We start from the raw sequence: 55561 nt of genomic DNA, 5'->3' as shown, positions 1-55561 counted from the left end.
CGTTGACCCCGAGTTTCTCCAGGGTTTTATGCACAGGGCCGCCGATCCGTTCCGGCAATGCTGGCAGTACCCGTGGACCGGCCTCGATCAGGGTGATGTGCATGTTTTCCGGTTTGATCCGGTCCAGGCCGTACGCCGCCAGTTCATGTGCGGCGTTGTGCAGTTCGGCCGCCAGTTCGACGCCCGTGGCGCCGGCGCCGACGATTGCCACGCTGATCTGCTGCACCACATCCGTCTGCCCGGCGTGGGCGCGCAAATAATGGTTCAACAGTTGCTGGTGGAAGCGCTCGGCCTGTTTGCGGGTGTCGAGGAACAGGCAATGCTGCGCCGCGCCCTGGGTGCCGAAATCGTTGGTGGTGCTGCCTACGGCGATCACCAGCGAGTCGTAAGGCACTTCACGCGCCGGCACCAATTCCAGGCCGGCCTCATCGTAAGTGGCCGCCAGCTGGATTTTCTTCTGTGCGCGATCAAGCCCGCTCATGCGCCCCAGCTGGAACTCGAAGTGGTTCCATTTTGCCTGGGCGACATAGTTGAGTTCGTCTTCGGAAGAGTTAAGGGAACCGGCCGCGACTTCGTGCAACAGCGGTTTCCAGATGTGGGTCAGGTTCGCGTCGACCAGCATCACACTGGCCGTGCCGCGCTTGCCCAGAGTCTTACCCAGACGGGTAGCCAACTCCAGACCGCCGGCGCCGCCGCCAACGATGACAATACGATGAGTCATGGGGATATCTCGCAAGGCTAAAAGAAATCGGTGCAATTACCCGAGCGAGCGCGATGCAGCTCATAGCGTCAGGTAACTGATAAATCGGCTCAACAAGCCCAGGCCAATGGTCACTGCCAACACCACCACCAGGAGCATCCACGGCCGGAAAGGCCGGCGCTCGACTCGGTGCTGGGACAGGTGCAGGTACTCTTCGACATGTTTCTGGTCGTCGGGGTTCAGGCGGCTGGTCATATCGGGCCTCGTCATCGGGTAGACGTTGCTGAATTGATAGAAGCTACAGGGGTTTTTACCCCACATTGAACGGAGCATAGCCGCTGGCGGGAATCGGCTCGACACTGACTGTATCGTCCAGCCGAATGATTCCACTTTGTAACACTCGTGCGGTGATTCCGCCATGTCCGCGAACGGCCTGGAAAGTGCCGGGGCCGAGGTTGTTTTGCAGGCGTGCGCAAGGCTGGCACCAACCGGTGGTTTCGAAAATCGCCTGGCCGATTTTGAAGCGGCGACCCTTGAGGCTGAACAGGTTTATCCCGCTGACAACGAGGTTGCGCCGCAAATCACCAGGCAGGACCGGATTGTCGTCCGGTCGGCCCATCAGCGAACTGATCACTGGCAGATGCTCCCATTGAATCAGTGTCACCTGTCGCGCATTGCGTACGCCGGGACGGGCCCGATCGCCGGTCAGGCCGGCCTCGAGACGCGCTTCCACGGCCTCCAGCTCGATCATCGGCACATGCGGTTGGGGGCGCACGCCGATCCAGCGTACACGGCCGGTTTGCGGGACTTCCGCGATCAGCTCCTGCAGCGGACTCACAGGCTGATCCCGACATCGAAGACGATGCTGCGACCGAGGTTGCTGCGCAGGAAATCCGGTGCGTCGGGATGCGCAAACAAAACCCGGGCGAATGTCGGACCGACCAGTGACAACGAGCGCCAGCCCTGACGCAAGTATTCGGTGGGTGGCGGGAAATGGCTGTTGAGGTCGAGCACTTCGCGCTTGAGGCTGGCAAAGGCGATGATGTCCAGTTCGCCCAGGTCCATGCCGCGTTCCTTGTAGTTGTGCGCTTTTTTGCGCAAGGTCGGCGCCAGTCTCAGCAGGAATTCATTGGCCGGAATGCGCCTGGGCTTGGCTTCTCGGCGCACCAGCGAACTCAAGGAAAACGCACTGCGTCGCCGCTGCAGCTCATCGCGCCACTCATCATTGAGACGCCGGCCCTCGTCGAGCACGAAAAACACTTCGAAATTCGCATCGCGAAACAGCACGTCCGGCGGTTCGCCGGCGGGAGCGAATTCGTCGACGCGGTAAGGAATGTTCAGGCCTTGCAGCAGGCGCTGGCACACCCAACGCTCACGCTCCCATTTGCGGGCATTGGAAAGGAACGCGTTGGCTTGCTCGGCCGCAATGGTCAGCAGGCGTAGATAATCTGAGTCATCCATAGGCCCAAGCTTAGCGTTCAAATGCGACAAGCTGAAAGCTTTGCGTTGAAACGAGGACGTAATGCCCCGGCAGGCGTCATCGCTGATCGGATGGTAGCTGCGGTGCTTCTTTGATCGTTGTCGCGGCGATGGGGTGTGCAATACAGGCGGTGTAGACTGGATTCATTGCGCTCAAGCGCCTCAACGAAGGGGAATGTCGTGAAATTATGGCCCGTGTTATTGCTCAGTCTTGTGCCTCTTTGGGCTCAGGCGCTGGAAGTGGGGGAGCGGCTGGCGCCGTGGACCTTGCTTGATCAGTTCGATCAGGCCTTCACGCTCGACAATCAGACTCAGACGCTGCTGGTGGCGCGCAGCATGGACGCCGCGAAGCTGGTCGACGCGGCACTGCAGGGCCAGCCCAAGGGCTATCTGGAGGCCCGGCACGCGGTATTTGTCGCGGATATCCAGCGCATGCCCCGGCTGATCGCGAAGATGTTCGCCGTGCCGGCCATGCGCGATTATTCCTATCGCGTGATGCTCGACCGTGACGGACGCGTGGCGCCGCGCTACCCCGGGGCCGTGGATAAAGTGTTGTGGTTGGAGCTCAAGGACGGTCAAGTGGTCGGTGAGCACGAATACGCCACGGCGGCGCAACTGCGTGAGGCACTGGAGAAGGCCCGGCCGTGATCGGGCTTCAGTGCGTTGACTTGTTCGGCCGCAAGGGTCAGCAGGTGTAAGTCGTCGGGGTCATCCATAGACCCCGGCTCTCCAAAGTAATCGCCAGGAAAACTGTTTGTCGCGCAGGAGCAAAGCCTGCCGCGACATCCCTCCTTCTCGCGCCCGATTCAGGGCCCTGCACAAAACGGATAGCGATCTGCGCAAAGCGGATATTGCCCCGCGCCCGGCAACTTTACCCTCGGCTTTACGGGACGTTAGCCGCTTTACCGACGCTCTGAAAAAAACAACAACAAGAGATAAATGCCATGCGCAAGATTGACGTACATGAGGTTATCGACAACGCACGATTCAACCGCTTCCACTGGATGGTGCTGTTCTGGTGTGCGCTGATCATCATCTTCGACGGTTACGACCTGGTGATTTACGGGGTCGTGCTGCCGATGCTGATGAAAGAATGGGGGCTCAGTCCTTTGCAGGCTGGCGCTCTGGGCAGTTACGCGCTGTTCGGCATGATGTTTGGCGCGCTGTTTTTCGGCCCGCTCTCGGACCGGATCGGCCGCAAGAAAGCCATCACGATCTGCGTGATGCTCTTCAGCGGTTTCACCGTGCTCAACGGTTTTGCGCGTAACCCCACCGAGTTCGGGATTTGCCGGTTCATCGCCGGACTGGGCATCGGCGGAGTGATGCCCAACGTCGTGGCATTGATGAACGAGTACGCGCCGAAGAAAATCCGCAGCACGCTGGTGGCGATCATGTTCAGCGGTTACTCCGTGGGCGGCATGCTCTCGGCGGGGCTGGGCATCGTGCTGATCCCGAGCTTCGGCTGGCAGTCGGTGTTTTACGTCGCGGTGCTGCCGTTGGTGTTGTTGCCGCTGATCATGTACTTCCTGCCCGAGTCGGTGGGTTTCATGCTGCGACAGGGACGCAATGAAGAGGCGCGCGCCATTCTTCAGCGGGTGGATCCGGCGTACATCGCGCAGAGCAGCGATCAGCTGCACATGAACGAAGTGAAGGGCACCGGCACCCCCGTTCTGCAACTGTTTCGCGAGGGCCGGGCGCTGCGCACGCTGATGCTGTGGCTGGCATTTTTCTGCTGCCTGCTGATGGTCTACGCCTTGAGTTCGTGGCTGCCGAAACTGATGGCCAACGCCGGATACAGCCTGGGCTCGAGCCTGTCGTTCCTGCTGGTGCTCAACTTCGGCGCGATTTTCGGCGCGGTGGGCGGCGGCGTTCTGGGTGACAAGCTGAACCTGCCGCGGGTGTTGGCGGTGTTCTTCGCCATGGCAGCCGTGTCGATCACTTTGCTGGGCTTCAACAGCCCGATGCCAGTGTTGTACTTGCTGATCGCTATTGCCGGCGCCACCACCATCGGTTCGCAGATTCTGCTGTACGCCTGCGCCGCGCAGTTCTACTCCATGACCATTCGCTCCACCGGTTTGGGCTGGGCCTCGGGCATCGGGCGCAACGGCGCGATTGTCGGACCGCTGCTGGGCGGGGCCTTGCTCGGGATCAGCCTGCCGCTGCAACTCAACTTCATGGCGTTCGCCTTGCCCGGTGCGGTGGCCGCGATCGCCATGACCGTGTTCGCCATCAGCAGTCAGCGCAGCACCCGACAGTCGTTGGCGGATTTACGTCATGGTGCGGCGGGCGGGTCTGTCGGCGAAGCTTCATGAGGGCGTTCGTCCGGGATTTTTCCCTGTCGGCGGCGGTCGCTGGATTTATCGCCACGGTTATTTCCTACGCCGGCCCGTTGGTGATTATTTTCCAGGCGGCCGAGACCGCGCAGTTGTCGCGGGAAGTGCTGTCGTCGTGGGTCTGGGCGATCTCCATCGGCAGCGCGGTGCTCGGTATCGGGTTGAGCCTGCGTTACCGCGTGCCGGTGATCATCGCGTGGTCGGCGCCGGGCTCGGCGCTGTTGGTGGCGCTGTTGCCGGGGATCTCCATGCCGGAAGCGGTGGGGGCTTATCTGGTCAGCAGCCTGATCATTTTCCTGGTCGGCGTGTCGGGAGCGTTTGACCGGATCATCGGCAAACTGCCGGCGGCGATTGCGGCGGCGATGCTGGCGGGGATTCTGTTCAGTTTCGGTACAGGGTTGTTCGTTTCGTTGCAGGGCAAGCCATTGCTGGTGCTGGCGATGTTTGCCACGTACCTGGTCTGCAAACGGTTGATGCCGCGTTATGCGGTGTTGATGGTGCTGCTGGTGGGCTGCTCGATGGCCTTTCTCGCCGGCGATTTGCACAGCGAAGCGTTGGTGATCGGCTTGGCCACGCCGGTGTGGATCACGCCCGAGTTCAGCCTGAGCGCCACCCTGAACATTGCGTTACCGCTGGTCATGGTGGCGCTGACCGGACAGTTCGTGCCCGGCATGGCGGTGCTGCGCGCCAGCGGTTACGCCACGCCGGCCGGTCCGATCATCGCCAGCAGTGCCTTGGGCACGGCGTTGTTGGCCCCGTTCGGCTGTCACGGACTGAATCTGGCAGCGATCACCGCGGCCATTTGTACCGGCCGCGAGGCCCATGAAAACCCTGGCAAGCGCTACGTCGCCGGGGTGGTCGGCGGGCTCTGTTACCTGGTGCTGGGGATCTTCGGCGCCACTCTGGTTTCACTGTTTTCGGCGTTCCCCAAAGAACTGATTGCGGCACTCGCCGGGCTGGCGCTGTTCGCCGCGATTGCCGGGGCGTTGGCCGGCGCCATGGCGGTGCCGAGTGATCGGGAAGCCGCGCTGGTGACCTTCCTGACCACCGCGTCGGGCATGTCGCTGTTGGGTTTGTCCGCAGCTTTCTGGGGCCTGATTTTCGGCATGGTCACCCATGTGTTGTTAAACGCCCGTCGCGAAAGCGCGGCGGCTGAAGCACTTCCAACTGTCGATCAATAAAAATAAGAGAACAAACGATGAAACAGATTTTTCCAGCAACCGGTCCAGTGTTGTCCATGGCGCTCGTCTCGGGTTTCTCCGCGGGGGCGATGGCGGCCGAGAGCGGCTTTATCGAAGACACCACGGCCACCTTGCAAGCTCGCAATTACTACTTCAGTCGGGACTTCTCCGACATCGTCGGGGCGAACAAGCAGTCGAAGGCTGAAGAGTGGGCGCAGGGTTTCATCCTCAACGTCAAATCCGGTTACACCCAAGGCCCCGTGGGATTCGGTGTGGATGTGATCGGCTTGCTCGGGCTCAAGCTCGACAGCAGTCCGGATCGGGTCAATACCGGTTTACTGCCCGTTAAAGATGACGGGCGCGCGGCGAATGATTACAGCCGTCTCGAAGCGGCGCTGAAGGTGCGTTTCTCCAAAACCGAGCTGAAAGTGGGCGAGTTGCAGCCCAATCTGCCGGTGCTGGCGTTCAGCGATATCCGTCTGCTGCCGCCCAGCTATCAGGGCGCAAGCATCAGTTCCAACGAGATCAATGGCCTGACCTTGCAGGGTGGCCACTTGAACACGACCAGCCTGCGCAACGAGGCCGGCGACGAAAAGATGCAGGCCATGCTCGGCCACGTGCCGCAACGTCAGGTCAGCAGTGACGGCTTTAATTTCGCCGGTGCCGATTACGCCTTCAACGATAAACGCAGTTCGGTCAGTGCCTGGTTCGGGCAACTGGAAGATATCTACAACCAGCGCTTTCTCGGTCTCAAGCACAGCGAACCGATGGGGGACTGGATTCTGGGCGCGAACCTGGGTTACTACGATTCGCGCGAAGACGGCAAGAAGCTGCTGGGCAACATCGATAACCAGGCGTTCTTCTCGCTGTTGTCCGCCAAGCGCGGTGGCCACACGTTTTATGTCGGTTATCAGGGAATGTTCGGTGACAGTGCTTTCCCACGGGTCTTTGCCAACATCTCGCCGCTGGGCAATGAGGTGCCCACCTACGAGTTCGCCTACACCGATGAACGCTCCTGGCAAGCGCGCTACGACTACGATTTCGCCGCCCTCGGCGTGCCGGGGCTGACCAGCACTGTGCGCTACATCTCCGGCAACAATGTCGATACCGGGCAAGGCTTCGAGGGCAAGGATCGCGAGCGTGATCTCGACCTCGGCTACGTGCTGCAAAGCGGCAGCCTCAAGGGCCTCGGAATTCGGGTGCGTAACGTGATGGCCCGCTCCAACTACCGCAGTGATATCGACGAAAACCGCCTGATCCTCAGCTACACCTGGACGCTGCTATGACCATTGAAAAAGAACAACCGTCGTACAACATCGGTTTGCAGGTCAAGCTGGAGCAATTGACCGAGTCGGTGCTGCAAACCGAGGAGGACATGCGCTTTGCCAATCAACTGGCGCGCACGGCCGGTGATCGGGTCAAGGCGAGTGCGCAGAGCATGCAGTCGTCGGCCAGTGTGCTGGAGGATCTGAACCTCTACATGCAGCGTCTGGATCAAGTGTTCGATGAGCTCGGCAGTCAGTCGATGCGCATCGGCGCGATTGTCGGCAGCATTCAGGACATCGCCCGTCAGACCAACCTGTTGGCGCTGAACGCGGCGATCGAGGCGGCGAGGGCGGGCAGCCATGGCCGAGGGTTTGCGGTGGTCGCCGATGAGGTGCGCAATCTCTCCCGTCAGGCGGCGGACTCCAGTGCGCAGATCCGGCAAATCGCCACGGGGCTGGAACAGTCGGCGGAGCAGGCGCGCCAGGGGCTTCAGCAGCTATCCGGTTCAACCCGCCTGGGGCTGGAAAAGGCTGGCGTGGCGTTGCACTCGATGGGTGAACTGCAAAGCGGTGCGGTGGCCAGGGTCGAGGTGGTCGAACGGATCATGGCGCGTCTGGCCGGTCTGCATGATTTGGCGTTGCAGGCGAAACGGCTGATCGTGTGAGTCGTGGGTTACCCGGCTTTACAGGCTGCTGGTGCAGTTGCCCATGACTGGGTAGGTCACGCTGTGGGTCTGGCCTTGATGGTCGATGTAGACCATGGTTGCCGGTACGACATCGCACGCGGTTGCGGTGTCGGTCACTGAAACCACCTTGGCGATGTCCAGCGGTTGCGCCGGGTTGTATGGGGTGGCGGCTGGCTCGTGGGTGGCGGCCATGGCTGACGTGGCAATGAGGCTCAGAAGCAGGGTGGTCAGGATTTTCATTTTTGTCGGCTCGGGGTTGGTTCTGATGCTTTGAAGTCTAGTCCTTCGCTGGGGGTGATAAAGGTGGCTGGGGCTGATTCAGTTTTGCAGGAAGCGTAATAATCGCTCGGGTTGATTGGGGGCACAAACGGCGGTGTAGACTGAAAACCTGTCCTCTCCCGGCAAAGAAAAAGGAGCAAGCCCAGCCATGATCGGCGCCGAACTGCTGACCCCGGAAACCCTCGCCGTCGGATGGCTGATCTACGTCCCAGCCCTGATCTGGGCCGTCGCACGTGCCCCGTGGGTCGAACTGTTCAGCGACAGCCGCCGCCAGCACCTGCTGTTCGGCACCGTATTCGCCCTGTTCATGCTCTGGCTGGTACGACGGGATTTCGACACCGGCGTGTCCTATCACTTCATCGGCATGACCGCAGTGACCCTGCTCCTGGACTGGCCGATGGCAATCGTCGGCGGACTGGTCGCACAAACAGGCCTGGTCCTGCTCGGACGCCAGGACCTCGCCGCCGTCGGGGTCAACGGCGCGTTGTTCATTCTGCTGCCCGTGCTGGTCACCGAGTGCTGTGCCATCCTGGTCGAGCGAGCGCAACCGCGAAACCCCTTCGTTTACATCTTCGTTTCCGGCTTCTTCGCAGCGGCGCTATCGGCCTTGCTGTGCCTGTTGCTGGCCCTGTGGTTGTTGTGGTTCAACGAGCTTTTCGTCATGCCCTATTGGCTGGAGGATTTTGTCGGTTACCTGTGGCTGATCATCTTTCCCGAAGCGTTCATCAACGGCATGGTCGTCAGCGCACTGGTGGTGTTCAGCCCGGAATGGCTGGAGACCTTCAACCGCACACGCTACCTTTCGGCGCCCTGGAAGGACGACGACCCGAAATCTTGATCCACATCAAATCCAAAAAACGTCGACGAATCCATGCTCCGCAAAACCTTCAGGAGCATCGAAATGAGTGTCTACGAATGGGCAAGGCTGGAGTTGCGCCACAGTCTGGATGCAGCGCAGGAAGTCGGGTTTGATCCGGGGTTGAGCTTGCGCGCCTTGCTCAGTGCAGTGGTGCAGCAGAGCAAGGCGGTACGCAGTATCGAGGATCTGGCGGATGAGTTGCAGTTTCTTGCCGAGAACCTCGATGACGGTCAGGACTACGGCTTTATGCGGCCCTGAATCCCGGCCTCAGTGACGTGGTTCGAAGTCTTCGCTGAACAGTTCGTCTTCGGCATCCGGGCTCACCGGGATCTTGTGTTCTTCCGACGCCCACGCGCCCAGGTCGATCAGTTTGCAGCGGTCCGAACAGAACGGCCGGAATTTGCTTTCCGGGGTCCATTCGACAGGGGCGCCGCAGGTTGGGCAATCGACGGTTGGGATCTGGCTCATGACTGGCCTCCACGCAAAGTAAGGTAAAAGTGATGCAGGCGCTCGACCTCGCTGTGCAGCCAGGCGAGGTCGCGGTCATTGACCACCACATCGTCGGCATGGCTCAGGCGATCCTGGCGGCTGGATTGCGCCTTGAGAATCGCCTGGACCTGTTGTTCGCTGGTCTGGTCGCGCTGCAGGGTGCGTTCGATCTGCAGTTGTTCGGGCGCATCGATCACCAGCACGCGCTGGGTCATAGCGAATTGACCGGACTCGATCAGCAACGGCGAAACCAGAATCGCGTAAGGCGATTGTGCCTTGCCTAGGTGATCGGCAATTTCCCTGGCGATCAGCGGATGCAAAAGCGCCTCGAGCCAGAGGCGTTGCTCAGGCACTTCGAAGATCAGTTTGCGCAATGCCGCACGATCCAGTTGACCGTCGGCCTGCAACACGCCGGGGCCGAAATGTTCGGCAATCTGTGCCAGCGCCGGGCGCCCCGGCTCCACCACCCAGCGCGCCGCATGATCAGCATCGACCACATGCACGCCCAGGTCGATGAAGTGCTGGGCAGCCGCGCTTTTGCCGCTGCCGATGCCACCGGTCAGGCCGAGAATCCAGGGTTTTTCCACAGGGGTATTCATTTCAAACCGACAAACTGCCAATAGAAGTCGGTTATTTGACCACCCCAGAGCAACGCAATCCAGCCGGCAATCGCCAGATAGGGACCGAAGGGGATCGGCGTCGAGGCTTTAGCGTTGCGCAGGCTCAGCAAAATAACGCCGATAACGGCACCGACCAGAGACGACAGCAGAATGGTGAGCGGCAAAATCTGCCAGCCACCCCAGGCGCCCAGCATGGCCAGCAGCTTGAAATCGCCGTGGCCGATGCCATCCTTGCCGGTGATCAGCTTGAACAGCCAGAACACCGACCACAGCGCCATGTAGCCAGCAATTGCGCCCCACAGTGCCTCGGTCAATGGCACGAACAACTCGAAGCTGTTGACGATCAATCCCAGCCACAACAGCGGCAGCACCAGTACATCCGGCAACAACTGATGCTCGGCGTCGATCAGGCTCATGGCCAACAAACCCCAGGTCAACACCAGCACCATCACGGCCTGCCCACCGAAACCGAAATGCCAGGCGATGAACGCTGACAGCAGGCCGCACGCCAGTTCGGTCAATGGATAGCGTTTGCTGATGGGGGTTGCGCAGCTGGCGCATCGCCCACGTAAAAACACATAACTGAGCAGCGGAATGTTTTCCCAGGCGCGGATCCGGTGCCCACAGTGCGGGCATTGGGAATGGGGCAGCATCAGGTTGTAGGTCGGGAGCGGTGTTTCGCCAGGCAAGCCGAGAATTTCATAGGCCTGCAGTCGCCATTCGCGCGCGAGCATTTTCGGCAGGCGCCAGATCACTACGTTGAGGAAGCTGCCGACCAGCAAGCCGACCACCAGTGCAATGCCGACAAACGCCAGCGGGTACAGGGTCAGGATTTCGTTCAGGGGCATGTCAGATCGCATTGCCGAGTTGGAAAATGGGCAGGTACATTGCAATCACCAGGCCGCCGACGATAACCCCCAGCACCACCATGATGAACGGCTCCATCAGACTGGTGAGGTTATCGACCATGTTGTCGACTTCGGCCTCATAGAAACTCGCGACCTTGTCGAGCATGTCATCCAGTGCGCCGGACTCTTCGCCAATGGCGGTCATCTGGATCGCCATGTTCGGAAAGATGCCGGAGGTGCGCATGGAGAAATTCAGCTGCATCCCTGTCGACACATCCTGCTTGATGCGCAGCACCGCACGCTTGAACACGATGTTGCCGGTCGCGCCCGCCACCGATTCCAGCGCCTCGACCAGCGGCACGCCAGCGGCAAAGGTGGTCGACAGTGTGCGGGCGTAACGGGCCACGGCGGACTTGTACATCAGCGTGCCAATCAGCGGCAGTTTCAACAGCCAGGTGTCGGTCCGGTCGCGAAAGCCTTGTGATGTCCTGAAGGCGTGGCGCACACCGAATATCGCCGCGATCAACACGCCAAGCATCAGCCACCACCAATCCTGCATGAACTGCGACAGACCGATGACCATCACCGTGAACGCCGGCAATTGCGCACCAAATCCTTTGAACACCGACTCGAATTGCGGCACCACCTTGACCAGCAGAATCCCGGTGACGATGATCGCGACGAACACCACGGCCAGGGGATACGTCATGGCTTTCTTGATCTTGGCCTTGAGGCTTTCGCTCTTTTCCTTGTAGGTCGCGACGCGCTCCAACAGGGTGTCCAGCGCGCCGGCCTGTTCGCCGGCATCCACCAGGTTGCAGTAGAGCTCATCGAAATACTGCGGTTTTTTACGCAGGGCGGCGGCGAAACTGTTGCCCGCCGCGACCTCCTGTTTCACGTCGTCCACCAGTTTGCGCATGGCCGGGTTATCGAAGCCTTCGCCGATGATGTCGAACGACTGCAACAGCGGCACCCCGGCTTTCATCATGGTCGCCATCTGCCGGGTGAACAGGGCAATGTCATGCGCCTTGATGCGTTGGCCGAGGCTGAAAATCGCGGCGGACTTCTTGCGCACCTTGCCGGGATTGATGCCTTGCTTGCGCAATTGCGCCTTGATCAGCGCCGGGTTCTGACCGCTGAGTTCGCCGGTCATTTTCGTGCCTTTTTTATCTGTGCCTTCCCAGGCGTAAACGCTGATTTTCGCTGCTTTGACCGCCATGTTCAGTCCTTGGTGACCCGGTTGATTTCTTCAAGGCTGGTGATGCCTTGCATGGCCTTGATCAGCCCGGAAGTACGCAGGTCGTTGAAGCCGTCCTTGCGCATCTGGATATCGATTTCCAGCGAATTGCCTTCGGCCATGATCAGCCGTTGCAGGTCAGGTGTGTTCTTCACCACTTCATAAATTCCCACGCGCCCCTTGTAGCCAACGTTGCACTGGTCGCAACCGACCGGTTCATAGATCGTGAACGAGCCAATGCGTTCCTCGGGGAAGCCTTCCTTGATCAACGCCTCGCGGGGAATATCGATGGGACTCTTGCAATGGCTGCACAGTTTGCGCGCAAGGCGCTGGGCGATGATCAGACTGACCGAGGTGGCGATGTTGAACCCCTGAATGCCCATGTTGTGCAGGCGGGTCAGGGTTTCCGCGGCGCTGTTGGTGTGCAGGGTCGACAGCACCAGGTGACCGGTCTGGGCGGCCTTGATGGCGATCTCCGCGGTTTCCAGGTCACGGATCTCGCCGACCATGATCACATCCGGGTCCTGGCGTAAAAACGAACGCAGCGCCTGGGCAAAGCCCAGTCCCTGCTTGGGGTTGACGTTGACCTGGTTGATGCCTTCCATGTTGATCTCCACCGGATCTTCGGCGGTGGAGATGTTGATGTCCACGGTGTTGAGGATATTCAGCCCGGTATAGAGCGACACGGTCTTGCCCGAACCGGTAGGCCCGGTCACCAGGATCATCCCTTGTGGTTGCTTGAGCGCGGCCATGTACAGGTCTTTCTGGCCCGGCTCGTAGCCGAGGGCGTCGATGCCCATTTGGGCGCTGGACGGGTCGAGGATCCGGATCACCACTTTCTCGCCCCACAGGGTCGGCAGGGCATTGACCCGGAAGTCGATGGACTTGCTCTTGGACAGGCGCATCTTGATCCGCCCGTCCTGGGGTTTGCGTCGCTCGGAGATATCGAGGCTGGCCATGACTTTCAGGCGCGCGGCGATGCGGTTGGCCAGTTGAATCGGTGGCTTGGCGACTTCACGCAACATGCCGTCGGTGCGCATCCGCACGCGGTAGGTTTTCTCGTAGGGTTCGAAGTGCAGGTCGGATGAGCCGCTCTTGATTGCGTCGAGCAACATCTTGTGGACAAAGCGCACCACCGGCGCGTCGTCGGCGTCTTGCCCGGCGATGGCGTCCTGGTTGCGGTCGTCGATCGACTCGATGTCGACGCCATCGAGGTCGACGTCGGCCATGTCTTCGAGGCCGGAATTGTGGCTGTCGAAAAATTTCTCGATGGCGTCGCTGAGCTTGTCGTCCTCCACCAGGATGGCTTCGGTGTTCAGCCCGGTGCTGAACTGGATATCGTTGATGGCCTGGTAATTGGTCGGGTCGGAAACGCCGACGAACAACTTGTTGCCGCGCCGCCAGAGGGGCAGGGCGTTGTGCTGGCGAAGCAGTTTTTCGCTGACCAGCCCTTTGGGTTGGGACTCTTTGTCCAGGCAGTGGAGGTCCAGCAGCGCCATGCCGAAATGCTCGGAGGCGATCTCGGCGATCTGACGGCTTTTCACCAGTTTGTTCTGCACCAGATAACTGACCAGGGAGAGTTTCTGGCGTTGGGCTTGCTGATACGCCTGTTGCGCGCTTTTGTCAGTGAGCAGTTCGGCCATGACCAATTGCTTGGCCAGACCGCTAAGGGCGATGTCATTCATTGGGATACCGGACGCAGACAGTTCATGACTTATAGCCTAGTCAACCCAAGGAGCCAAACCAGCGCTGCTCTGGTGACAAAAAGTGTCAGTTAGTGCGGACCTTGGGTGCAGACAAAAGCGCCGCGTTGTTCTCGCGCCCCGTTAACAGGGGATTAACGGATTGGCACGGGCTGTGCTGCGGCTAATTCAGATCATGAGATGTCGACTCATGCATGGAGCTTGTCTATGAATACTCAAAAAGGTTTTACGCTGATCGAACTGCTGATCGTGGTGGCGATCATCGGGATTCTGGCGACATTTGCGTTGCCGGCTTATTCGAAATATCAGGCCCGGGCGAAAGTGACGGCAGGGTTGGCAGAGATTGCAGCATTGAAAGTGTCCTTTGAAGACCTGATGAATGCCGGCACTGCAGAACCCACCACACTGGAAGGCGCCGGAACGACTACGCAGAACTGTGCAATCGCTGTCACCGGTACGGTTGCTTCGGGCGCTGGCACCATCGTCTGTACGCTGCAGAAGGCTCCCGCTCCTGTAGCAGGTAAAACCATTACGCTGACGCGCAGCGCTACAACGGGCTGGTCATGCGCCACCGGCGTCACTGCCGATTACGCACCGCCTGGTTGCACAGCCTCTGCAACGTAATGCTGCAGACGGGTCAACAGAAGAATGCCTCATCGTCAGATGGGGCATTTTTTTTGGGGGGAAACGTCAAGTTTGCCGGCGATGCTCAGCAAGGCATAGAAAACCCCGAGAATTCATGGCCTTAGGCCCACGCCAAAACCCGCAACTTGCATGTACATATTTTCAAAGTCATGCAATTTGCATGATTCCGAAAATTTCACTTTTATATATATCATTGATTTATAACGATTTTTTATCTGTCTCAAACTTGGCACAGCGTTCGCAATATACCTAGTAACCCTGCTGACAAGACATGCAGCAGACTTTATGAAAAAACAGGAGTTACTCGTATGAAGAAGTTCGCTATCGCTGCCGCTACTGCTACCGCGCTGACCCTGACCATGGCCAACGCTGCATTTGCTCAAACCACCCAGGCTACCCAGTCCCCAATGGTGCTGGCTGCTGGTGAAGTGACAGAAGCCAAAGAAGCAACCTCTGACACCTGGATCACCACCAAAGTCAAAGCTGACCTGGTGACCGAAAAAGGCATTCCTGGTACCGACATCAAGGTTGAAACCAACAAAGGTGTTGTTTCCCTGTCGTCTACCGTCGCGGTGACTGACGCTCAGAAAGCCACTGCTGTGGCCATCACCAAGAAAATCAAAGGCGTCAAAGCGGTCTCCGCTGACGGCCTGAAAGCCGAGTAAGGCAAGACTTCTCGCCTGGACCGGGAGAAGACGCGGTAGACGGGCCGAGTCATACGTCCGCCGCGACTTGAGAGTTCATGCGACGGCCACAAGGATGTGGCCATTACAGGCCCCGGACATTCGTGTTCGGGGCCTGTTCTATTGTGGGCGCACAAAAAAAGATCGCTGCCTTCGACAGCGCCTACAGATATCCACATTCCCTGTAGGCGCTGCCGAAGGCTGCGATCTTTTGCTCTTCAGTTACCGCGCTTGCTGGTGATCTGCTTCAACCGATTCCCTTCAAACCGCAGATACTGGTACATCCCGCCGCTGGGTCCGTAGGTCCATTCCTCGACCTGGAATTCTTCCCGGCGATTGGCACTGCGCTTGTAGCCCAACAGATCGCGGCTGACCGGCTCACCGCACTTCTGCAGCACCTCGCTGGACCTGTCCCCGACGCTGACCAACTGACTGCCGCAACGCAGGGTATCGGCGGCCGAAGCCTGACTGGCCGCGAGTGCCAGGGTCAGGCCGAACAGCAATTGTCTGAGCATCACTCGGCGTCCAGATGCAGTGGTGTCACCACCTTGCCGTCACTTTCCGCTTCGCCGAGGCTGGCGTCGATGAAATACACGCGGTCGTCGGCCAACTGTCCCTTGTCGACCAGATAATCCTTGATGCTGCTGGCACGGTCCTGGCCCAGTTGGCGCAACAGCACGTCGCTGGTACTCCAGAACTTGATCACGTCCGCGCGCATTTTCGCGGTGCGTTCTTCCTTGCCCAGATCCTTCCATTCGGCGGGTGGCTGGGTTTTCAGGCGAGTGCGGTAGATGCCTTCCAGCAGCGGGCCTTTCTCGCTGTCCGGTACTTGCAGCAGCGAAGCCTGCGCCGGCACCTTGTCGCCGCGACGCTGGAGCATTTTGTAGTAGTTGTACTGGTATTCCCGCTCCAGGCGTTGCTCGGCGATCGGCGGGCCATCACTGCTGGCGGCAGCGGTGCCTTCGATTTCCAGGCGCAACGCCGGACGTTCCTTGAGGGCCTGGGACAGTTTGACCAACGAGCCCTCGGCCTCCTTGCTCAGGTCGCTGGAACCTGGTGCGAACGACACCGTGCCCAGGTCTTCCGAGCCACCGCCACTGACCAGTCCGCCGATCATTTTGAACGGCGCGGCGGCGGCCTTGACGATCAGGTTGCGCAGGGTCTGCCAGACAATCGGCATGACGCTGAATTGTGGATTGTTGAGGTCGCCGGTGACCGGCAGTTCGATGGAAATCTTGCCGTCGACGTCCTTGAGCAGGGCAATCGCCAGTTTCAACGGCAGGCTGACGGCGTCCGGGCTGTCGACCTTTTCACCGAGCTGCAACTGCTCGACCACCACTTTGTTTTCAGCCTTGAGCTGACCTTTGGTGATCAGGTAATGCAGGTCGAGATTGAGCCGGCCCTTACGGATACGGTAGCCGGCGAACTTGCCGGAGTAGGGCGTCAGCGTGGTCAGCTCGACGCGTTTGAAACTGGTGGCGATGTCGAGGCTGGCCATTGGGTCGAACGGATTGACCGAGCCCTTGATGGTCACCGGTGCGTAGCGATCGACCTTGCCTTTGATGTCCACGGTCGCCGGTTTCGCCTGACGGCTGTCGATGGTGCCGATCTGGCCGTTGAGCTGTTGCACGGCGGTGGCGAAGTTCGGGGTCAGACTGAAGTCGGCAAAGTTGGCCGAGCCGTCATTGATGGCAACCCCGCCAATGTGGATGCCCAGCGGTTTGTCCTTGCTGGCGGCGGGTTTGGCGGCGGCCGTTTTGGCCCCGGAGTCGGGCGGTTGCGGGATCAGCAGGTCATCGACGTTGGTGGTGCGGTCATCGTTGATCATGAAGCGCACATAGGGCTGGAACAGGTTGATCCGGTCGATCGACAGGCTATCGCCGTGCTGATAATTCAAGCCTTCGACCACCACCTGCTGCCACTTGAGAAAGTCGCGGGTTTTCAGGGTGTCGAGGGTGTGCAGCTGATCGATTTGCGCGCGTCCTGTCACGCTGAGCGCCAACGGCTCGGTGCTTTTCAGGTTGACTGCGAGGTCGCTGCCAAGCATGCCGCTGCGCAGTTCGAGGCGAATGAACGGGTTGATGTAGGACTGGGCAACCCGCAGGTCGATGTCCTTGGTCTGCACGTTGAGCCTGGCGCTGACCGGGGCCAGATTGACCTCGCCATCGGCGGTGATCTTGCCTTGCTTGCCCACGCCGGTGTCGAGCTTGAGGGTAAAGGGCGAGCCATTGAGGCTGTCGAAATTCTGCAGGTCCAGGTTCAGCGGGGTCAGGTCCAGCGTCACGACGGGTTGCGCTTTTCGATCAGCCAGGTGCACCTGGTAATCGCGCAGTTGCACGTCCTTGAGCACTACCTGCCAAGGCTTGCTCGGCGCGGCAGGCGCTTTCGGCGAGTCGGCGGCCGCCGGCGTGCTGACGGGCTCGGCTTTGGCCTTGGTCGCTTCTTTGGACGGTTGGCTGGCGAACAGTTTCTGCCAGTCGAGTTGGCCGTCCGCTTCGAGCGCCGCCCAGGTTTCCAGTTTATTGCTGCGAATCTTGCCGACCACGACTTGCTGTTTGGCCAGGTCCACGGTGGTGTCGGTGATGTCCAGTCGCGCGAGTTTCGCCAGCGGTCGACCGTCCGGGGCATTGATGGCGAAAGGCGCGACGCTGACCGCTACGTTGCTCAGCAGCAGTTCGGTTTCCTTGGACAAGTTGAGCTTGTAGTCGGTGCTCAGGTTCAGCACGCCGTTTTCCAGCACCAGCGGCAGCGCGTCGCGCACATAAGGCCAAAAGGCTTTCATCTGGCCGTCGGTGATTTTCAGCTTACCTTCGGAGGCGATCGGGATCAGGCTGAAATTGCCGGTCCAGTCGAGTTGCCCACCGTTCGGGCCGATGGCCACAAGGGTCATGTCGGCGCTGTCTTCGGGCAGGGTGCTGAGGTTGTTCAGCTCGAAATCGAGTTTGTCGTAGAGGAACTCGATGGCTTCGCTGGGGCGATCGTCCTTGAAGTGCACGACACCGTCCGCCAGTTTGATCCGCTCTATGCGCAGCGGAAACGGTTTGGCGTCCGGGTCGGCCGGGGTCGGTTCGCTGGCGGGGATGTTGAACAGACCGAGCAGATTGAGCTTGCCGTCCTTGCCAAAGAGGATTTCGGTCTTGGGTTTGTCCAGCTCGATATCCGACAGATGCAGTGCTTTGGTCCAGAGGCTGTCGATCTGCAGGTTGGCGTACAGGCGTTCGAAGCCGACCTGTTCCTTGCCCGGCTCGCCGATGATCAGGCCCCATAGGGTGACTTCAAGGCTGAAGGGGTTGAGTTCGATTCGCTGAATCGTGGCGGGCGTCGTGGCGTAGTTGGCCAGTTGCTGGTTGGCAACCCGCAATGCGATGCCCGGCAAAATCAGAAACCCCAGCAGGCTGTAGAGGGCCAGAGCAGTCAACAGGGCGCCGATAGCGCGGATCAATCCTTTGGGCATGTGTGGCTTCATCTGTCTGAATCGGAGTGCGTTGGAGTATGGCACGCGAATCCGGTTCCGAAGCCACCCTGCGTTATAGGATTTATCTGAAATTTTCTTTGGGATTCACAGTTGCAGGATCAGGGTTTTCAGCGGTGGCTGTTGATCCATGGACGGGAAATCGCCGCCCGGTTTCATCACCGTCCACTCGCGCACCGGCCTCCCGGCTTTCTCGGCGCAACGCAAAACCTGTTCGCGCCAGTCGTCCATGCTGACTTTTGCCAGGTTGTTGCAGCAGATCAGCACGCCATTGTCGGCGGTGGTCAGCAGCGCCGGTTTGAGCAGGCTCTGGTAGTCGCGCAGCAGGTCGACGGTGCCGAAAGCGCTCTTGGCCCAGGCCGGTGGGTCCAGCAACACCAGATCGTATTGACGTTGTTCCAGGCGTTGATAGCTCGGCAATTTTTGCCCGCGGCGCTGGCTGATGGGCAGGCCGGCGAGCTGGCGAATGGCCGGGAAGTAATCGGACTGGATGAACTGCATGGTCGGCAACTGCGGATTGAGCAGACCGTTTTCGCGGCCAACCGCCAGATTGCCTTCGGCGAAATCCAGGTTGCACACTTCGCTCGCGCCACCGGCCGCAGCGCTCAGGCCGACGCCGCAGGTGTAGGCAAACAGGTTGAGCACGCTTTTGTGCTTGCTGTGTTCCTTGACCCAGCCGCGGGTGTTGCGCAGGTCGAGGAACAGCAGCGGGTCCTGACCGGCGTGACGGCCGCGGACCCGGTAGTTCAGGCCCCATTCGTGGCCGACCAGGTCTTGCAGGGCGGCTTCGTCGGCGCGGTAAACGGTGTCTTCGCGGTCGATGCGCGAGTTGCCCCGGGAGCGGTCGTTGTAGACCAGCAGGGTTTCGAAGCCCAGGTGTTGATTGATCGCCTCGTGCAGTTGCAGCAGGTCATCGCGCTCCAGGGCCTGGTGAAAGCTCTGTACCAACAGTTGCGGGCCGTAGCGGTCGATGGTCAGGCCGCCGGCGCCTTCCTGGCTGCCATGGAACAGGCGATAGCAATCGGTGCCTTGCTGATGCAGTTCGGCAAGCAGGTCCTGGCGATGATCGAGGGCGGCGCGCAGCGCCTGATTCAAGGAAGACATGCTGAGCGCCTTGCAGGAGGGAGGGAATTTGGCGCGGGAGTTTAACACTGTGGCTAGGGGGATTGCCTGTGGCGCGGGAGCTTGCGCCCGCTGGGCTGCGAAGCGGCCCCAAAATCTCGAGCGTTTCCGAAATCTTGCCAGTGCTGTGCACTGGAACGGGGGGCAAGCCCCCTCGCCACAAGGGCCGGAGTTCAGGTCGGCAACCCCATCCGCCGCTTCGCCCGATGCACCGAGCCATTACGCACTGCCCAGCGCAGCATCGGCGCGCTGCGGTTGACGCTGGCGCGGATCAGCGTGCGTTGCAGCGGACTCTGGCGGACGCCCAGCATGTCACTGGCCCAATCCGGCAGCAGGTCGATACCGGCCTGCATCATCAATCCGCCGAACGGCTTGGCCAGACGGCTGGGGGCCGGGGCGTTCAACAACCGTCGCAACACCTCGCGACTGCGATCGTCGCACAGCAGTTGCGGGCGAATGCGCTCAAGGTAATCGGCTATTTCCTGTCGCGAACGGGGCACGTCACGAGCACCGAGCCGTTCGGCGACCAGAGCGATTTCGTCGTAGTAGCGGTCCTGATCGGCCGCAGACAGGTGCGGATTGCGGTAACGCAAATGCGCCGCGAGGAAGTTGCTGACCTCGGCCACATGCACCCACGTCAGCAGATCGGGATCACTCGCGGCGTATGGCCGACCATCCGGCGCGGTGCCGGTCACTTGAAGGTGGATGGTGCGCACTTTCTCGATCAGCCAGTCCGCATCCCGGCGGGAGCCGAACGTCGTGCCGGAAATAAACTGCCCTGTACGGCGCAAGCGACCGAGCATGTCCTCGCGAAAATTCGAATGGTCCCAGACCCCGGCCAGCGCCAATGGGTGCAGGGCTTGCAGCATCAGCGCGCTGATACCGCCGATGAGCATGCTGCTGAAGTCGCCGTGAACCTGCCAACTCACCGAATCGGGACCGAACAGGCCGGGGTCGCCCTTGGGATTTTCCAGGTCGAGCTTGCCGAGGGACAGACCGGTGAGGCTCATGACCTGGGTTTCGATGCGGCTGCGGATGAATTCCATGGCGACTCAGTGGCGAAAATGAAACGCGGCCATTGCTGGCCGCGCTGGGCTTATTGGTTCAGGCGTTTATCGACCAGGTCCTGAACCACACTTGGATCGGCCAGGGTCGACGTGTCTCCCAGACTGTCGAGCTCGTTGCAGGCGATCTTGCGCAGAATCCGCCGCATGATCTTGCCCGAACGGGTTTTCGGCAAGGCCGGTGCCCACTGGATCAGGTCCGGTTTGGCGAAGCTGCCGATCTCCTTGCTGACGTGGGCCAGCAGTTCTTTCTTCAGTTCGTCGGTGGGGTCGGTGCCGTTCATGGGCGTGACAAACGCATAGATGCCCTGGCCTTTAATGTCGTGAGGGTAACCGACCACGGCAGCCTCGGCGATGCTGTCGTGCAGCACCAGGGCACTTTCGACTTCGGCGGTGCCGATGCGGTGACCGGAAACGTTGATCACGTCGTCGATACGCCCGGTAATCCAGTAATCGCCGTCCTCGTCGCGGCGAGCGCCGTCGCCGGTGAAGTAGTAACCGGGATAGGGTTTGAAGTAGGTATCGACCATCCGTTGCGGGTCGCCGTAGACGCTGCGGATCTGTGCCGGCCAGCTGGATTTGATCGCCAGCACACCGCTGCCGGCGCCTTTGATTTCCTTGCCCACTTCATCGAGCAGCACCGGTTGCACGCCGAACATCGGTTGCGTGGCGCAGCCGGGTTTGATCCGCTGCGCGCTGACCAGCGGGCTGAGCATGATGCCGCCGGTCTCGGTCTGCCACCAGGTATCGACGATCGGGCAACGCTGTTCGCCGACGACATTGAAATACCAGTCCCACGCTTCCGGGTTGATCGGCTCACCGACGCTGCCGAGTAATCTGAGGCTGGCGCGAGACGTTTCCTTCAACGGTTCGGGGCCTTCGCGCATCAGCGAGCGCAGGGCGGTGGGGGCGGTGTAGAAGATGTTCACGTGGTGTTTATCGATCACCTGCCAGAAACGCGAACTGCTTGGATAACTGGGTACGCCTTCGAAGATCAGCGTGGTCGCGCCGTTGGCCAGCGGCCCGTAGACGATGTAACTGTGGCCGGTGACCCAGCCGACATCGGCGGTGCACCAGAAGACTTCGTCGTCGCGGTAGTCGAGCACGTACTTGAAGGTCATCGCCGCTTGCAGCAGATAGCCGCCGGTAGTGTGCAGCACACCTTTGGGTTTGCCCGTGCTGCCGGAGGTGTAAAGAATGAACAGCGGGTCCTCGGCGTCCATCGGTTCTGGCGGGCAATCGTCGCTGACATCGCGCAGGGCCTGGTGATACCAGAGGTCGCGGCCTTCGACCCAGTTCACTTCACCCTGAGTACGCTCGACCACGATCACGGTGCTGACATTCGGACAACTCTGCAGCGCCTTGTCGACCTTGTCTTTGAGCGGTACGAATTTGCCGCCGCGCACGCCTTCATCGGCGGTGATCACGGTGCGGCAGTCGGCATCGAGAATCCGGTCACGCACAGAATCGGGGGAGAACCCGCCAAACACCACCGAATGCACCGCACCGATCCGCGTGCAGGCGAGCATGGCGTAGGCGGCTTCGGGGATCATCGGCATGTAGATGCACACGCGGTCGCCTTTCTTCACGCCACGGCTTTTGAGCACGTTGGCCAGGCGGCAGACGTTGTGGTGCAGTTTTTTGTAGGTGATCTGGGCGGACTCGGCGGGGTCGTCGCCTTCCCAGATGATTGCGACCTGATCGCCGCGTTTTTCCAGGTGCCGGTCAATGCAGTTGTAACTGACATTTAACTTTGCACCGGCAAACCAGCTGGCTTCACCGGTTTTCAGGTTATAGCGCTGGACGGTATCCCAGGGTTTGCTCCAGTCGAGAAAGCGTGAAGCCTGCTCGGCCCAGAATTCGCTGGGGTGTTCGATGGATTGGCGGTACAGGCGCTTGTAGTCGTCTTGACTGAGTTGTGCGGCCCGGCGGACGGCATCGGCTTTGGGGAACGTGCTGATATCGAACATGACGGTTCCTTATTCTTGTTTTGGTAAACAAGTAATAAAGATGCGCCGAGTGACCGAAGGGTTCAAGCCGTGTGCTAAACAACTGTGGGAGCGAGCCTGCTCGCGATAGCGGTGGGTCAGCCAACATCATCGTTGAATGACATACCGCTATCGCGAGCAGGCTCGCTCCCACAGGGTAATGCAGTGAACTGTCAAATCACCCGCGGTGACGACCGCGGAAGTAGTTGATCAGCCCTTGGGTGGACGCATCGTCAGCCGGGGTTTCTTCGCTGCCGACCAGGCGGTTGTAGACGCCTTTGCCCAGCTCTTTGCCCAGTTCCACGCCCCACTGGTCGAAGGCGTTGATGCCCCAGACCACGCTTTGCACGAAAACCTTGTGTTCGTACATCGCCACCAGTGCGCCAAGACGACGCGGGCTGATGCGTTCGACCACCAGCGTGTTGCTCGGACGGTTGCCCGGGATCACCTTGTGCGGCGCGAGTTTCTGCACGTCCGCTTCGGCCATGCCCTTGTCACGCAGTTCGGCTTCTGCTTCGGCGCGGGTCTTGCCGAGCATCAGTGCCTGGCTTTGCGACAGGCAGTTGGCGTACAGCCATTGGTGATGATCGGAGACCGGGTTGAAGCTGACGATCGGCACGATGAAGTCGGCCGGAATCAGTTGGGTGCCCTGGTGCAGCAACTGGTGATACGCGTGTTGGCCGTTGCAACCCACGCCGCCCCAGATCACGGGGCCAGTGTCGGTGGACACCGGCGTGCCGTCCTGACGCACGCTCTTGCCGTTGGATTCCATGTCCAGCTGTTGCAAGTGTTTGGTGATATTACGCAGGTAGTGGTCGTACGGCAGGATCGCGTGACTTTGCGCGCCCCAGAAGTTGCCGTACCAGACGCCGAGCAAGGCCAGCAGCACCGGCATGTTCTGTTCGAACGGCGCGCTCTGGAAATGCTGGTCCATGGTGTAGGCACCGGACAGCAGTTCCTTGAAGTTCGACATGCCGATGGCCAGGGCAATCGGCAATCCGATGGCCGACCACAGCGAGTAGCGACCGCCGACCCAGTCCCACATCGGGAAGATGTTTTCTTCGCGGATACCGAACGCCACAGCCGCCGCGTTGTTGCTGGAAACGGCGATGAAGTGACGATACAGCTCGGCTTCCGAACCGCCCTGAGCCAGGTACCAGGCGCGAGCGGCCTGGGCATTCTTCAGGGTTTCGAGGGTGTTGAAGGATTTCGACGAAACGATAAACAGCGTGGTCTCGGCACGCAGCTTCATGGTCAGCTCATGGAGTTCACTGCCGTCGATGTTCGCCAGGTAATGACAGCGCACGCCTTTCTGGGCGTAGGACAGCAGCGCTTCGGAGACCAGCTCGGGACCGAGGAACGAGCCACCGATGCCGATGTTCACCACGTCGGTGATCGGCTTCTCGGTGTAACCGCGCCACAGACCGTCGTGGATGCGGCCCACGAGGTCGGTAATCTTGTTCAACACCTTGTGTACTTCGGGCATCACGTTGACGCCATTGACCGACAGCTTTTCACCCACTGGACGACGCAGCGCGGTGTGCAGGGCCGGACGGCCTTCGGAGGAGTTGACGATCTCGCCGTCGAACAGCGCTTTGATCGCGCCCTTGAGGTCGACTTCGTTGGCCAGGCCCACCAGCAGATCGCGGGTCTCGGCGTTGATCAGGTTCTTCGAGTAGTCGAGAAACAGGCCGCAGCTGCTGAGGGTGAATTGAGTAAAACGCTGCGGGTCGGCATTAAAGGCTTCGCGCATGCTGAAATCCTGCATGGCTTGGCGGTGGTCATTCAGCGCTTGCCAGGCGGGCAGAGCGGTCACGTCGTGAGGAGTGCGGTAGTACGCCATCGCTGCGGGTTTCCTTTTTACTTGAACGGCCTTTTGAACACTAAAAATCCCGGAGCGCTGTGAGGGCGTCCGGTCAACTGCGTCGACACGATTTCATGGCGCAGGGCGAATACAGTAAACCTCGCGCTGCGATCTGTCTTGACTTTGTCTGACCCGTTCCCGGTACTTTTTTATACATAAAGTGGGGAACGGTCCGACAAACGGAAGAGAAGGTTCGGTCAGGCAACCTGAACCGGAATGGCATTGCTGGTGTGGCTCAACTCGTTACCCGGCGCCATGTAAAGCATGCGCGGCTTGAAGTTGAGCAGTTCGGCTTCGCTGTAGTGAGCGTAAGCGCAGATGATCACACGGTCGCCGACCTTGGCCTTGTGCGCCGCGGCACCGTTAACTGAAATCATGCGCGAGCCTTCTTCGCCACGAATCGCATAAGTGGTGAAGCGTTCGCCGTTGTCGACGTTGTAGATCTGGATCTGTTCGTATTCACGGATGCCGGACAAGTCCAGCCATTCGCCGTCGATGGCGCAGGAACCTTCGTAATCAAGAACTGCGTGGGTGACTTCGGCGCGATGCAGCTTGGCCTTGAGCATGATGGCGTGCATGAGTGTTTCCCCAGGTCGGAATCGAACGGCGGGCAGTTTGCCCGAAGGCATTGTGGGCAGCAATACAGGGCGCAAGGGAGCAGCCCTCTGCAGGAGCCAGCAAGCCGGCTCCTAAGGATTTGTGGTGTTTTATGCGGTGGCGTCGAGGTTCAGGTGCAGGTTGTCGATCAACCGTGTGGTGCCGAGGAACGCCGCCACCAGAATCACCAGATCCCGATCTTCCGTCGTCGCCGGACGCAAGGTCAGCGCATGACGGATTTCCAGGTAATCGGTACGCAGGCCCGCGGCTTCGAGCTGCTGCTGTTGTGCCGCGATCAGCGCCGGATAATCGCGGTCACCTTGTTTGATGGCTTCGGCAATCGAGGCCAGCGTGCGATACACGACCGGCGCAACCGCCCGCTGTTCTTCGCTGAGGAACCCATTGCGCGATGACAGTGCCAGGCCGTCGGCCGCACGGACCGTCGGCTCGCCGATGATCTGGATCGGCATGTTCAGGTCATGCACCAGCGCGCGAATCACCGCCAGTTGCTGGAAGTCTTTCTGACCGAAGATCGCCAGGTCCGGTTGAACCATGTTGAACAGCTTGCTGACCACCGTCGCCACACCTTCGAAATGCCCCGGACGGCTGGCGCCGCACAAGCCTTCGGACAGTTGCGGAACACTGACGCGAGTCTGGCCAGCCATGCCATCGGGGTACATTTCTTCGACTGTCGGCGCGAACAGCAAGTGGCAACCGGCCTGGAGCAACTTTTCCTGGTCTGCCGCGAGGGTGCGGGGGTACTTGTCGAGGTCTTCGCCGGCACCGAACTGCAGTGGGTTGACGAAAATGCTCGCGACCACGAAATCCGCCCGTTGGCTGGCTTTGGTAATCAGTGCGATATGACCGCTGTGCAGGTTGCCCATGGTCGGCACGAAGGCAATGCGCTTGCCTTCGCTGCGGGCACGGGCCACGGCGGCCCGCAGTTCGCGTACGGTTTTAACGGTGTTCATGCAGAGAATCCGTGTTCGATACCAGGGAAAGTCGCCGCTTTGACGTCAGTGACGTAAGCGTTCAGGGCCGCTTGAATGCTGGGTTGGCCGTTCATGAAGTTTTTCACGAATTTCGGCACTCGGCCCGTAATCGACAGACCGAGCATGTCGTGCAGCACCAGGACCTGGCCGTCGGTACCGCTGCCGGCGCCGATGCCGATCACCGGTATCCCCACTGCCTGGGTAATTTCCTGAGCCAGTTCGCTCGGTACGCATTCGAGCAGCAGCATGGCGGCACCGGCCTGTTCCAGGGCGATGGCGTCGGCGCGCATCTGCCGTGCCTGGTTCTCGTTACGGCCCTGGACTTTGTAACCGCCCAGAATGTTCACCGACTGCGGTGTCAGCCCCATGTGTGCGCACACCGGGATACCGCGCTCGGCTAGCAGACGGATCGAGTCTGCCAGCCACAGCGCGCCTTCGACCTTGACCATGTGCGCACCGGCCTGCATCAACAGGGCGCTGTTGGTCATGGTTTGTTCGAGGGTGGCATAGGCCATGAAGGGCAGGTCGGCGAGGATCAACGCGTCAGTGTTACCGCGTTTGACGGCGGCGACGTGGTAAGCCATCTCGGCGGTGGTCACCGGCAGGGTGCTGTCGTGACCCTGGAGCACCATGCCGAGGGAGTCGCCCACCAGCAGCACTTCGACGCCAGCCTCATTGCAGGCGTGGGCGAAGGTTGCGTCATAGCAGGTCAGCATGGTGATTTTTTCACCTTTTTGCTTGAGACCTTGCAGAGTGGTCAGGGTGATGGCTGGCATGAAAAGTTCCTCATTCAGGCGCTGTGGAAACTACTGCGAGTAACGCGCGTGATTCTTCGTTAAATACAGGCGCACGGTCTGTTGTCGTGCTTTTAAGGCCTGGATTGCGCCCTTCAATGCCGCGTTGGCGGCAGCGGGACGCCTATAGTCGTGAGGAGAACTCGGGAAGTCAATTGCGTGTGTTACCGCGTTGTTACGCGTGGGGTGTTACCGGAGTAACTGATGCGATTCAGCAGCCGCAGATCTTATGCACGACACAAGCGGGCTTGCTCGCGAAGGCGGTGGATCAGTCGGCATCAATACTGAATGACACACCGTCGTCGCGAGCAAGCCCGCTCCCACAGTGGTTTTGTGTCAACTTTGAGGGAGGCGTTCCAGCCCGACGAACGGGCAGGCTGCGAGCAATTCATTCAGGCTGCGGCCATCTGCCAGGCGCAAATCCGCAGGCGCCAACTCGGCCAGCGGATAAAGAACGAATGCACGTTCCTGCATATGGTAGTGAGGCACTTTGAGGCGAGGTTCATCGATCAGTCGATTGCCGAACAGCAGAATATCGAGATCCAGCGTGCGCGGCCCCCAGCGTTCCAGGCGTTCGCGGCCCTGTCCGTTTTCGATGGCTTGCAGCGCGTCGAGCAGGTCCAGCGGTGCGAGCGTGCTATCGAGCGCGGCGACCGCGTTGGTGTAACGCGGTTGGCCGGGTAGCAGCGAGTCGCTCTGATAAAACGCTGAAACCCCGACCAGTTCGGTCTGCGGCAATTGCGCCAGCGCCTCGACGGCGCTGCGCAATTGTTCGGCGGGGTCAGCCAGGTTGCTGCCCATGCCGATGTAGATGCGTTCCATGCTTACTCGCCCGTAGCGCTCGGAGCGCCAGCCGCGCGTTTGCGCTTGGCACCGCCGCTGCGGCGACGTTTGCGCGGCGCACCGCTGGCTCCGTCGTCCTTGCCGCTGAGGTCGCGGATCATGTCGCGACGCTCACTGTCGTTGGCGTCCTGATAATCGGTCCACCATTCGCCCAGGCCATCGGTCTGCTCGCCGGCGCTTTCACGCAGCAGCAGGAAGTCGTAACCGGCGCGGAATCGCGGATTGTCCAGCAACAGATCGGCGCGTTTGCCGCTGCGGCGTGGCAGGCGTTCCTGCATGTCCCAGATTTCGCGGATCGGCATGGTGAAGCGTTTTGGAATCGCGATCCGCTGGCACTGTTCGGCAATCAACTCATGCGCCGCTTCCTGCATCGCCGGGATCGGCGGCATGCCACGTTCCTGCAAGCGCAACACGCGAGCCGGCAGGGCAGGCCAGAGCAGGGCTGCAAACAGGAACGCCGGGGTCACCGGTTTGTTCTGCTTGATCCGCAGGTCGGTGTTGATCAGCGCTTCGCTGATCAGAGTGTGGGTGTACGTCGGGTTGTATTCCAGCGCCTCGGCACTGGCCGGGAACAGCGGATCGAACAACTGCAAGTCGACCAGCATCTCGAAGGTGTCCGCGGCGTGGCCGGAGAGGAACAGCTTGAGCACTTCTTCGAACAGGCGGGCCGACGGGATCTCGCGCAGCATCGGCGCCAGATCGCGGATCGGCAGGGCGCTGTGTTTTTCGATACCGAAATTCAGTTTCGCGGCGAAACGCACGGCCCGCAGCATCCGTACCGGGTCTTCCTGGTAGCGTTGCTTCGGGTCACCGATCAGGCGGATCAGGTGATTGCGGATGTCGTGTACGCCGTTGGCGTAGTCGAGAATACGCTCGCTGACCGGATCGTAATACAGGGCGTTGATGGTGAAGTCGCGGCGTTGCGCGTCTTCTTCCAGCGTGCCATAGACGTTGTCGCGCAGGATGCGCCCGCTCTCGTTGCGGGAAGACTGGTTGCTGTCTTCCTCTTCGTCGTTTTGCGGGTGATTGGCGCGGAAGGTCGCGACTTCGATGATTTCGCGACCAAAGTGGATATGCACCAGTTTGAAGCGACGACCGATGATCCGCGCATTGCGGAATTCGGCGCGAACCTGTTCAGGGGTAGCGCTGGTGGCAACGTCGAAATCTTTTGGCGTGATGCCGAGCATCATGTCACGCACACAGCCGCCGACCAGATAAGCCTGGTAACCGGCGTTCTGCAGGCGTTCGACGATATTCACCGCATAACGGCTGAATTGCGCCTTTTGCAGCGAATGTTGGCCGCTGTTAAGCACTTCAGGCGTGCTGCGGATGTGTTGCGTATGACGCTTGGGAGAACGGAATGACTGGAACAGCTTCTTCAGCATGGGATGCACTGTTTGAAGGAATGTTCGGCCATAACGAAGAATGACCGCATGATGGGCGGGGATTCTAGCATTTAGTCGGGGGATGGTGTAGGAAGCTGCGCAAGCGCTTGAAGGGCATGCCTGGCACGGGGGGTAAGCAGCAGAAACTACAAGGGGAGCCGAAGCTCCCCAAGAAGTAGTTGCATGTTCTATTTTTGTTATTGGTTTCGGGCTTCTTGTTTTTGTTGAGTGCCCGCGTCATGAAGTTTTCCTTCATGACCCTCCCAATCGGGAGCCAAGAGCAAACGGATTGCTTTGGTCGCTGTGCTGCAGTGATCTTGCGATCCAACCAGTTCAGGCTCTGTCTCAGGACAGTTTTTGTTGTTCTCGGCCTGGTCGTGGGGCAAGCCCCAAATACAACGCCTCTCCAAAAGAATCAGTTAGCTGCGCCTCTCGCCGTCTTGTTTTTATTGTGCGTGAGTCGATTCGTCTTATTTTTATTGTCTTGTGCATTGCTTGTTATTGTTGTTGTACCAAACATATAGCAGGGTGCGTGCCAACTTTTGTGAGGCCCAGCAAAACAAGGGGTTACGTCACCTGAGCAGGTTTTTCGAGGCCCAAAAAAACCGGGGCTTCGTTACCGTAAGCCCCGGCTTCTGTTACGTGAAAAAGCTGAGGTAACAGTTTTTTCACAAAGTCATGTGTTACCCGCTCAGCTCTCGCTGGCCACCCCGGTCTTGCGACGCGGGATACCCAGGCGCTGGCGACGTTCCCACAGACATTTACGGCTGACCCCGAGTTTGCGTGCCAGCTCGGTTTCGGTCATGTGGTCCTGATGCTCGAGAACGAAGTGCTGGAAGTAGTCTTCCAGCGACAGGTCTTCGGTCGGCTCATGATTGTTGTTGCCGGCGCCGTTGCCCTGTTGCGGGGGCAGGCCGATGAACTCGTCGTCTTCCAGGCCGCTCAGCTCGATGTCGATGCCCAGCAGCTCGGCGGAAATTTCCGGGCTCTCGCACAGGATGACCGCACGCTCGACCGCGTTTTCCAATTCGCGCACGTTGCCCGGCCAGGAGTAGTGACGAATCGCCTGCTCGGCGTCCGCGGCGAATTTCAGGTCGGTGCGGTTGACCCGCGCGCTCTGCCGCGCCAGGAACGCATTGGCGATTTCGTTGACGTCGGCGCCACGCTCGCGCAGTGCTGGCAGTTTCAGGGCGATCACGTGGAGGCGGTAATACAAGTCTTCACGGAACTGACCGATCTTGGCCAGGCTCTTGAGGTCGCGGTGAGTCGCGGCGATCAAACGCACATCGACTTTCTGCGACTGCACCGAGCCCACCCGGCGAATTTCGCCTTCCTGCAACACGCGTAGCAGGCGAGCCTGGGCTTCCAATGGCAGTTCGCCGATTTCATCGAGGAACAAGGTGCCGCCGTCCGCCGCTTCCACCAGGCCGGCACGTCCGGCGCTGGCGCCGGTGAACGCGCCTTTTTCGTGACCGAACAGTTCGGACTCGATCAGGCTTTCCGGAATGGCCGCGCAGTTCACTGAAATCATCGGTGCCTTGGCGCGTTTGGACAGGTTGTGCAGGGCGCGCGCCACCAGTTCCTTACCGGTGCCGGACTCGCCCTGGATCAGGACATTGGAGTCGGTCGGTGCCACTTTGCGGATCTTGCTGTACAGATCCTGCATCGGCGGGCACGAGCCGATGATGCCGATTTCGCCGTTGCTGTTGTCGATGCCCGGTTTCGCCGCGCCATTGGCGGCTTTGCCGACGGCAGGTTCACCGCTGGCCGGCACCGATTGCCGGTCACGCAAGATGCGCGCGACGGCCTGGAGCATTTCGTCGTGGTCGAAAGGCTTGGCGATGTAATCCACCGCGCCCATCTTCATTGAGTCGACCGCCGAGCGCAGGCTGGCGTAGCTGGTCATGATCAGCACCGGAGTGCCCTGGCCGAGTTTGATCAACTCGGTGCCCGGCGCGCCAGGCAGGCGCAGGTCACTGACGATCAGGTCGAACGTGGGAATGGTGAAGCGTTCTTGTGCTTCCTGCACTGAACCGGCTTCGCTGACCTGGTACTGGTTACGTTCCAGCAGGCGGCGCAAGGCGGAGCGGATAATTGTTTCGTCTTCGACGATCAAAATGTGCGGCATTGATTCGATACTCTCGACGGTCTCAGTTCACAGCGGACGTCGCTTCGACATGACGCGGCAAGGTCACCCGGATACGGGTGCCGCGTTGGCTTTGAACATCAGCCGGGCTGTCGATGGTGATTTGTCCATAATGCTCTTCAACGATGGAATAGACCAGTGCAAGGCCCAGACCGGTGCCTTCGCCAGGATCCTTGGTGGTGAAGAAAGGTTCGAACAATCGGTCCATGATGTTCTTCGGAATACCGCTGCCTTCGTCTTCCACGATCAGGTCGACCGTGTGTTCGCCGGCTTCGCTTTTCACCCGTACCGCACTGCCGGGAGGCGAGGCGTCACGGGCGTTTGAGAGCAGGTTGATCAAAACCTGGGCGAGTCGCTGCGGATCGCCTTCGACCCAGTGGTCGGGGTCGCACAGGTTGTAGAACTGCACTTCGAAATTGCGTCGGTTCAGGGCCAGCAAACCGATGGCGTCCTGGGCCACTTCGGCCAGACAGACGGGCTCGTCGCTGTGTTGATGACTGCCGGCGTGGGCAAAACTCATCAGCGACTGAACGATGCGCGACACGCGTTTGGTTTGCTCCAGGATCTGCCCGCTGATCTCCTTCAGCTCGCCATCGTCTTCACGTTCTTCGCGCAGGTTCTGCGCCAGACAGGCGATCCCGGTGATCGGGTTGCCGATTTCATGGGCCACACCCGCCGCGAGTCGCCCGATGCTGGCCAGGCGCTCGGAGTGCACCAGCTTGTCTTCGAGCATCTGGGTTTCGGTCAGGTCTTCCACCAGCAGTACCAGGCCACTGTTGCCCGGCGCGAGCGGTTCGTCGATCGCCGCTTTGTGCAGGTTCAGCCAGCGGGTCTGGCCATCGAGCGCCAGATGTTGCTTATGCAAATGTTCGTCGGGCAGGTTGATGAAGCCTTGCAGCAGTTCTTTCCACGGATCGGCGATGGTGCTCAGTCGTGAGCCGACCACACGCTGCGCGGCAATTCCGGTCAGCTCCTCCATGGCTTTGTTCCACATGAGGATTTCCTGATCCTTGGCCAGCGAGCAAACGCCCATCGGCAATTCCTGCAAGGTCTGACGGTGATAGCGGCGCAGGGCATCGAGTTCGGCGGCAAGACCGGTGAGGCGCGAGTGGTAGTCCTCGAGGCGGCTTTCGATGAAGTGGATGTCCTCGGTGACATAGTTTTCGCCGCCGGCCTTGTAAGGCAGGAACGTCTCGACCATGTCCTGCGCGACGCTCGGCCCCATCAGGCCCGAGAGGTTGGCTTCGATCCGGTCACGCAAGCGGCGCAAGGCATAAGGCCGGCGCTCGTCGAACGGCAGATAGAGATCGCGCAGCGCCTGCTCGACTTCCTTTTGCGCAGCCTTGGCGCCCAAGGGTTTGGCCAGTTGCGTGGCGAACTCCTGGGGCGAGGCCGCGTGCAGTTCACGGCGTTGCGGGCGGCGCACGTTGTCCACGGCGCAGGCTTCGGCAGCGCTGGCCTCCTCGGGACTGGCGTTGGTGAACAGTGAAATCAGGGTGAACATCAGCACGTTGGCGGCCAGCGAGGCAATCGCGGCCATGTGCCAACTGGTGTCGTCCAGCACGTAGATCATGTTCAGCAGCGGAATGTAGAACCCTTGCAGATTGCCGACCAGCGGCAGCAGCATGGTCACCAGCCACACCAGAATCCCCGCCAGCAAACCGGCGATGAAGCCGCGACGGTTGGCGGTCGGCCAGTAAAGGACGGACAGCACGCCCGGCAGGAACTGCAAGGTCGCCACAAACGCGACGATGCCGAGGTTGGCCAGATCCTGCTCGGCACCCAGCAACAGGTAAAAACCGTAACCGGCCATGATGATCGCGACGATCAAGGCCCGACGGGTCCATTTCAGCCAGCGATAGATGTTGCCTTCGGCCGGTGGCTGATAAAGCGGCAGCACCAGATGGTTCAGCGCCATCCCGGACAGCGCCAGGGTGGTGACGATGATCAGTCCGCTCGCTGCCGACAGCCCGCCGACATACGCCAGCAACGCCAAGGCCTTGCTGTTGGCGGCGATGCCGATGCCCAGCGTGAAGTATTCAGGGTTGGTGGTGGCGCCGAGTTTCAGCCCGGCCCAGAGAATGAGCGGTACGGCCAGGCTCATCAGCAGCAGGAACAACGGCAGACCCCAGCTCGCACTGACCAGCGAACGCGGGTTGAGATTCTCGGTAAACGTCATGTGGTACATGTGCGGCATCACGATCGCCGACGCGAAGAACACCAGCAGCAGCGTGCGCCACGGGCCTTCCTGCAACGGCGTGTGCAACGCGGCGAGGGCGGTCTGGTTTTGCAGCAGCCACAGTTCCAGCTGTTGCGGGCCATCGAACACGCCATACAACGCATACAGGCCAACACCGCCAATCGCAATCAGCTTGATCACCGACTCAAAGGCAATCGCGAACACCAGCCCTTCGTGTTTCTCGCGGGTGGCGATATGGCGCGAGCCAAAGAAAATCGTGAACAGCGTAATCAGCGCACAGAAGCTCAGGGCCACGCGATGCTGCACCGGTTCGCGGGTGAGGATACCGATGGAGTCGGCAACCGCTTGAATCTGCAACGCCAGCAACGGCAGCACGCCGATCAGCATGAAAATCGTGGTCAGTGCGCCGGCCCAGGTACTGCGGAAACGGAACGCAAACAGGTCGGCCAGCGACGACAGCTGATAGGTGCGAGTAATTTTGAGGATCGGATACAGCAACACCGGCGCCAGCAGAAAAGCGCCGGAAACGCCTAGATAGCTGGAGAGAAAGCCGTAGCCGTACTGATAGGCCAGGCCCACAGTGCCGTAGAACGCCCAGGCACTGGCGTAGACACCCAGCGAAAGGGTGTACGTCAGCGGGTGGCGAATGATCGCCCGGGGAATCATGCCCCGTTCGCTGATCCAGGCCACGCCGAACAGCACCGCCAGGTACGCGGCGCTGATCAGGATCATCTGGGTCAGGCTAAAGCTCATCGGCATCTTTTTGGCTCTGCAGGATGAAGGTCACGACGATCAGAATCAGCCAGAGCAGATAAGGGCGATACCAGGCGCCAGTGGCGTCGATCCACCAATCCATGATGGCCGGGGAGAACAGATAAATCCCCACTACCAGGAGCAGGACCAAGCGATAGATGTACATCCCGGCCTCTCTTTTTTATGCGCGTGCCCGAAAACGTGCGGCGATGGTAACGGATGGGCGCGCCACTGCAAGTGTGATCACTGTAGTTGCGCTTCGGGCAAGGTGAGTGTGCGCGGGATCTTCAGCGCATCCCAGTGGACGATTCCCCAGTTCAGCACTTCGCGTGGGGTGGCATACGCCAGTTCGGCGCCCGGATTCTGCCCGAGCGCACGCAATGCACGCAGTAATAAAGGCGTGGCCTGATCTTCGGTCAGCGGCGGCGAACGGTAGGACTTGCCGAGCTTGTTGCCGTCAGGCTGGGTAATCAGCGGGATGTGCAGATAGCGTGGTTGCGAGAAACCCAGCAGTTCTTGCAGATAGAGCTGACGTGGCGTGGAGTCGAGCAGGTCGGCGCCACGGACGATGTCGGTGATGCCTTGCCAGGCGTCATCGAGGACCACGGCCAGTTGGTAGGCGTAGAGCCCGTCGCGGCGGCGGATCACGAAATCACCGACATCCCGGCCCAGATGCTGGCGGTATTCGCCTTGCACGCGGTCGATGAAGTGGTATTCGAGCTCGGGCACACGCAGGCGAATCGCGGCGTCTTCGGTGCCGTGGCCGGCATTGCGGCACAGGCCCGGATAAATGCCGTGATAGGGCTCAAGCTGTTTTCGCGAACAGGTGCAGGCGTAGGCCAGGCCATGATTGAACAGGCGATTGAGCACTTCGGCGTAGGCGTCGTGCCGGTCGCTCTGTCGGACCAGTTCGCCGTCCCACTCGAAACCGTAGCTTTCCAGCGCCTTGAGGATGGCCGCTTGCGCGCCGGGTTCTTCCCTTGGCGGATCGAGGTCTTCCATGCGCATCAACCAGCGCCCACCCACCGAGCGCGCGTCGAGGTACGAAGCCAGCGCAGCGACCAGCGAGCCGAAATGCAGGTGGCCGCTTGGCGTGGGGGCGAAGCGACCGATGTAGGGGGTGGCGGTCATAAGGGCGATCTATGTTGTCCGGTCGTACGCAAGTCCCTGTGGGAGAGCCTTTGTGGCGAGGGGATTTATCCCCGTCGGGTCGCGTAGCGCCCCCAAACTCTGTCATCGCGATGCGTCAGATAGAACGCATCAACCGGGTTTGCGACTGCTCCGCAGCCGAACGGGGATAATCCCCTCGCCACAAAGGCTCGCTCCCACAGTGTTCTGTCGGGGCAAATATCAGAAACAAAAACGGAGCGTTCGCACGCTCCGTTCTTCGTTCAAGTCGAGATTACTTGCCGACTTGCTTTTCCTTGATTTCCGCCAGGGTCTTGCAGTCAACGCACATGTCGGCGGTAGGGCGGGCTTCCAGTCGCTTGACGCCGATTTCGACGCCGCAGGACTCGCACCAGCCATATTCTTCGTCTTCGATCAATTGCAGCGTCTTGTCGATCTTCTTGATCAACTTGCGCTCACGGTCGCGGGCGCGCAATTCAAGGCTGAATTCTTCTTCCTGGCTGGCACGATCTGCCGGGTCGGGGAAGTTGGCCGCTTCGTCTTTCATGTGATCAACCGTGCGGTCGACTTCCTGCATCAAGTCCTGTTTCCACTTGTTCAGGATCTTGGTGAAGTGAGCGCGCATGGGTTTGCCCATGTACTCCTCGCCCTTTACTTCTTTGTAGGGTTCGAAGCCGCTGATCGACTGATTTTGCTGCTTTGCTTGGGTGGGCATGAAATGGACCGCCTCTACTCTTGTAATCCATCTGCGCAGGATTGCTCCATCACCGACACCTGCCGGCCCTGCGGCTGCAAGCGGGCGAACTTACCAGATCAAATCGGGCCGCGCTACTCCCGGATGTCGAGGTAGTGGCCCGAAGGGCTTGCAAAAGATTGCAAAGCCTTGACTGGTGGTGCTGGAGACCTGATCAATTAATGATTTTAGTCAAACCTTGCGCACTCGCATGAGTCGTTTGTGGCCAGGGTCTTAACGCGTCTGACCGCTTTAGGTTCTCGCTCGTTCCTGCGCTTGGGTAGAATCGGTTTTTTTTCCCGTTGAAGGAAGGCTAATGGCTCAGTCCTACAGTGCCCGCAGTCGCGCAATCGAACCGTTCCATGTCATGGCGCTGCTGGCGCGGGCCAATGAGCTGCAAGCCGCCGGTCACGACGTGATCCACCTGGAAATCGGCGAGCCGGACTTCACCACCGCCGAGCCGATCATCCAGGCCGGCCAGGCTGCACTGACGGCGGGGAAGACCCGTTACACCGCCGCCCGTGGCATCCCCGAGCTGCGTGAAGCGATTTCAGGCTTTTATCAACAGCGTTACGGTTTGAACATCGACCCACAGCGAATCCTCATCACGCCCGGCGGTTCCGGCGCGTTGCTGCTGGCCAGCGCCTTGCTGGTGGATCCGGGCAAACACTGGCTGCTGGCGGACCCGGGTTACCCGTGCAACCGGCATTTCCTGCGGTTGGTGGAAGGCGCTGCGCAGCTGGTGCCTGTGGGGCCGGACGTGCGCTATCAACTGACACCGGACTTGATCGATCGTCATTGGGATCACGACAGCGTTGGCGCTTTGGTGGCGTCGCCGGCTAACCCGACCGGGACAATTCTGACCCGCGACGAACTGGCGGGGCTGTCGACCGCGATCAAGGCACGCCACGGCCATCTGGTGGTGGACGAGATCTATCACGGCCTGACTTACGGCACCGACGCGGCCAGTGTGCTGGAAGTCGACGACAACGCCTTCGTGCTCAATAGTTTTTCAAAGTATTTCGGCATGACCGGCTGGCGGCTCGGCTGGCTGGTGGCGCCCGAAGCGGCGGTCGGTGAGCTGGAAAAGCTTGCGCAGAACCTTTACATCAGTGCCCCAAGCATGGCCCAGCACGCGGCGCTGGCCTGCTTTGAACCCGCGACCATCGCCATTCTGGAAGAACGCCGCGCCGAATTCGGCCGTCGCCGGGATTTCCTTTTGCCCGCCTTGCGGGAGCTGGGTTTCGGTATCGCCGTCGAGCCGGAAGGGGCGTTCTATTTGTACGCCGATATCAGCCAGTTCGGTGGCGATGCCTTCGCCTTCTGCCGACATTTTCTCGAAACAGAGCACGTGGCGATCACGCCGGGGCTCGACTTCGGGCGTTATCAGGCCGGTCATCACGTTCGGTTTGCCTACACCCAAAGTCTCCCGCGCTTGCAGGAAGCGGTTGAACGCATCGCTCGCGGCTTGAAGAACTGGCAAGGCTGATGCGCTTTCATCCTCCCCTCGAAGAAGGCCGGCTGATTCGACGTTACAAGCGTTTTCTCGCCGATATCGAAACCGTTCGCGGCGAGTTGTTGACCATTCACTGCCCGAACACCGGCTCGATGCTCAATTGCCAGGTCGAGGGCGGGCAGGTGTGGTTCAGTCGTTCCAATGACCCCAAACGCAAATTGCCGGGCACCTGGGAAGTCGGCGAAACCCCTCAGGGGCGGCTGTTTTGCGTGAACACCGGACGAGCCAACGGTTTGATCGAAGAGGCGCTCAGGGCTGGCGTCATCACCGAACTTAACGGTTTCACCGAACTGAAGCGTGAAGTGGCCTACGGTCAGGAAAGCAGTCGCATCGACTTTCGACTCGATTACCCGTGCGGGCCGGCGTATGTGGAAGTCAAAAGCGTCACGCTGGGGTTCGATGGCTCATCGGTCGCGGCGTTTCCCGATGCGGTCACCCAGCGTGGCGCCAAGCATTTACGGGAGTTGGCCCATTTGGCCCGGGACGGGATTCGCGCGGTGCAGTTGTATTGCGTGAACCTCACCGGCATCGATGCCGTGCGTCCTGCAGACGAAATCGATTCGGCCTATGCGGCCGCTTTGCGGGAAGCGGTGTCGTGCGGGGTCGAGGTGTTGGCTTACGGCGTGCGCCTGACCCACGAAGAAATGGTGGTCGACCGGCGTCTGGAGGTGGTGTTCGGCGGTTAAAGATTGATCCAGACGCCTTGATCGTCTTCGCGGCTTGCAATGGTGGTGAGGGATTGCCCGGCACACGGGCCGGAGACGCACTCGCCGTCTTCGATCAAGAACAGTGCGCCGTGAGTGGCGCACTGGATCAGGCTGTTGCTGGGGTCAAGAAACTGGTCGGGTATCCATTCCAGCCCGACGCCACGGTGTGGGCAGCGGTTGATGTAGACGTAGACCTGACCGGCCCGGCGCACGGCAAAGAGCTTCTGGCCGTCGAGGTCGAAACCGCGGCTGCCGGACTCGGCCAGCTCAGAGCCTGTGCAAAGAAACTTCATGTCTATCCTCAACTCCGTCGGCTCGTGACCGGATATGTCCGAGCTTGACGTTCAAATGCAAACAATTATCAAATGGCGCCTTACCCATCAGGCGCAGGTGCGGATGCCGAGGATACTTGGCCTGTCACTTCAATGCCCGGGAAAACCTTTAAAGGAAGCTGTTTATGCGCCTGAGTACCCGCGTTGCCGCGCTGTGTGTCGGACTCCTCGTCAGTCACCATGCCGCGGCGGCCGAGTTGCCACAACGCTGGGTCAGCGCCGGCGGGGCCTTGTCGGAGTGGGTCAGTGCGCTGGGCGGCGAATCGAAACTGGTGGGTGTCGATACCACCAGCCAGCATCCGGAATCCCTCAAGGCGTTGCCCAGCATCGGCTATCAGCGGCAGTTGTCCGCAGAAGGCATCCTGAGCTTACGCCCGCAAATTCTGGTCGGCACCGAAGAAATGGGCCCACCGCCGGTGCTGTCGCAGATTCGCACGGCGGGCGTGCAGGTCGAACTGTTCTCGGCCCGGCCGGATCTGCCGACGTTGCAGGGTAACTTGCGGCAGTTGGGCAAGTTGCTCGGTGCAGAAGACAAGGCTGCGCAATTGTTCGAGGCTTATCAACAGCAACTCGATCAGCAAAGGATTCGGGTCACCCACGCGCAGTTGACACAACCTTCACCTGGCGTACTGGTGCTGCTCGGTCACGCGGGCGGCAAACCGCTGATCGCCGGCAAGGACACCGCTGCCGATTGGTTGATCCAGAAGGCCGGCGGGCACAATCTGGCGACGCACACCGGTTACAAACCTTTTTCCAATGAATCCTTGATCAGTCTGGACCCTGAGGTGCTGGTATTTGCCGACCGCGCACTGAGCGGCGACGCAGCGCGTGCAGCGTTGTTCAAGGAAAACCCGATTCTGTCCTCGACCCGCGCCGCCCGGGACGGGCGCGTCATGGAGCTTGATCCGACGCTGCTGGTGGGTGGGCTCGGCCCGCGGTTGCCCGATGCGTTGAAAAAGGTCAGTGACGGTTTCTATCCGGGCACGGCAGCCCAATGACCGTTCTGGTAAAACCCCGAACGCTGTTCATTGGCCTGAGCCTGCTGTGTTTGCTGGCGATCTGGCTGTCATTGGCGTTAGGGCCGGTGAGCCTGCCGCTGCTCGATACCTTGCGTGCGGCGTTGCGCATGATCGGCTTGCCCATTGCGCCCGACGGGCTGGAGCAGGCCGAACTGATCCTCGGGCAAATTCGCCTGCCGCGTACCTTGCTGGGGCTGGCGGTAGGCGGTGTGCTGGCGCTGTCGGGGGTGGCGATGCAGGGGTTGTTTCGCAACCCGCTGGCCGATCCGGGCCTGGTGGGTGTTTCCAGTGGTGCGGCATTGGGCGCGGCGATTGCGATTGTCGGCGGTTCCGTTTTTGGCGGTTTGCCGGAATCCCTCGGACCTTATCTATTATCGCTATGCGCGTTTCTGGGTGGCCTTGGGGTGACCGCGTTGGTGTATCGACTGGGCCGGCGTAACGGGCAAACCAATGTCGCGACGATGCTCCTGGCGGGTATCGCATTGACGGCGCTGGCGGGCTCGGCAGTGGGACTGTTCACCTATCTGGCCGACGACGCGACCCTGCGCACGCTGACCTTCTGGAACCTGGGCAGTCTCAATGGCGCCAACTATTCGCGACTCTGGCCATTATTGCTGATCAGTGTCGGCGTGGCGCTGTGGTTGCCGCGTCGGGCCAAGGCCCTGAATGCGTTGTTGCTGGGAGAGTCGGAGGCCGGTCACCTGGGGGTCGACGTCGAAAGGCTCAAGCGCGAATTGGTGTTCTGCACGGCGCTGGGTGTCGGGGCGGCGGTGGCGGCAGCGGGGATGATCGGGTTTGTCGGTTTGGTGGTGCCGCATTTGGTGCGCCTGCTGGCCGGTCCCGATCATCGGGTGTTGTTGCCGGCCTCGGTGCTGGCGGGCGCCAGTCTCCTGTTGTTCGCCGATCTGCTGGCGCGACTGGCGCTGGCCCCCGCCGAACTTCCGATCGGCATCGTCACCGCGTTCATCGGCGCTCCGTTTTTCCTCTATTTACTGCTCCGAGGGCGTGCCTGATGTTGCGAACGCAAGATCTGCAAATCCTCCGGGGACGCAAGATCGTCCTGACGGACATCACACTTGAACTCAATCCGGGGGAAGTCCTCGGCGTACTGGGGCCTAACGGTGCCGGCAAAAGTACGCTGCTGGGTGCCTTGTGTGGTGAGTTGCCGGCGAATCAGGGCAGCGTATGGCTCGATGAACGCGAGTTGCGTGACTGGACCGGCGCCCAGCGAGCGCAGCGTCTGGCGGTGTTGCCGCAAGTCTCGACCCTGGACTTCGCTTTTCGCGTCGAGGAGGTCGTCGGTATGGGGCGTTTGCCGCATCAGAGCGGCCGGGTCCGGGACGACGAAATCGTCGCCGCTGCGTTGCAGGCCGCCGATGCCGGGCATCTGAGTGGTCGCAGCTATCTGGCATTGTCCGGCGGCGAACGTCAGCGGGTGCATCTGGCTCGGGTGCTGGCGCAACTCTGGCCGGGTGAAGCGGGGCAAACGCTGTTGCTCGATGAACCGACTTCGATGCTTGATCCGCTGCATCAGCACACTACGCTGCAAGCGGTGCGCGAGTTCGCTGATCGCGGTGCGGCGGTGCTGGTGATCCTGCATGATCTGAACCTGGCGGCGCGCTATTGTGATCGCCTGTTACTGCTCGAAGGCGGACGCCCGGTGGCACTTGATACTCCCGAGCAGGTGTTGCGCCCTGAGCCGCTCAAGGCGGTGTTCGGGCTGGAAGTGCTGGTGCAACAGCACCCGGAGCGCGGGCATCCGCTGATCATCGCCCGCTGATACAGGATGGGAGTGAGTGCATGCGCGTCATGGTGATTCTGGTTGTGTTGGTACTCAGTGCTTGCCAGCATGTTTCGACGCCGCCACCGGTCGTCGGCGAAATCCGCGACCTGCGCACCGGCCAGGCGCTGACGGCACAGGAGCTGGTGCTGCGACTGGCCGAGCCTTCGCGATTGATCGTGGGTGAACAGCATGACAATCGCGATCACCACGAGTTGCAGCGCTGGTTATTGCAGGTGCTTGGAGAGCAGCGCCCGCAAGGCAGTCTGCTGTTGGAAATGCTCACGCCGGACCAACAGCCGCGCGTCGATGATGCTCGTCATGCCTCGACGCTGCCCACCGATTTGCCAGCTGCATTGGCCTGGCAACCTGGCTGGGACTGGAATCTCTACGGCCCGATCGTCCGTTTCGCCCTGACCCAACCGTACCCACTGCTGGCCGCCAATCTGGACATCGTCGAGGTGCGTGCTTTCTACGCCCATCCGCCGATATTGAGTGGCGCTCGCTCCCATGCCGCACCGGTGAAGGCTGAGTTATTGGCCCAGATCAGCGAGTCTCATTGTGGCTTGCTGCCCACCTCGCAGATGCCGGCGATGCTCGCGGTCCAGCAACAACGTGATCGACGCATGGCTGAGCGGCTGCTGGCGGCACCCACCCCCGCGCTGCTGTTTGCCGGCGCTTATCACGCGCGCAAAGACGTGGGTGTCCCGATTCACACGCTTGATCTGGGCGCGCCCGAAGCGCCAACGGTATTGATGCTGGCGCAACAGGGCAGTGAGGTCACGGCGGCGATGGCCGATTACGTCTGGTACACACCTGCCACGCCGGCACCGGATTACTGTGCAGACATGCGCAAGCAGTTCGGCAAGTAACAGGCACTTTTCCACAGGAAAAAAAAGACCCGGCAAGAGCCGGGTCAAATAACCGTGATTAGCCTGATGAGGAGATATCTGAGAGTCCGAACCAAGGGCTTTTCAAATATCGACCAGTCTCGCGACCAGTTGTGATAATCATAGCGATTCTCATTACCAAGTCAACCGCTGATTCTTCATTTATCTGAAATTCACCTTTCGGTCGCCGAAAAGCCCCGTAAACATTGGGTTTCAGGGTGTGCCTGGCTGCGTAACTTGCTTGTTCCGCAAGCACACGCTGCGCCCGTTCAATTCTTGTGGCGTGACGAGATAGCTTCCAGCTGTTTATTCAAGGCTTCCTTGCGCTCGGCGGGAATGTCGTTCCAGTGCACGTCCATCAAAGCGCCTTCGATCGCATACAACAACACCTTGGATGCCCGAAACCCGCGTGTGCGCACGGCCCGATAAGCGTCCACCGCTCCCAGGCGACGCAAGTCCGAGGCGCTGTGGATGCCCACGGCATGCAGCCATTGCGCCGACGTCTTGCCAAGATTCTTCAGGTGCTGCAGTTCATCATTCATCAAGCCTCCTTGCGACGGCCGAACGGTGCGTGGGCAAGCTTCTGAGGAGTGTAGCCATCAGTAGGAAAAGCGTGATTGTTTGGTCGGTTTCGGAGCAAATGCTTCTAAGAGGCAAAATTGATGAGCGGCGTAAAAGTACGCGAACACGATAGGAACAGGCAGGAGGGTGTCAGGTTCTCAAGCCGAAAATGCCCACAGTCCAGCGCAAGGCGGGGGCGCTGGACATGTCAGTTATCGGTCGTTTTTAACGGGTGCGATAACGCAGGCGGGTGCCGAAATTCATCGACATCAGGATTTCGTCGGCACTCAGTTCTGGCGGAAAGTAGGCGCCGGAAATCTGTGCATGGGCCAGGCTGGCCCCTTCCAGCTTGGAGTGAGTGAAGTCGATGCCGCGCAAGTCGGCGGAGCGGAAATAGGCATCGGTAAAGTCGATGCCGTCGGCGTTCAGCTCTCGCAGGTCCAGGCCTCGGAAATCACCACCGACCATGTCGATAGGCCCGTCTTTTGGACGTTCGTTGTTGAAACCTGTGATGTCGTCTTTGTGCAGCAAGGCATAAAGCGGGGTGTCGAGAAGTTTGGGCTGGTTCATGTCACATCACCTGTTGGTTTTATGACGCCAGTATAGTGCCACTATTTGACAGCCGTGAAGCCGGCGAAGGCTCCACGGCTGAAATACTTTCTTACAGCCCTGGCAAGCGTTGGCGAATTTGCGCAACGACGGTGTCAAGGGTTCCGGCTTCATTGGTCTGAACGCGCTTGCTGCAGAGGATTTCTTCTGGCGTCAGGGCTTCACGACTGGCTTGCTGGGCTGCGATCACAGCCAGGTTGGCGTCGGACGGATCCTTTTTGTCTGCCTGACGCAGGGCCAGCCAGCTTTCGATCACCGCCTGTGGCGCGTTGCAGTCAAGGATCAGGAACGGCGCCCCGGTGGCTTCGGCAATTCTGGCCGCGCCATCACGCTGATCGCGCTTGAGGTAAGTGGCATCGACCACCACCGGGAAGCCGGCTCGCAGGATCACGGCGGCGATTTCATGCAGACGGGTGTAGGTCGCGGCGCTGGCGTCTGCGCTATAAATGCCGGCCTGCGGATCGTTCGCGACGGTTTGCTCGCCGAACAGGCGTTTGCGTTCTACATCGGAGCGCAGGCGGATCGCGCCCAGCGCTTCCACCAGTCGCATGGCCACATGGCTTTTGCCGACAGCCGAAACGCCGTGCGTAATGGCCATGAAGCGCGAAGGAATGGTGCTGTAGCTTTCCGCCAGGTTGGCGTAATTGCGGTACTGGCGCAGGGTGGTGGCGCGCTGCACCGGGTCGGCTTCGGCCGGCATGCTGAACAGGCTGACCTTGGCGCGAACCAGTGCGCGGTAGGCTTTATAGAAGTTCAGCAGCTCCAGGCCCTGGTAATCGCCGGTCAGCTCCAGGTATTGGCTGATGAAGCGACGGGCCAGGCTTTTCAGGCCGCGGTCTTCAAGGTCCATCGCCAGGAAACCGGTGTCGGCATAGACGTCGGTGAAACGGAACGGTTCGTTGAATTCGATGCAGTCGAAGATCACGACCTTGCCATCGATCACGGTGGCGTTACCCAGGTGGATGTCGCCGTGGCACTCGCGGATGAAACCTTCGGCCTTGCGTTGGGCGAACAGCGGCTTGAGGCGTTCGAAGCTGCTTTCGGCCCAGGCTTGCAGGGCGTCGAGTTGCAGCAGGTCGGCCTTGTCGCTCAGGAACGGGCGGATCTGTTCGAAGTTCTGCCGCACCGGCGCCATGACGCTGTCTGGCGTGCCGGCTTCGTGTTCCGCAGGTACTTTTGGTGCGGTGAGGTGGAATTGCGCAATCTGTGCGGCCATCTCGTCGATGTGCGCGGTGGTCAATTCGCCATTGGCTTGCAGGGTGCTGAGCAGTTGGCTCTGTGGGAACTGGCGCATCTTCAGCGCATATTCGATGACCGGGCCTTCGCCGCCCAGTTGTGGTGCTTCGGCACTGCCGGTAATCGGCAACACTTCGAGGTACAAATCATTGGTCAGACGCTGATTCAGACGCAGCTCTTCGCCGCAGAAATGCTCGCGAGCCTCAAGGCTGGTGAAGTCGAGGAAGCCGAAATTGACCGGCTTCTTCACTTTATAGGCAAACGGGCCTGTGAGAATTACCCAGGAGATGTGGGTTTCGATGACCTGGAACCCGTCTACCGGATGCGGGTAAAGGGCCGGGTTTTGCAGGGCGGCGATCAGGGACTGGCTCACAGGTGTTCCTTCAGAGTCTGGGAAAATTCACGGTCGCCATTATGGCCGCAAGTCCGCCCGACGCAAACCTCGGAGGGCTCCTGTTGAGTATGAATAAAGTGCGTATAATCCGGCGCCATGACTCGTACTCGATCCCCCCGCACCCCCAAAAAACCACCTTCCAGGGGCCTGAGCCCTTGGCTGGGCTGGGCCCTTAAACTCAGTCTGGTCGGCCTCGTGGTGCTTGCCGGATTCGCGGTTTACCTCGACGCTATTGTCCAGGAGAAGTTCTCCGGCAAGCGCTGGACCATCCCGGCGAAGGTGTATGCGCGCCCGCTTGAGCTGTTCACCGGCCAGAAGCTGAGCAAGGAAGACTTCCTCACCGAGCTCGACGCTTTGGGCTATCGCCGCGAAAGTGTGAGCAACGGCCCCGGCGCTGCGTCAGTCAACGGCAACACCGTCGACTTGAATACCCGTGGTTTCCAGTTCTATGAAGGTCTGGAGAAAGCGCAGCCCGTGCGCGTGCGATTCTCCGGCGACTACGTGGCCGAACTCTCGGCGACCAACGGTTCGAAGCTTTCTGTCGTGCGGCTGGAACCGCTGCTGATCGGCGGGATTTACCCGAAGAATCTCGAAGACCGCATTCTGATCAAGATCGATCAGGTGCCGCCGTATTTGCTGGAAACCCTGATTGCCGTGGAGGATCGGGACTTCTATAGCCATTGGGGCGTGTCGCCGAAGTCGATTGCCCGCGCCATCTGGGTCAACACCTCGGGCGGCAAGATGACCCAGGGCGGCAGTACCCTGACGCAACAGTTGGTCAAGAACTTCTACCTGACCAGCGAACGCAGCCTGACCCGCAAACTCACCGAAGCCATGATGGCAATGCTGCTTGAGCTGCATTACGACAAACGGGAAATTCTTGAGGCTTACCTCAATGAAGTGTTCGTCGGTCAGGATGGTCAGCGCGCGGTGCACGGTTTCGGTCTGGCCAGCCAGTTCTTCTTCGGGCAGCCGTTGTCCGAGTTGAAACTGCATCAAGTTGCGATGCTGGTAGGCATGGTCAAGGGGCCGTCCTATTACAACCCGCGTCGCAATCCGGAGCGGGCGCTCGAGCGGCGCAACCTGGTGCTCGACGTACTTGAGCAGCAAGGCGTCGCCACCGCCGAACAGGTCGCTGCGGCGAAGAAAATGCCGTTGGGCGTGACGACACGCGGCAAACTGGCCGACAGTTCGTTCCCCGGTTTTATCGATCTGGTTAAACGTCAGCTGCGCGAAGACTATCGCGATGAAGACTTGACCGAAGAAGGCCTGCGGATCTTCACCAGTTTCGATCCTATTTTGCAGATGAAAGCCGAAGCGTCGGTCAACGATACGTTCAAGCGCTTGTCCGGGCGTAAAGGCTCCGATGACGTTGAAGCGGCGATGGTCGTGACCAACCCGGAGACCGGCGAAGTCCAGGCCATGATCGGCAGTCGTCAGGCGAGCTTCGCCGGTTTCAACCGGGCGCTGGATGCTGTCCGACCGATCGGCTCGCTGATCAAGCCGGCGGTCTATCTGACAGCCCTTGAGAAACCGACCCAGTACACGTTGACCAGCTGGCTGTCGGACGAATCCTTCTCGGTCAAAGGCGCGGACGGTCAGGTCTGGAAACCGCAGAACTATGACCGCCGTTCCCATGGCACGGTTTTCCTTTATCAAGGCCTGGCACATTCCTACAATTTGTCTACCGCGCGTCTGGGGTTGGCGGTGGGCGTGCCGAATGTCTTGAAGACGGTGGCTCGCCTGGGTGTGAGTCGCGAGTTTCCGGCATTTCCGTCGATGCTGCTGGGCGCTGGCGGCATGACGCCGATCGAAGTGGCGACCATGTACCAAACCCTCGCCAACGGTGGGTTCAATACGCCGATGCGCGGGATCCGTAGCGTACTGACGGCCGAAGGCGAGCCGCTCAAGCGGTATCCGTTCCAGATTCAGCAGCGTTTCGATCCGGCTTCTATATACCTGATCCAGAGCGCCATGCAGCGGGTCATGCGTGAAGGCACCGGCAGTTCGGTTTACAACGTGTTGCCGAAAACTCTGACGCTGGCCGGCAAGACCGGTACCAGTAACGATTCGCGAGACAGCTGGTTCGCCGGTTTCAGTCAGGACTTGCTGGCGGTGGTGTGGTTGGGGCGCGACGACAACGGCAAGACACCGTTTACCGGTGCCACCGGTGCGTTGCAGGTCTGGACCAGTTTCATGCGCAAGGCCGATCCGTTGCCGCTGGATATGCCGCAGCCGGATAATGTGGTTCAGGCCTGGGTCGATTCACATACCGGGCAAGGCTCTGATGCCAACTGCCCAGGCGCCGTGCAGATGCCGTATATTCGCGGCAGCGAACCGCCTCCCGGCGCCGCGTGCGGTGGCGAAAGCCCTGTTAACGGTGAAACGGTGATGGATTGGGTCAAGGGCTGGATGAATTAAGCAAAGAGGGTTTCAAGTGAACAAGTGGTTGATTCCAGCGGTGACCGCCGTGGCTTTGCTCAGCGGTTGCTCAAGCGTACAGCGCGGTTCGATTCCGGTTGTGGATGCCGGCAGCGCCGTTTCCAACAGTGAACGGGTTTCGGCAAATGGCGGATTTCGTCAGACGACGACCAAGCGTCCTGTGCAAGCCCAGACGCAAGCGATTCCGCAAGGCGACACTGGCGTCGTGGTCATGGTGCCGGGTGGCGGAGCAGTGGCGTCGGCACCGATCAGCACCTCGCCGATTACGCCTGGCCCGATGACCTCGGGTCCGATCGACACCTCGCCGGTTCAGTCGGCGCCGATCAATCAGGGCAGCTACAGCATGCCGTCGACACCGAGCGGGATTCCTTCGTCGAGCGCTGGTGGCCTGTCTGCCGACGAACAGCTGGACGGCCCGGTGCTGGCATTGCTGACCACCGCTCAGCAGCAACAGGCCGGTGGCGACCTCAACGGTGCCTCTTCCAGTCTCGAACGCGCCCAGCGTGTCGCGCCGCGTGAGCCGCAAGTGCTTTATCGTCTGGCTCAGGTCCGCATGGCGCAAGGCGATGCGGCACAAGCCGAACAGTTCGCCCGTCGCGGTCTGACGTTCGCCAATGGTCGTCCGGCGCTTCAGGCCAGCCTGTGGGAACTGATTGCGCAGGCTCGTGAGAAACAGGGTGATTCCGCAGGCGCATCACTGGCCCGTCAAAAGGCCAAGGTTTCGTCGTGATGGACGCACGCTTTCCCAAGATTGCCGAGCAGTTGCTATTGATCGAGCGCGAGCTGCGCGTTCAGGGGTGGTGGGGCGATGTCTCGCCTTCCGCTGAGGCGCTGTCCAGCGTCGAGCCGTTCTCGGTCGATACGTTGGATTTCGAGCAGTGGCTGCAATGGATTTTCCTGCCTCGCATGAAAACAATCCTGGAGCAGGATTTACCGCTGCCCAATGCTTCTGGCATTCAGGGGATGGCCGAAATGGTCTTCGCCGCGCGCAATGTTCAGGGCAGGGATCGGCAGTTGCAGGTACTGCTCAAAGAGTTCGACCTGTTGATTACCGCCTCTCGCTGACCCGTTCTTTGTAGGGACGAGCTTCTGCTCCTACAGGCGTTACTGGCAGTTCTCGGCGATCTGTCTCTGCGCTTCTGCGGTGCGCTCCTGACGTTGTTCGTCAGTCAGGCGGCGCATCTCACCGTCGACATCCTCCCGCAGTCGCGGATTGTTCTGCAGTTGCGCCAGGTTCGTCCGAGCCTGCTCACAGAACACCTTCAGTTGGGCTTGCTGCTCGGCGACCTGTTTTTTCACTGTCTTGTCGATGGCTTGTTGATCACCGATGGCGTTACTGCGTGGCAGCGTAGCCGGCTTGCCCGCAGAGGGTGAGGGCGTGACCACGGTCGCGGCTTCCCGGCCCTGGGGCGGTTGCGCATCGAAGTGGGTAACGCCCTGCTCATCGACCCATTTGTATATCTGGGCCGCCATGGACACAGGGCAGATGCCGATCAGCAGGCTGGCGGTCAGGAAAAACGTTCGCATGCCATTTCCTTGTATTGAGTTGCGCAATCGAAGCTAACACAGTTGCTGTTTCGCGGTTTTTTCTTGCTTTCTCATGTGCTTAGTTCAATAAAGCACATTGACGACTTGACTTGCAGGGGACGAAACAGAAGAATCCAAAGTCCGCTGTAGAGGGACTGCCAGAAGCAGACCCACTCGGCAGATCATGAGGCGCACACCCGCGCCGACCTGTTACACCCGCAACGCGTTACCTCGCGCTGGGTGGGAAAGGCCCGCAACACTTGGGACGATCCCAATACTTGCTCAGTCAGTGCTGACGTAGTCGGCGACCACCGTCGCTCATGCTCTGCCGAGAAGTAAACCTATTAAGACCCGTCCCCCTTTGATGTGGACGGTATTCTGGCGTTTTAGAGGTGAACAACGTGGAGCTTTTATCTGGCGGTGAGATGCTCGTCCGCTTTTTGCGTGACGAAGGCGTCAAATATATCTACGGGTACCCGGGTGGTGCTCTTCTTCATGTCTACGATGCCCTGTTCAAAGAACCGGAAGTGACACACATCCTGGTTCGTCACGAGCAGGCTGCGACCCATATGGCTGACGGCTATGCCCGTGCCACCGGTAAAGCCGGCGTGGTACTGGTGACCTCCGGCCCGGGCGCAACAAACGCCATCACCGGTATTGCCACCGCGTACATGGACTCCATTCCGATGGTGGTCATTTCCGGCCAGGTGCCTAGCACCATGGTAGGCACCGATGCGTTCCAGGAAACCGACATGATCGGTATCTCCCGGCCGATCGTGAAGCACAGCTTCATGATCAAGCACGCCTCGGAAATCCCGGAAGTCATGAAGAAAGCGTTCTACCTGGCGCAATCCGGTCGTCCTGGTCCGGTCGTTGTTGATATCCCGAAAGACATGACCAACCCGGCCGAGAAGTACGAATACATCTTCCCGAAAAAAGCCAAGCTGCGTTCCTACAGCCCGGCCGTTCGCGGTCACTCCGGGCAAATCCGCAAGGCAGCCGAAATGCTCCTGGCGGCCAAGCGTCCGGTGATGTACGCCGGCGGTGGCGTGATTCTCGGTGGTGGCTCCGCGCCGCTGACCGAATTGGCGAAGATGCTCAACCTGCCAGTGACCAATACCCTGATGGGGCTGGGTGCCTACCCTGGCACCGACCGTCAGTTCATCGGCATGCTCGGCATGCACGGCAGCTACACCGCTAACCTGGCGATGCACCATGCTGACGTGATCCTCGCAGTCGGCGCACGTTTCGACGATCGCGTGATCAACGGCGCGTCGAAGTTCTGTCCGAACGCCAAGATCATTCACATCGACATCGATCCGGCTTCGATCTCCAAGACCATCAAGGCCGACGTACCTATCGTCGGTCCGGTCGAGAGCGTCCTGACCGAAATGGTCGCGATCCTCAAGGAAATCGGCGAGACCCCGAACAAGGAGTCCGTTGCGAGCTGGTGGAAGCAGGTTGATGAATGGCGCGGTGATCGCGGCCTGTTCCCTTACGAAAAGGGCGACGGCAGCATCATCAAGCCGCAGACCGTGATCGAAACCCTGTGCGAAGTGACCAAGGGGGATGCCTTTGTGGCCTCCGACGTGGGTCAGCACCAAATGTTCGCGGCGCAGTATTACAAGTTCAACAAGCCGAACCGCTGGATCAACTCCGGTGGCCTGGGCACCATGGGCTTCGGTTTTCCGGCGGCCATGGGTATCAAGTTGAGCTTCCCGGATGCCGACGTCGTCTGCGTGACAGGCGAGGGCAGTATCCAGATGAACATTCAGGAGTTGTCGACCTGCCTGCAGTACGGTTTGCCGGTCAAGATCGTCATCCTGAACAACGGTGTTCTGGGTATGGTTCGCCAATGGCAAGACATGAGTTACGGCAGCCGTCACTCGCACTCCTATATGGAATCGCTACCTGATTTCGTCAAGCTGGCCGAGGCTTATGGTCACGTCGGCGTGCGCATCACCGAATCGAAAGATTTGAAGTCGAAGATGGAAGAAGCGTTCGCCATGAAGGATCGCCTGGTGGTGCTCGATATTTCGGTCGATACCAGCGAGCACGTCTACCCGATGCAGATCAAAGACGGCTCCATGCGCGATATGTGGCTGAGCAAGACGGAGCGTACTTAATCATGCGGCATATTATTTCCTTGCTTCTGGAAAACGAACCCGGCGCTTTGTCTCGTGTAGTCGGCCTGTTCTCGCAGCGCAACTACAACATCGAAAGCCTGACTGTGGCGCCAACCGAAGACCCGACTCTGTCGCGTCTGACGCTGACCACGGTGGGCCACGATGAGGTCATCGAGCAGATCACCAAGAACCTGAACAAGCTGATTGAAGTGGTCAAACTGGTCGACCTGTCGGAAAGTGCTCACATCGAGCGCGAACTGATGCTGGTCAAGGTCAAGGCCACCGGCGCCCAGCGCGCCGAGATCAAGCGCACCACCGATATTTACCGTGGGCAGATCGTCGATGTCAGCGCTAGCGTGTATACCGTTCAATTGACCGGTACCAGCGACAAGCTCGACAGCTTCATTCAGTCCATCGGCACCGCGTCGATTCTGGAAACCGTCCGCAGCGGCGTAACCGGTATTGCTCGCGGCGACAAAGTACTCAGCATCTAAACCAAATTAGCGAACGGCCTGAACGGCCTGGATATATAGGGGAATTTCATGAAAGTTTATTACGAAAAAGACTGCGACCTGTCGATCATCCAGGGCAAGAAAGTTGCCATCATCGGTTACGGTTCCCAAGGCCACGCTCAAGCGTGCAACCTGAAAGACTCCGGCGTTGACGTCACTGTCGGCCTGCGTAAAGGCTCGGCCACTGTTGCCAAAGCCGAAGCCCACGGCCTGAAAGTGACCGACGTTGCTTCCGCAGTTGCAGCTGCCGACCTGGTCATGATCCTGACCCCGGACGAGTTCCAGTCTGCCCTGTACAAGAACGAAATCGAGCCGAACATCAAGAAAGGCGCCACCCTGGCCTTCTCCCATGGCTTCGCGATCCACTACAACCAGGTTGTGCCGCGCGCTGACCTCGACGTGATCATGATCGCGCCGAAGGCACCGGGTCACACCGTGCGTTCCGAGTTCGTCAAAGGCGGCGGTATTCCTGACCTGATCGCTATCTACCAGGATGCTTCCGGCAACGCCAAAAACGTTGCACTGTCCTACGCTGCTGGCGTGGGTGGTGGTCGCACCGGCATCATCGAAACTACCTTCAAAGACGAGACCGAAACCGACCTGTTCGGCGAGCAAGCCGTTCTGTGCGGCGGTACCGTTGAACTGGTCAAGGCCGGTTTCGAAACCCTGGTTGAAGCTGGCTACGCGCCGGAAATGGCCTACTTCGAGTGCCTGCACGAACTGAAACTGATCGTTGACCTCATGTACGAAGGCGGTATCGCCAACATGAACTACTCGATCTCCAACAACGCTGAATACGGCGAATACGTGACCGGCCCGGAAGTGATCAACGCCGAATCCCGTCAGGCCATGCGCAACGCCCTGAAACGTATTCAGGACGGCGAATACGCCAAGATGTTCATCAGCGAAGGCGCAACCGGCTATCCTTCGATGACCGCCAAGCGTCGTAACAACGCCGCTCACGGTATCGAAATCATCGGCGAGCAACTGCGCTCCATGATGCCGTGGATCGGTGCCAACAAGATCGTCGACAAAGCCAAAAACTAAGTCGCGCACTTGTACGGAAAACGCGGCCTAGGCCGCGTTTTTTCGTTTGCGCGGCCGGTTCTGGTATAAAGCTGCATCGTTTGCGGCCGAACCCTCGTCCCAGACACCTGTCGAAACTTTCCACCCCGTTGCAAGGTAATGTCCATGAGCGAACGTCCCGAAGAGCCAAACCAGGCTTCTGACGCCGAAAGCCTGCTGCCCATCGATGAACACATCGAAGAAGGGCATGACGCTGAAGGTCGTAAAGTCCGGCATCGTGGTATCTATCTTCTGCCGAATCTGTTTACCACTGCGAACCTGTTCGCAGGGTTCTACTCCATCATCAGCTCGATGAGTGCCCAGAGCGCGTTGAGTGCCGGTGATGCAATCGGTGCGAGCAAGTATTTTGCGTTTGCCGCGATCGCCATTTTTGTCGCCATGGTGCTCGACGGTCTCGACGGTCGCGTTGCCCGTATGACCAATACCCAGAGTGCCTTCGGTGCCGAGTACGACTCGCTCTCCGATATGGTCGCCTTCGGTGTCGCACCGGCATTGCTGGCCTTTGGCTGGGCCTTGGGCGATATGGGCAAGGTCGGCTGGATGGTCGCCTTCATTTATGTCGCTGGCGCCGCACTGCGTCTGGCGCGTTTCAATACCCAAGTGGGCACTGCGGACAAACGCTACTTCATCGGCCTGGCCAGTCCGGCTGCCGCGGGTGTGGTTGCAGGGATTGTCTGGGCGTTCAGCGATTACGGCATTCAGGGTTCGAAGATGTCTTTCCTGGTGGCGCTAATGGTTGCTGCCGCCGGCATGTTGATGGTCAGTAACATCAAGTACAACAGCTTCAAGGAGCTGGACCTGAAGGGGCGCGTACCTTTTGTGGCGATCCTTGCGGTCGTGCTGGTGTTCGCCGTCGTATTCAGTGATCCGCCGCGCATCCTGCTGCTGGTTTTCCTCGCCTACGCAGCATCGGGTCCGGTTCAATATCTGTTACGTCTTCGTCGGCACAAAAACACGTAATTTCCCTCATACTCCGCAGTCTATTGGTGTATCTGTTCTCCAATTCTGCGGAGTTGCCATGCTGATCAAAGTCCCCAAGACGTCCGACTGCCACGAGTCGGACGTTACGCCTGAATCCCTCTATCTATCTCGTCGAAATGTGCTGGGTGCTGCCGTCGCCGGTTTGGCAGTGAGCAGCTTGCCGAGCTGGGTCAGCGCGGACGATGCCGTGCGCTATCCGGATGTCGAGCCTGGCAAGGCGCCTTCCTGGTTTGCCGAGAAACTTCCTTCTACCCGGTGGGGGGCGGTCAACGTCAAGGATGAAGCGATCACGCCATTCAAGGATGCAACCCACTACAACAATTTCTATGAGTTCGGCACCGATAAAGGTGATCCGGCGACGAACGCGGGCGCGCTGAAAACCGAACCCTGGAGCGTTGTGGTGGATGGGGAGGTCGGCAAGCCGGGTCGATATGCGCTGGAAGACTTCATGAAGCCGTACCAGCTCGAAGAGCGCATTTATCGTCTTCGTTGCGTGGAGGCCTGGTCGATGGTTATCCCGTGGATCGGTTTTCCCCTATCGGCTCTGCTCAAGGAAGTGGAGCCGACCTCCAAAGCCAGATTCATACGCTTCGAAACCCTGCAGGATCCGAAGACCATGCCGGGTCAGCGCTCTGGTTTTGCCTTGATCGACTGGCCCTATGTAGAAGGGCTGCGTCTGGATGAGGCAATGAACCCGTTGGCGATTCTTGCGGTGGGCATGTATGGGCGCGAGTTGCCTAACCAGAATGGCGCGCCTTTGCGCCTGGTGGTGCCATGGAAATACGGCTTCAAGAGCATCAAATCCATCGTGCGGATCAGCCTCGTCAGCGAACAGCCGAAAACCACCTGGCAAAGCATTGCCGCGGATGAGTATGGCTTTTATGCGAACGTGAACCCGACTGTCGATCATCCGCGCTGGACCCAGGCCCGAGAGCGGCGTTTGCCGAGTGGTCTGTTCAAGCCCAACGTGCGCGACACGCAAATGTTCAACGGCTACTCGGATGAAGTCGCTTCTTTATATGCAGGGCTCGATCTGCGGAAGAATTACTGATGCGATATCCGTTATGGCGAGTGGCGGTCTTCATCGCGGCGGCGATATGGCCGTTGCTTTGGCTTTACCAGGCCTGGGCGGATGTGCTGGGGCCTGACCCGGGTAAGGTGCTGGTTGATCGGTTAGGGCTGGGGGCGCTTGTGCTACTGCTTATTACGTTGAGCATGACGCCTTTGCAGAAACTTAGCGGTTGGGCGGGGTGGATTGCTGTCCGTCGGCAACTGGGTTTGTGGTGTTTCGCTTATGTGGTTCTGCATTTGAGCGGTTACACGGCGTTCATTCTCGGTTTCGATTGGTCCCAGATGGGTGTCGAATTGCGCAAACGTCCCTACATTATTGTCGGGGCGCTTGGCTTCCTTTGTTTGTTGGCGTTGGCGTTGACCTCTAATCGCTACAGTCAGCGGCGTTTGGGATCTCGCTGGAAGAAGTTGCATCGGCTGGTTTATGTGGTTCTCGGACTCGGATTGCTGCATATGTTGTGGATTGTGCGTGCCGATCTAAAGGAGTGGGCGGTTTATGCCTCAATAGGGGGGCTGCTGTTAGTGCTGCGCCTACCCCCGGTAACCCGCCGAATTCCACGTCTAATCGCTAAAAAGCCATCTTCTGCAAGAAAAGCGTAATTAAGAGTTGACGGCAGATTCTGGAAGTCTATAATTCGCCCCACTTCCGGCGCAGTCGAAACGGAAAACTCCTTGGTAAACAAC

General features: G+C 59.9%; 55 protein-coding genes (1 of these 55 cut by a window edge). 24 read left to right on the top strand and 31 right to left on the bottom strand.

Annotation, left to right across the window (positions count from 1 at the left end; translation table 11 throughout):
• The 4 genes in view from ACM6IQ_RS06465 to ACM6IQ_RS06450 are tightly spaced (at most 60 nt apart) and all read right to left on the bottom strand, a layout consistent with a single transcriptional unit that may run on beyond the window.
• Nucleotides 1–721, bottom strand: the 5' portion of a protein-coding gene (locus ACM6IQ_RS06465; protein ID WP_017340832.1) for an NAD(P)/FAD-dependent oxidoreductase. Its footprint begins 578 nt before the window's first position; the window shows 721 of its 1299 coding nt (coding positions 1–721); it begins with the start codon at nt 719–721; the stop codon falls past the left edge of the window.
• A 60-nt stretch (nt 722–781) separates the two neighbouring features.
• Nucleotides 782–955 carry a DUF3094 domain-containing protein gene (locus tag ACM6IQ_RS06460; protein ID WP_008028730.1) on the bottom strand — a complete coding sequence of 58 codons (174 nt, stop codon included), beginning with the start codon at nt 953–955 and terminating at the stop codon, nt 782–784.
• Nucleotides 956–1010: 55 nt separating this feature from the next.
• Nucleotides 1011–1538 (bottom strand): MOSC domain-containing protein, encoded by a 528-nt coding sequence (locus ACM6IQ_RS06455; protein ID WP_017340831.1) that lies wholly within the window; start codon nt 1536–1538, stop codon nt 1011–1013.
• Nucleotides 1535–2161, bottom strand: coding sequence for a DUF1780 domain-containing protein (locus ACM6IQ_RS06450; protein ID WP_017340830.1), 627 nt, complete (start codon nt 2159–2161; stop codon nt 1535–1537). The genes ACM6IQ_RS06455 and ACM6IQ_RS06450 overlap by 4 nt, the downstream gene beginning before the upstream one ends.
• Nucleotides 2162–2359: 198 nt before the next feature.
• Here ACM6IQ_RS06450 and ACM6IQ_RS06445 point away from each other — a divergent pair, with 198 nt between their 5' ends.
• The 5 genes from ACM6IQ_RS06445 (at nt 2360) to ACM6IQ_RS06425 (ending at nt 7623) form a co-directional block, all read left to right on the top strand.
• Nucleotides 2360–2827 carry a hypothetical protein gene (locus ACM6IQ_RS06445; protein ID WP_017340829.1) on the top strand — a complete coding sequence of 156 codons (468 nt, stop codon included), beginning with the start codon at nt 2360–2362 and terminating at the stop codon, nt 2825–2827.
• Nucleotides 2828–3123: 296 nt separating this feature from the next.
• Nucleotides 3124–4491: an aromatic acid/H+ symport family MFS transporter gene (locus tag ACM6IQ_RS06440; protein WP_414878309.1), complete on the top strand. Its 1368-nt coding sequence runs from the start codon at nt 3124–3126 to the stop codon at nt 4489–4491.
• Nucleotides 4488–5693, top strand: coding sequence for a benzoate/H(+) symporter BenE family transporter (locus ACM6IQ_RS06435; protein ID WP_414878308.1), 1206 nt, complete (start codon nt 4488–4490; stop codon nt 5691–5693). Before ACM6IQ_RS06440 ends, ACM6IQ_RS06435 begins: the two co-directional genes overlap by 4 nt.
• 17 nt (nt 5694–5710) lie before the next feature.
• Nucleotides 5711–6979, top strand: a complete 1269-nt coding sequence (locus tag ACM6IQ_RS06430) for an OprD family porin (protein ID WP_017340826.1) — start codon at nt 5711–5713, stop codon at nt 6977–6979.
• Nucleotides 6976–7623: a methyl-accepting chemotaxis protein gene (locus ACM6IQ_RS06425; RefSeq protein WP_017340825.1), complete on the top strand. Its 648-nt coding sequence runs from the start codon at nt 6976–6978 to the stop codon at nt 7621–7623. Before ACM6IQ_RS06430 ends, ACM6IQ_RS06425 begins: the two co-directional genes overlap by 4 nt.
• 18 nt (nt 7624–7641) lie before the next feature.
• Here ACM6IQ_RS06425 and ACM6IQ_RS06420 read toward each other — a convergent pair whose 3' ends face one another.
• The gene (locus ACM6IQ_RS06420; protein ID WP_414878307.1) at nt 7642–7884 is read right to left on the bottom strand and encodes a DUF2790 domain-containing protein; all 243 of its coding nucleotides are present in this window, start codon (nt 7882–7884) and stop codon (nt 7642–7644) included.
• 187 nt (nt 7885–8071) lie between these two features.
• On the opposite strand from ACM6IQ_RS06420, the gene ACM6IQ_RS06415 reads away from it, so the two are divergent.
• Together ACM6IQ_RS06415 and ACM6IQ_RS06410 are read left to right on the top strand one after the other, a co-directional pair.
• Nucleotides 8072–8761 carry an energy-coupling factor ABC transporter permease gene (locus ACM6IQ_RS06415; protein WP_017340823.1) on the top strand — a complete coding sequence of 230 codons (690 nt, stop codon included), beginning with the start codon at nt 8072–8074 and terminating at the stop codon, nt 8759–8761.
• Between the two features lie 63 nt (nt 8762–8824).
• On the top strand, nt 8825–9040 hold the full coding sequence (locus ACM6IQ_RS06410) for a hypothetical protein (protein ID WP_414878306.1): 216 nt from the start codon (nt 8825–8827) through the stop codon (nt 9038–9040).
• Between the two features lie 9 nt (nt 9041–9049).
• Here ACM6IQ_RS06410 and yacG read toward each other — a convergent pair whose 3' ends face one another.
• From yacG to pilB, 5 genes are read right to left on the bottom strand one after another with little or no spacing between them, the layout of a single operon-like run.
• Entirely contained in the window at nt 9050–9250 is a 201-nt protein-coding gene (yacG, locus tag ACM6IQ_RS06405) for a DNA gyrase inhibitor YacG (RefSeq protein ID WP_017340821.1), read from the bottom strand.
• Nucleotides 9247–9870 (bottom strand): dephospho-CoA kinase, encoded by a 624-nt coding sequence (gene coaE / locus ACM6IQ_RS06400; protein ID WP_017340820.1) that lies wholly within the window; start codon nt 9868–9870, stop codon nt 9247–9249. The genes yacG and coaE overlap by 4 nt, the downstream gene beginning before the upstream one ends.
• Nucleotides 9867–10739, bottom strand: a complete 873-nt coding sequence (locus tag ACM6IQ_RS06395; protein ID WP_017340819.1) for a prepilin peptidase — start codon at nt 10737–10739, stop codon at nt 9867–9869. The genes coaE and ACM6IQ_RS06395 overlap by 4 nt, the downstream gene beginning before the upstream one ends.
• Before the next feature lies 1 nt (nt 10740).
• Nucleotides 10741–11958 (bottom strand): type II secretion system F family protein, encoded by a 1218-nt coding sequence (locus tag ACM6IQ_RS06390; protein ID WP_414878305.1) that lies wholly within the window; start codon nt 11956–11958, stop codon nt 10741–10743.
• Nucleotides 11959–11960: 2 nt separating this feature from the next.
• A complete protein-coding gene (pilB, locus tag ACM6IQ_RS06385) occupies nt 11961–13661 on the bottom strand; it encodes a type IV-A pilus assembly ATPase PilB (RefSeq protein ID WP_414878304.1) in 1701 nt (566 codons plus the stop codon).
• 225 nt (nt 13662–13886) lie between these two features.
• Between pilB and ACM6IQ_RS06380 the strand changes: the two genes are divergently transcribed.
• Both ACM6IQ_RS06380 and ACM6IQ_RS06375 read left to right on the top strand, forming a co-directional pair.
• A complete protein-coding gene (locus ACM6IQ_RS06380) occupies nt 13887–14303 on the top strand; it encodes a pilin (protein ID WP_414878303.1) in 417 nt (138 codons plus the stop codon).
• Nucleotides 14304–14632: 329 nt separating this feature from the next.
• Nucleotides 14633–14989, top strand: coding sequence for a BON domain-containing protein (locus ACM6IQ_RS06375; protein ID WP_017340815.1), 357 nt, complete (start codon nt 14633–14635; stop codon nt 14987–14989).
• 236 nt (nt 14990–15225) lie between these two features.
• Here ACM6IQ_RS06375 and ACM6IQ_RS06370 read toward each other — a convergent pair whose 3' ends face one another.
• From ACM6IQ_RS06370 to dksA, 16 genes are all read right to left on the bottom strand, one after another.
• On the bottom strand, nt 15226–15522 hold the full coding sequence (locus ACM6IQ_RS06370; protein WP_414878302.1) for a DUF2845 domain-containing protein: 297 nt from the start codon (nt 15520–15522) through the stop codon (nt 15226–15228).
• Complete coding sequence (locus ACM6IQ_RS06365; RefSeq protein ID WP_414878301.1) at nt 15522–18473, bottom strand: DUF748 domain-containing protein; 2952 nt, start codon at nt 18471–18473, stop codon at nt 15522–15524. Before ACM6IQ_RS06365 ends, ACM6IQ_RS06370 begins: the two co-directional genes overlap by 1 nt.
• 93 nt (nt 18474–18566) lie before the next feature.
• Entirely contained in the window at nt 18567–19583 is a 1017-nt protein-coding gene (locus ACM6IQ_RS06360) for a class I SAM-dependent rRNA methyltransferase (protein WP_017340812.1), read from the bottom strand.
• Between the two features lie 191 nt (nt 19584–19774).
• Nucleotides 19775–20647, bottom strand: coding sequence for an oxygenase MpaB family protein (locus ACM6IQ_RS06355; RefSeq protein WP_017340811.1), 873 nt, complete (start codon nt 20645–20647; stop codon nt 19775–19777).
• Between the two features lie 50 nt (nt 20648–20697).
• Nucleotides 20698–22635 (bottom strand): acetate--CoA ligase, encoded by a 1938-nt coding sequence (gene acs, locus ACM6IQ_RS06350; protein ID WP_017340810.1) that lies wholly within the window; start codon nt 22633–22635, stop codon nt 20698–20700.
• Between the two features lie 196 nt (nt 22636–22831).
• On the bottom strand, nt 22832–24496 hold the full coding sequence (gene pgi / locus ACM6IQ_RS06345; RefSeq protein WP_017340809.1) for a glucose-6-phosphate isomerase: 1665 nt from the start codon (nt 24494–24496) through the stop codon (nt 22832–22834).
• 218 nt (nt 24497–24714) lie between these two features.
• The gene (gene panD, locus ACM6IQ_RS06340; RefSeq protein WP_003228271.1) at nt 24715–25095 is read right to left on the bottom strand and encodes an aspartate 1-decarboxylase; all 381 of its coding nucleotides are present in this window, start codon (nt 25093–25095) and stop codon (nt 24715–24717) included.
• A gap of 129 nt (nt 25096–25224) precedes the next feature.
• Complete coding sequence (gene panC, locus ACM6IQ_RS06335) at nt 25225–26085, bottom strand: pantoate--beta-alanine ligase (RefSeq protein ID WP_017340808.1); 861 nt, start codon at nt 26083–26085, stop codon at nt 25225–25227.
• On the bottom strand, nt 26082–26882 hold the full coding sequence (gene panB, locus ACM6IQ_RS06330; protein ID WP_017340807.1) for a 3-methyl-2-oxobutanoate hydroxymethyltransferase: 801 nt from the start codon (nt 26880–26882) through the stop codon (nt 26082–26084). The genes panC and panB overlap by 4 nt, the downstream gene beginning before the upstream one ends.
• Before the next feature lie 354 nt (nt 26883–27236).
• A complete protein-coding gene (folK, locus tag ACM6IQ_RS06325; protein WP_414878300.1) occupies nt 27237–27722 on the bottom strand; it encodes a 2-amino-4-hydroxy-6-hydroxymethyldihydropteridine diphosphokinase in 486 nt (161 codons plus the stop codon).
• Nucleotides 27723–27724: 2 nt separating this feature from the next.
• A complete protein-coding gene (locus ACM6IQ_RS06320) occupies nt 27725–29128 on the bottom strand; it encodes a polynucleotide adenylyltransferase PcnB (RefSeq protein ID WP_017340805.1) in 1404 nt (467 codons plus the stop codon).
• Nucleotides 29129–29819: 691 nt separating this feature from the next.
• Nucleotides 29820–31256 (bottom strand): sigma-54-dependent transcriptional regulator, encoded by a 1437-nt coding sequence (locus tag ACM6IQ_RS06315; RefSeq protein WP_017340804.1) that lies wholly within the window; start codon nt 31254–31256, stop codon nt 29820–29822.
• A gap of 22 nt (nt 31257–31278) precedes the next feature.
• Nucleotides 31279–34233: a sensor histidine kinase gene (locus ACM6IQ_RS06310; protein WP_031319123.1), complete on the bottom strand. Its 2955-nt coding sequence runs from the start codon at nt 34231–34233 to the stop codon at nt 31279–31281.
• A complete protein-coding gene (locus tag ACM6IQ_RS06305) occupies nt 34217–34393 on the bottom strand; it encodes a hypothetical protein (RefSeq protein ID WP_003176118.1) in 177 nt (58 codons plus the stop codon). Before ACM6IQ_RS06305 ends, ACM6IQ_RS06310 begins: the two co-directional genes overlap by 17 nt.
• A 77-nt stretch (nt 34394–34470) precedes the next feature.
• Nucleotides 34471–35358: a tRNA glutamyl-Q(34) synthetase GluQRS gene (gluQRS, locus tag ACM6IQ_RS06300; RefSeq protein WP_414878299.1), complete on the bottom strand. Its 888-nt coding sequence runs from the start codon at nt 35356–35358 to the stop codon at nt 34471–34473.
• Nucleotides 35359–35629: 271 nt separating this feature from the next.
• On the bottom strand, nt 35630–36070 hold the full coding sequence (gene dksA, locus ACM6IQ_RS06295) for an RNA polymerase-binding protein DksA (protein WP_007902025.1): 441 nt from the start codon (nt 36068–36070) through the stop codon (nt 35630–35632).
• Between the two features lie 334 nt (nt 36071–36404).
• On the opposite strand from dksA, the gene ACM6IQ_RS06290 reads away from it, so the two are divergent.
• Both ACM6IQ_RS06290 and sfsA read left to right on the top strand, forming a co-directional pair.
• Entirely contained in the window at nt 36405–37577 is a 1173-nt protein-coding gene (locus tag ACM6IQ_RS06290; protein ID WP_414878298.1) for a pyridoxal phosphate-dependent aminotransferase, read from the top strand.
• Nucleotides 37577–38290, top strand: a complete 714-nt coding sequence (gene sfsA / locus ACM6IQ_RS06285; protein ID WP_414878297.1) for a DNA/RNA nuclease SfsA — start codon at nt 37577–37579, stop codon at nt 38288–38290. The genes ACM6IQ_RS06290 and sfsA overlap by 1 nt, the downstream gene beginning before the upstream one ends.
• Here sfsA and ACM6IQ_RS06280 read toward each other — a convergent pair.
• Nucleotides 38287–38604, bottom strand: a complete 318-nt coding sequence (locus ACM6IQ_RS06280; RefSeq protein ID WP_414878296.1) for a Rieske (2Fe-2S) protein — start codon at nt 38602–38604, stop codon at nt 38287–38289. The two genes, sfsA and ACM6IQ_RS06280, sit on opposite strands and share 4 nt — an antisense overlap.
• Before the next feature lie 164 nt (nt 38605–38768).
• Between ACM6IQ_RS06280 and ACM6IQ_RS06275 the strand changes: the two genes are divergently transcribed.
• The 4 genes from ACM6IQ_RS06275 to ACM6IQ_RS06260 are packed head-to-tail and all read left to right on the top strand — an operon-like array spanning nt 38769 to nt 42314.
• The gene (locus tag ACM6IQ_RS06275; protein WP_414878295.1) at nt 38769–39641 is read left to right on the top strand and encodes a heme/hemin ABC transporter substrate-binding protein; all 873 of its coding nucleotides are present in this window, start codon (nt 38769–38771) and stop codon (nt 39639–39641) included.
• 50 nt (nt 39642–39691) lie between these two features.
• Nucleotides 39692–40675 (top strand): FecCD family ABC transporter permease, encoded by a 984-nt coding sequence (locus ACM6IQ_RS06270; RefSeq protein WP_414878337.1) that lies wholly within the window; start codon nt 39692–39694, stop codon nt 40673–40675.
• Entirely contained in the window at nt 40675–41442 is a 768-nt protein-coding gene (locus ACM6IQ_RS06265) for a heme ABC transporter ATP-binding protein (protein WP_414878294.1), read from the top strand. Before ACM6IQ_RS06270 ends, ACM6IQ_RS06265 begins: the two co-directional genes overlap by 1 nt.
• A gap of 20 nt (nt 41443–41462) precedes the next feature.
• A complete protein-coding gene (locus ACM6IQ_RS06260; protein ID WP_414878293.1) occupies nt 41463–42314 on the top strand; it encodes a ChaN family lipoprotein in 852 nt (283 codons plus the stop codon).
• Nucleotides 42315–42601: 287 nt separating this feature from the next.
• Here the strand turns inward: ACM6IQ_RS06260 and ACM6IQ_RS06255 are convergent, their stop codons facing one another.
• From ACM6IQ_RS06255 to ACM6IQ_RS06245, 3 genes are all read right to left on the bottom strand, one after another.
• Entirely contained in the window at nt 42602–42874 is a 273-nt protein-coding gene (locus tag ACM6IQ_RS06255) for a TfoX/Sxy family protein (protein WP_007971093.1), read from the bottom strand.
• A gap of 244 nt (nt 42875–43118) precedes the next feature.
• On the bottom strand, nt 43119–43463 hold the full coding sequence (locus tag ACM6IQ_RS06250; protein ID WP_414878292.1) for a pentapeptide repeat-containing protein: 345 nt from the start codon (nt 43461–43463) through the stop codon (nt 43119–43121).
• Between the two features lie 91 nt (nt 43464–43554).
• Nucleotides 43555–45111 carry an AAA family ATPase gene (locus ACM6IQ_RS06245; protein WP_414878291.1) on the bottom strand — a complete coding sequence of 519 codons (1557 nt, stop codon included), beginning with the start codon at nt 45109–45111 and terminating at the stop codon, nt 43555–43557.
• A 117-nt stretch (nt 45112–45228) separates the two neighbouring features.
• Between ACM6IQ_RS06245 and mrcB the strand changes: the two genes are divergently transcribed.
• The 3 genes from mrcB to ACM6IQ_RS06230 are packed head-to-tail and all read left to right on the top strand — an operon-like array spanning nt 45229 to nt 48639.
• Nucleotides 45229–47553: a penicillin-binding protein 1B gene (gene mrcB, locus ACM6IQ_RS06240; protein ID WP_414878290.1), complete on the top strand. Its 2325-nt coding sequence runs from the start codon at nt 45229–45231 to the stop codon at nt 47551–47553.
• Nucleotides 47554–47569: 16 nt separating this feature from the next.
• The gene (locus tag ACM6IQ_RS06235) at nt 47570–48304 is read left to right on the top strand and encodes a tetratricopeptide repeat protein (RefSeq protein ID WP_017340792.1); all 735 of its coding nucleotides are present in this window, start codon (nt 47570–47572) and stop codon (nt 48302–48304) included.
• Nucleotides 48304–48639 carry a YqcC family protein gene (locus tag ACM6IQ_RS06230; RefSeq protein WP_414878289.1) on the top strand — a complete coding sequence of 112 codons (336 nt, stop codon included), beginning with the start codon at nt 48304–48306 and terminating at the stop codon, nt 48637–48639. Before ACM6IQ_RS06235 ends, ACM6IQ_RS06230 begins: the two co-directional genes overlap by 1 nt.
• Nucleotides 48640–48678: 39 nt before the next feature.
• Here ACM6IQ_RS06230 and ACM6IQ_RS06225 read toward each other — a convergent pair whose 3' ends face one another.
• Nucleotides 48679–49101 (bottom strand): DUF4124 domain-containing protein, encoded by a 423-nt coding sequence (locus ACM6IQ_RS06225; protein ID WP_414878288.1) that lies wholly within the window; start codon nt 49099–49101, stop codon nt 48679–48681.
• A gap of 401 nt (nt 49102–49502) precedes the next feature.
• Between ACM6IQ_RS06225 and ACM6IQ_RS06220 the strand changes: the two genes are divergently transcribed.
• The 6 genes from ACM6IQ_RS06220 to msrQ all read left to right on the top strand — a co-directional run bounded on the left by ACM6IQ_RS06220 (nt 49503) and on the right by msrQ (nt 55477).
• Nucleotides 49503–51227, top strand: a complete 1725-nt coding sequence (locus ACM6IQ_RS06220; RefSeq protein ID WP_414878287.1) for an acetolactate synthase 3 large subunit — start codon at nt 49503–49505, stop codon at nt 51225–51227.
• 2 nt (nt 51228–51229) lie between these two features.
• Nucleotides 51230–51721: an acetolactate synthase small subunit gene (gene ilvN, locus ACM6IQ_RS06215; RefSeq protein WP_003176102.1), complete on the top strand. Its 492-nt coding sequence runs from the start codon at nt 51230–51232 to the stop codon at nt 51719–51721.
• 48 nt (nt 51722–51769) lie between these two features.
• Entirely contained in the window at nt 51770–52786 is a 1017-nt protein-coding gene (gene ilvC / locus ACM6IQ_RS06210) for a ketol-acid reductoisomerase (protein WP_007948647.1), read from the top strand.
• A gap of 144 nt (nt 52787–52930) precedes the next feature.
• The gene (gene pssA, locus ACM6IQ_RS06205; RefSeq protein WP_017340788.1) at nt 52931–53785 is read left to right on the top strand and encodes a CDP-diacylglycerol--serine O-phosphatidyltransferase; all 855 of its coding nucleotides are present in this window, start codon (nt 52931–52933) and stop codon (nt 53783–53785) included.
• 58 nt (nt 53786–53843) lie between these two features.
• Nucleotides 53844–54857 carry a protein-methionine-sulfoxide reductase catalytic subunit MsrP gene (gene msrP, locus ACM6IQ_RS06200; RefSeq protein WP_017340787.1) on the top strand — a complete coding sequence of 338 codons (1014 nt, stop codon included), beginning with the start codon at nt 53844–53846 and terminating at the stop codon, nt 54855–54857.
• Entirely contained in the window at nt 54857–55477 is a 621-nt protein-coding gene (gene msrQ, locus ACM6IQ_RS06195; RefSeq protein ID WP_414878286.1) for a protein-methionine-sulfoxide reductase heme-binding subunit MsrQ, read from the top strand. The genes msrP and msrQ overlap by 1 nt, the downstream gene beginning before the upstream one ends.
• Nucleotides 55478–55561: the final 84 nt, after the last annotated feature.

This window comes from Pseudomonas sp. IT-P100, assembly GCF_949767185.1.
GTDB classification, from domain to species: Bacteria; Pseudomonadota; Gammaproteobacteria; order Pseudomonadales; family Pseudomonadaceae; genus Aquipseudomonas; species Aquipseudomonas fluorescens_B.
Note: the sequence above shows the minus strand (reverse complement) of the source record. Positions and strands in the feature narration are given on the sequence as shown.

What these genes read in the sequence shown, in the direction of transcription:
- ACM6IQ_RS06420 (WP_414878307.1), bottom strand. Translation starts at nt 7,884, where the DNA reads ATGAAAATCCTGACCACCCTGCTTCTGAGCCTCATTGCCACGTCAGCC.
- coaE (WP_017340820.1), bottom strand. Translation starts at nt 9,870, where the DNA reads ATGAATACCCCTGTGGAAAAACCCTGGATTCTCGGCCTGACCGGTGGC.
- ACM6IQ_RS06255 (WP_007971093.1), bottom strand. Translation starts at nt 42,874, where the DNA reads ATGAATGATGAACTGCAGCACCTGAAGAATCTTGGCAAGACGTCGGCG.
- acs (WP_017340810.1), bottom strand. Translation starts at nt 22,635, where the DNA reads ATGTTCGATATCAGCACGTTCCCCAAAGCCGATGCCGTCCGCCGGGCC.
- ACM6IQ_RS06360 (WP_017340812.1), bottom strand. Translation starts at nt 19,583, where the DNA reads ATGTCTTCCTTGAATCAGGCGCTGCGCGCCGCCCTCGATCATCGCCAG.
- ACM6IQ_RS06365 (WP_414878301.1), bottom strand. Translation starts at nt 18,473, where the DNA reads ATGAAGCCACACATGCCCAAAGGATTGATCCGCGCTATCGGCGCCCTG.
- panC (WP_017340808.1), bottom strand. Translation starts at nt 26,085, where the DNA reads ATGAACACCGTTAAAACCGTACGCGAACTGCGGGCCGCCGTGGCCCGT.
- ilvC (WP_007948647.1), top strand. Translation starts at nt 51,770, where the DNA reads ATGAAAGTTTATTACGAAAAAGACTGCGACCTGTCGATCATCCAGGGC.
- ACM6IQ_RS06435 (WP_414878308.1), top strand. Translation starts at nt 4,488, where the DNA reads ATGAGGGCGTTCGTCCGGGATTTTTCCCTGTCGGCGGCGGTCGCTGGA.
- msrP (WP_017340787.1), top strand. Translation starts at nt 53,844, where the DNA reads ATGCTGATCAAAGTCCCCAAGACGTCCGACTGCCACGAGTCGGACGTT.
- folK (WP_414878300.1), bottom strand. Translation starts at nt 27,722, where the DNA reads ATGGAACGCATCTACATCGGCATGGGCAGCAACCTGGCTGACCCCGCC.
- pssA (WP_017340788.1), top strand. Translation starts at nt 52,931, where the DNA reads ATGAGCGAACGTCCCGAAGAGCCAAACCAGGCTTCTGACGCCGAAAGC.
- ACM6IQ_RS06430 (WP_017340826.1), top strand. Translation starts at nt 5,711, where the DNA reads ATGAAACAGATTTTTCCAGCAACCGGTCCAGTGTTGTCCATGGCGCTC.
- ACM6IQ_RS06275 (WP_414878295.1), top strand. Translation starts at nt 38,769, where the DNA reads ATGCGCCTGAGTACCCGCGTTGCCGCGCTGTGTGTCGGACTCCTCGTC.
- ACM6IQ_RS06450 (WP_017340830.1), bottom strand. Translation starts at nt 2,161, where the DNA reads ATGGATGACTCAGATTATCTACGCCTGCTGACCATTGCGGCCGAGCAA.
- ACM6IQ_RS06310 (WP_031319123.1), bottom strand. Translation starts at nt 34,233, where the DNA reads ATGCCGATGAGCTTTAGCCTGACCCAGATGATCCTGATCAGCGCCGCG.
- panD (WP_003228271.1), bottom strand. Translation starts at nt 25,095, where the DNA reads ATGCACGCCATCATGCTCAAGGCCAAGCTGCATCGCGCCGAAGTCACC.
- pgi (WP_017340809.1), bottom strand. Translation starts at nt 24,496, where the DNA reads ATGGCGTACTACCGCACTCCTCACGACGTGACCGCTCTGCCCGCCTGG.
- yacG (WP_017340821.1), bottom strand. Translation starts at nt 9,250, where the DNA reads ATGAGCCAGATCCCAACCGTCGATTGCCCAACCTGCGGCGCCCCTGTC.
- ACM6IQ_RS06425 (WP_017340825.1), top strand. Translation starts at nt 6,976, where the DNA reads ATGACCATTGAAAAAGAACAACCGTCGTACAACATCGGTTTGCAGGTC.
- ACM6IQ_RS06410 (WP_414878306.1), top strand. Translation starts at nt 8,825, where the DNA reads ATGAGTGTCTACGAATGGGCAAGGCTGGAGTTGCGCCACAGTCTGGAT.
- ACM6IQ_RS06290 (WP_414878298.1), top strand. Translation starts at nt 36,405, where the DNA reads ATGGCTCAGTCCTACAGTGCCCGCAGTCGCGCAATCGAACCGTTCCAT.
- ACM6IQ_RS06280 (WP_414878296.1), bottom strand. Translation starts at nt 38,604, where the DNA reads ATGAAGTTTCTTTGCACAGGCTCTGAGCTGGCCGAGTCCGGCAGCCGC.
- ilvN (WP_003176102.1), top strand. Translation starts at nt 51,230, where the DNA reads ATGCGGCATATTATTTCCTTGCTTCTGGAAAACGAACCCGGCGCTTTG.
- mrcB (WP_414878290.1), top strand. Translation starts at nt 45,229, where the DNA reads ATGACTCGTACTCGATCCCCCCGCACCCCCAAAAAACCACCTTCCAGG.
- ACM6IQ_RS06390 (WP_414878305.1), bottom strand. Translation starts at nt 11,958, where the DNA reads ATGGCGGTCAAAGCAGCGAAAATCAGCGTTTACGCCTGGGAAGGCACA.
- pilB (WP_414878304.1), bottom strand. Translation starts at nt 13,661, where the DNA reads ATGAATGACATCGCCCTTAGCGGTCTGGCCAAGCAATTGGTCATGGCC.
- ACM6IQ_RS06370 (WP_414878302.1), bottom strand. Translation starts at nt 15,522, where the DNA reads ATGCTCAGACAATTGCTGTTCGGCCTGACCCTGGCACTCGCGGCCAGT.
- sfsA (WP_414878297.1), top strand. Translation starts at nt 37,577, where the DNA reads ATGCGCTTTCATCCTCCCCTCGAAGAAGGCCGGCTGATTCGACGTTAC.
- ACM6IQ_RS06315 (WP_017340804.1), bottom strand. Translation starts at nt 31,256, where the DNA reads ATGCCGCACATTTTGATCGTCGAAGACGAAACAATTATCCGCTCCGCC.
- ACM6IQ_RS06395 (WP_017340819.1), bottom strand. Translation starts at nt 10,739, where the DNA reads ATGCCCCTGAACGAAATCCTGACCCTGTACCCGCTGGCGTTTGTCGGC.
- ACM6IQ_RS06265 (WP_414878294.1), top strand. Translation starts at nt 40,675, where the DNA reads ATGTTGCGAACGCAAGATCTGCAAATCCTCCGGGGACGCAAGATCGTC.
- ACM6IQ_RS06250 (WP_414878292.1), bottom strand. Translation starts at nt 43,463, where the DNA reads ATGAACCAGCCCAAACTTCTCGACACCCCGCTTTATGCCTTGCTGCAC.
- ACM6IQ_RS06225 (WP_414878288.1), bottom strand. Translation starts at nt 49,101, where the DNA reads ATGCGAACGTTTTTCCTGACCGCCAGCCTGCTGATCGGCATCTGCCCT.
- ACM6IQ_RS06320 (WP_017340805.1), bottom strand. Translation starts at nt 29,128, where the DNA reads ATGCTGAAGAAGCTGTTCCAGTCATTCCGTTCTCCCAAGCGTCATACG.
- ACM6IQ_RS06355 (WP_017340811.1), bottom strand. Translation starts at nt 20,647, where the DNA reads ATGGAATTCATCCGCAGCCGCATCGAAACCCAGGTCATGAGCCTCACC.
- ACM6IQ_RS06415 (WP_017340823.1), top strand. Translation starts at nt 8,072, where the DNA reads ATGATCGGCGCCGAACTGCTGACCCCGGAAACCCTCGCCGTCGGATGG.
- ACM6IQ_RS06305 (WP_003176118.1), bottom strand. Translation starts at nt 34,393, where the DNA reads ATGTACATCTATCGCTTGGTCCTGCTCCTGGTAGTGGGGATTTATCTG.
- dksA (WP_007902025.1), bottom strand. Translation starts at nt 36,070, where the DNA reads ATGCCCACCCAAGCAAAGCAGCAAAATCAGTCGATCAGCGGCTTCGAA.
- ACM6IQ_RS06440 (WP_414878309.1), top strand. Translation starts at nt 3,124, where the DNA reads ATGCGCAAGATTGACGTACATGAGGTTATCGACAACGCACGATTCAAC.
- panB (WP_017340807.1), bottom strand. Translation starts at nt 26,882, where the DNA reads ATGCCAGCCATCACCCTGACCACTCTGCAAGGTCTCAAGCAAAAAGGT.
- ACM6IQ_RS06460 (WP_008028730.1), bottom strand. Translation starts at nt 955, where the DNA reads ATGACCAGCCGCCTGAACCCCGACGACCAGAAACATGTCGAAGAGTAC.
- ACM6IQ_RS06260 (WP_414878293.1), top strand. Translation starts at nt 41,463, where the DNA reads ATGCGCGTCATGGTGATTCTGGTTGTGTTGGTACTCAGTGCTTGCCAG.
- ACM6IQ_RS06375 (WP_017340815.1), top strand. Translation starts at nt 14,633, where the DNA reads ATGAAGAAGTTCGCTATCGCTGCCGCTACTGCTACCGCGCTGACCCTG.
- gluQRS (WP_414878299.1), bottom strand. Translation starts at nt 35,358, where the DNA reads ATGACCGCCACCCCCTACATCGGTCGCTTCGCCCCCACGCCAAGCGGC.
- ACM6IQ_RS06380 (WP_414878303.1), top strand. Translation starts at nt 13,887, where the DNA reads ATGAATACTCAAAAAGGTTTTACGCTGATCGAACTGCTGATCGTGGTG.
- msrQ (WP_414878286.1), top strand. Translation starts at nt 54,857, where the DNA reads ATGCGATATCCGTTATGGCGAGTGGCGGTCTTCATCGCGGCGGCGATA.
- ACM6IQ_RS06230 (WP_414878289.1), top strand. Translation starts at nt 48,304, where the DNA reads ATGGACGCACGCTTTCCCAAGATTGCCGAGCAGTTGCTATTGATCGAG.